Annotated in this window: 47 protein-coding genes (2 of these 47 running past the window's edge); 22 read left to right on the top strand and 25 right to left on the bottom strand. The window is 41.5% G+C overall.

All coding sequences use genetic code 11. The features are described 5' to 3' along the window. The 3 genes in view from BM161_RS01265 to BM161_RS01255 are tightly spaced (at most 46 nt apart) and all read left to right on the top strand, a layout consistent with a single transcriptional unit that may run on beyond the window. A protein-coding gene (locus BM161_RS01265; RefSeq protein WP_074929867.1) for a Y-family DNA polymerase crosses the window boundary here: on the top strand, positions 1–1,306 show its 3' portion. 83 nt of this gene lie to the left of the window's left edge; 1,306 of the gene's 1,389 nt are visible here — the last part of the coding sequence; the start codon falls outside the window, past its left edge; the stop codon is at positions 1,304–1,306. After that, positions 1,303–1,524, top strand: coding sequence for a hypothetical protein (locus tag BM161_RS01260; protein ID WP_074929866.1), 222 nt, complete (start codon positions 1,303–1,305; stop codon positions 1,522–1,524). The genes BM161_RS01265 and BM161_RS01260 overlap by 4 nt, the downstream gene beginning before the upstream one ends. Positions 1,525–1,570: 46 nt before the next feature. Continuing rightward, positions 1,571–2,476, top strand: coding sequence for a glycosyl hydrolase family 17 protein (locus tag BM161_RS01255; RefSeq protein ID WP_074929865.1), 906 nt, complete (start codon positions 1,571–1,573; stop codon positions 2,474–2,476). A gap of 43 nt (positions 2,477–2,519) precedes the next feature. Here the strand turns inward: BM161_RS01255 and BM161_RS01250 are convergent, their stop codons facing one another. Continuing rightward, positions 2,520–3,101: a TetR family transcriptional regulator gene (locus tag BM161_RS01250; protein WP_083425625.1), complete on the bottom strand. Its 582-nt coding sequence runs from the start codon at positions 3,099–3,101 to the stop codon at positions 2,520–2,522. Positions 3,102–3,185: 84 nt separating this feature from the next. Here BM161_RS01250 and BM161_RS01245 point away from each other — a divergent pair, with 84 nt between their 5' ends. From BM161_RS01245 to BM161_RS01230, 4 genes are read left to right on the top strand one after another with little or no spacing between them, the layout of a single operon-like run. Then, entirely contained in the window at positions 3,186–4,289 is a 1,104-nt protein-coding gene (locus tag BM161_RS01245; RefSeq protein WP_074929863.1) for an efflux RND transporter periplasmic adaptor subunit, read from the top strand. After that, entirely contained in the window at positions 4,286–7,474 is a 3,189-nt protein-coding gene (locus BM161_RS01240) for an efflux RND transporter permease subunit (RefSeq protein WP_074929862.1), read from the top strand. The genes BM161_RS01245 and BM161_RS01240 overlap by 4 nt, the downstream gene beginning before the upstream one ends. Beyond that, on the top strand, positions 7,471–8,601 hold the full coding sequence (locus BM161_RS01235) for a hypothetical protein (RefSeq protein WP_074929861.1): 1,131 nt from the start codon (positions 7,471–7,473) through the stop codon (positions 8,599–8,601). The genes BM161_RS01240 and BM161_RS01235 overlap by 4 nt, the downstream gene beginning before the upstream one ends. Positions 8,602–8,615: 14 nt before the next feature. After that, on the top strand, positions 8,616–10,037 hold the full coding sequence (locus tag BM161_RS01230; protein ID WP_074929860.1) for a TolC family protein: 1,422 nt from the start codon (positions 8,616–8,618) through the stop codon (positions 10,035–10,037). A 1-nt stretch (position 10,038) separates the two neighbouring features. Here BM161_RS01230 and BM161_RS01225 read toward each other — a convergent pair whose 3' ends face one another. After that, positions 10,039–13,260 carry a glycoside hydrolase family 2 TIM barrel-domain containing protein gene (locus tag BM161_RS01225; protein WP_083425623.1) on the bottom strand — a complete coding sequence of 1,074 codons (3,222 nt, stop codon included), beginning with the start codon at positions 13,258–13,260 and terminating at the stop codon, positions 10,039–10,041. Positions 13,261–13,472: 212 nt separating this feature from the next. Between BM161_RS01225 and iorA the strand changes: the two genes are divergently transcribed. From iorA to BM161_RS01205, 4 genes are all read left to right on the top strand, one after another. Continuing rightward, complete coding sequence (gene iorA / locus BM161_RS01220) at positions 13,473–15,389, top strand: indolepyruvate ferredoxin oxidoreductase subunit alpha (RefSeq protein WP_074929859.1); 1,917 nt, start codon at positions 13,473–13,475, stop codon at positions 15,387–15,389. Positions 15,390–15,497: 108 nt separating this feature from the next. Then, positions 15,498–16,058: an indolepyruvate oxidoreductase subunit beta gene (locus tag BM161_RS01215; RefSeq protein WP_074929858.1), complete on the top strand. Its 561-nt coding sequence runs from the start codon at positions 15,498–15,500 to the stop codon at positions 16,056–16,058. 78 nt (positions 16,059–16,136) lie between these two features. Then, positions 16,137–16,358, top strand: coding sequence for a hypothetical protein (locus BM161_RS01210; protein WP_074929857.1), 222 nt, complete (start codon positions 16,137–16,139; stop codon positions 16,356–16,358). A 167-nt stretch (positions 16,359–16,525) separates the two neighbouring features. Then, complete coding sequence (locus tag BM161_RS01205) at positions 16,526–17,767, top strand: phenylacetate--CoA ligase family protein (protein ID WP_074929856.1); 1,242 nt, start codon at positions 16,526–16,528, stop codon at positions 17,765–17,767. Between the two features lie 58 nt (positions 17,768–17,825). Here the strand turns inward: BM161_RS01205 and BM161_RS01200 are convergent, their stop codons facing one another. After that, on the bottom strand, positions 17,826–19,271 hold the full coding sequence (locus tag BM161_RS01200) for a GGDEF domain-containing protein (RefSeq protein WP_074929855.1): 1,446 nt from the start codon (positions 19,269–19,271) through the stop codon (positions 17,826–17,828). Positions 19,272–19,411: 140 nt separating this feature from the next. Here BM161_RS01200 and BM161_RS01195 point away from each other — a divergent pair, with 140 nt between their 5' ends. Beyond that, positions 19,412–20,170: a TatD family hydrolase gene (locus BM161_RS01195; RefSeq protein WP_074929854.1), complete on the top strand. Its 759-nt coding sequence runs from the start codon at positions 19,412–19,414 to the stop codon at positions 20,168–20,170. Here BM161_RS01195 and BM161_RS14310 read toward each other — a convergent pair. After that, complete coding sequence (locus BM161_RS14310; RefSeq protein ID WP_074930252.1) at positions 20,167–21,300, bottom strand: tocopherol cyclase family protein; 1,134 nt, start codon at positions 21,298–21,300, stop codon at positions 20,167–20,169. The genes BM161_RS01195 and BM161_RS14310 overlap by 4 nt on opposite strands. 57 nt (positions 21,301–21,357) lie before the next feature. Here BM161_RS14310 and BM161_RS01185 point away from each other — a divergent pair, with 57 nt between their 5' ends. Then, positions 21,358–22,470, top strand: a complete 1,113-nt coding sequence (locus BM161_RS01185; protein WP_083425622.1) for a biotin--[acetyl-CoA-carboxylase] ligase — start codon at positions 21,358–21,360, stop codon at positions 22,468–22,470. 2 nt (positions 22,471–22,472) lie between these two features. Here the strand turns inward: BM161_RS01185 and BM161_RS01180 are convergent, their stop codons facing one another. Then, positions 22,473–24,593: a glycoside hydrolase family 5 protein gene (locus BM161_RS01180; protein WP_074929852.1), complete on the bottom strand. Its 2,121-nt coding sequence runs from the start codon at positions 24,591–24,593 to the stop codon at positions 22,473–22,475. Positions 24,594–24,739: 146 nt separating this feature from the next. On the opposite strand from BM161_RS01180, the gene BM161_RS01175 reads away from it, so the two are divergent. Both BM161_RS01175 and BM161_RS01170 read left to right on the top strand, forming a co-directional pair. Then, positions 24,740–25,417, top strand: a complete 678-nt coding sequence (locus BM161_RS01175; protein ID WP_074929851.1) for a DUF3990 domain-containing protein — start codon at positions 24,740–24,742, stop codon at positions 25,415–25,417. After that, a complete protein-coding gene (locus BM161_RS01170) occupies positions 25,395–26,063 on the top strand; it encodes a helix-turn-helix domain-containing protein (protein ID WP_074929850.1) in 669 nt (222 codons plus the stop codon). Before BM161_RS01175 ends, BM161_RS01170 begins: the two co-directional genes overlap by 23 nt. 41 nt (positions 26,064–26,104) lie before the next feature. Here BM161_RS01170 and BM161_RS01165 read toward each other — a convergent pair whose 3' ends face one another. The 8 genes from BM161_RS01165 to BM161_RS01130 form a co-directional block, all read right to left on the bottom strand. Continuing rightward, entirely contained in the window at positions 26,105–28,237 is a 2,133-nt protein-coding gene (locus BM161_RS01165) for a glycoside hydrolase family 5 protein (RefSeq protein WP_074929849.1), read from the bottom strand. A gap of 118 nt (positions 28,238–28,355) precedes the next feature. Further along, complete coding sequence (locus BM161_RS01160) at positions 28,356–28,853, bottom strand: hypothetical protein (protein ID WP_074929848.1); 498 nt, start codon at positions 28,851–28,853, stop codon at positions 28,356–28,358. 289 nt (positions 28,854–29,142) lie between these two features. Next, on the bottom strand, positions 29,143–29,907 hold the full coding sequence (locus BM161_RS01155; RefSeq protein WP_074929847.1) for an energy-coupling factor ABC transporter ATP-binding protein: 765 nt from the start codon (positions 29,905–29,907) through the stop codon (positions 29,143–29,145). Next, positions 29,885–30,490 (bottom strand): biotin transporter BioY, encoded by a 606-nt coding sequence (locus BM161_RS01150; protein ID WP_074929846.1) that lies wholly within the window; start codon positions 30,488–30,490, stop codon positions 29,885–29,887. Before BM161_RS01150 ends, BM161_RS01155 begins: the two co-directional genes overlap by 23 nt. Positions 30,491–30,655: 165 nt before the next feature. Then, positions 30,656–31,582, bottom strand: coding sequence for an ABC transporter permease (locus tag BM161_RS01145; protein WP_218150235.1), 927 nt, complete (start codon positions 31,580–31,582; stop codon positions 30,656–30,658). A gap of 2 nt (positions 31,583–31,584) precedes the next feature. Then, entirely contained in the window at positions 31,585–32,733 is a 1,149-nt protein-coding gene (locus BM161_RS01140) for an ABC transporter permease (RefSeq protein ID WP_074929844.1), read from the bottom strand. After that, entirely contained in the window at positions 32,726–34,300 is a 1,575-nt protein-coding gene (locus BM161_RS01135; protein WP_074929843.1) for an ABC transporter ATP-binding protein, read from the bottom strand. Before BM161_RS01135 ends, BM161_RS01140 begins: the two co-directional genes overlap by 8 nt. A gap of 171 nt (positions 34,301–34,471) precedes the next feature. Then, a complete protein-coding gene (locus tag BM161_RS01130; protein ID WP_074929842.1) occupies positions 34,472–35,581 on the bottom strand; it encodes a BMP family lipoprotein in 1,110 nt (369 codons plus the stop codon). Between the two features lie 164 nt (positions 35,582–35,745). Here BM161_RS01130 and BM161_RS01125 point away from each other — a divergent pair, with 164 nt between their 5' ends. Further along, the gene (locus tag BM161_RS01125) at positions 35,746–36,285 is read left to right on the top strand and encodes a hypothetical protein (RefSeq protein WP_074929841.1); all 540 of its coding nucleotides are present in this window, start codon (positions 35,746–35,748) and stop codon (positions 36,283–36,285) included. On the opposite strand, the gene BM161_RS01120 is transcribed toward BM161_RS01125, so the two are convergent. The 4 genes from BM161_RS01120 to BM161_RS01105 all read right to left on the bottom strand — a co-directional run bounded on the left by BM161_RS01120 (position 36,263) and on the right by BM161_RS01105 (position 40,848). After that, on the bottom strand, positions 36,263–37,591 hold the full coding sequence (locus BM161_RS01120; protein WP_074929840.1) for an MATE family efflux transporter: 1,329 nt from the start codon (positions 37,589–37,591) through the stop codon (positions 36,263–36,265). The two genes, BM161_RS01125 and BM161_RS01120, sit on opposite strands and share 23 nt — an antisense overlap. 184 nt (positions 37,592–37,775) lie before the next feature. Further along, positions 37,776–39,017, bottom strand: a complete 1,242-nt coding sequence (gene lysA, locus BM161_RS01115; protein ID WP_074929839.1) for a diaminopimelate decarboxylase — start codon at positions 39,015–39,017, stop codon at positions 37,776–37,778. 105 nt (positions 39,018–39,122) lie between these two features. Continuing rightward, positions 39,123–40,103: a diaminopimelate dehydrogenase gene (locus BM161_RS01110; RefSeq protein ID WP_074929838.1), complete on the bottom strand. Its 981-nt coding sequence runs from the start codon at positions 40,101–40,103 to the stop codon at positions 39,123–39,125. A 58-nt stretch (positions 40,104–40,161) separates the two neighbouring features. Next, complete coding sequence (locus BM161_RS01105; RefSeq protein ID WP_074929837.1) at positions 40,162–40,848, bottom strand: TrmB family transcriptional regulator; 687 nt, start codon at positions 40,846–40,848, stop codon at positions 40,162–40,164. A 177-nt stretch (positions 40,849–41,025) separates the two neighbouring features. Between BM161_RS01105 and BM161_RS01100 the strand changes: the two genes are divergently transcribed. Together BM161_RS01100 and BM161_RS01095 are read left to right on the top strand one after the other, a co-directional pair. Further along, positions 41,026–42,879 carry an alpha-galactosidase gene (locus tag BM161_RS01100; protein WP_074929836.1) on the top strand — a complete coding sequence of 618 codons (1,854 nt, stop codon included), beginning with the start codon at positions 41,026–41,028 and terminating at the stop codon, positions 42,877–42,879. Positions 42,880–42,882: 3 nt separating this feature from the next. After that, entirely contained in the window at positions 42,883–43,335 is a 453-nt protein-coding gene (locus BM161_RS01095) for a hypothetical protein (RefSeq protein ID WP_074929835.1), read from the top strand. Here BM161_RS01095 and BM161_RS01090 read toward each other — a convergent pair. From BM161_RS01090 to BM161_RS01080, 3 genes are all read right to left on the bottom strand, one after another. Beyond that, positions 43,306–45,495, bottom strand: a complete 2,190-nt coding sequence (locus tag BM161_RS01090; RefSeq protein WP_074929834.1) for a TIGR03545 family protein — start codon at positions 45,493–45,495, stop codon at positions 43,306–43,308. The two genes, BM161_RS01095 and BM161_RS01090, sit on opposite strands and share 30 nt — an antisense overlap. Positions 45,496–45,507: 12 nt before the next feature. Next, positions 45,508–46,023 (bottom strand): TIGR03546 family protein, encoded by a 516-nt coding sequence (locus BM161_RS01085; RefSeq protein ID WP_074929833.1) that lies wholly within the window; start codon positions 46,021–46,023, stop codon positions 45,508–45,510. 79 nt (positions 46,024–46,102) lie between these two features. Next, the gene (locus BM161_RS01080; protein WP_074929832.1) at positions 46,103–47,041 is read right to left on the bottom strand and encodes a formylglycine-generating enzyme family protein; all 939 of its coding nucleotides are present in this window, start codon (positions 47,039–47,041) and stop codon (positions 46,103–46,105) included. A 173-nt stretch (positions 47,042–47,214) separates the two neighbouring features. Between BM161_RS01080 and BM161_RS01075 the strand changes: the two genes are divergently transcribed. Together BM161_RS01075 and BM161_RS01070 are read left to right on the top strand one after the other, a co-directional pair. Next, the gene (locus BM161_RS01075) at positions 47,215–47,844 is read left to right on the top strand and encodes a flavin reductase (protein ID WP_074929831.1); all 630 of its coding nucleotides are present in this window, start codon (positions 47,215–47,217) and stop codon (positions 47,842–47,844) included. A gap of 134 nt (positions 47,845–47,978) precedes the next feature. Next, complete coding sequence (locus tag BM161_RS01070; RefSeq protein WP_074929830.1) at positions 47,979–49,991, top strand: right-handed parallel beta-helix repeat-containing protein; 2,013 nt, start codon at positions 47,979–47,981, stop codon at positions 49,989–49,991. 71 nt (positions 49,992–50,062) lie between these two features. Here BM161_RS01070 and BM161_RS01065 read toward each other — a convergent pair whose 3' ends face one another. After that, a complete protein-coding gene (locus tag BM161_RS01065) occupies positions 50,063–50,836 on the bottom strand; it encodes an SDR family oxidoreductase (protein WP_074929829.1) in 774 nt (257 codons plus the stop codon). A gap of 107 nt (positions 50,837–50,943) precedes the next feature. Further along, positions 50,944–51,717 (bottom strand): TrmH family RNA methyltransferase, encoded by a 774-nt coding sequence (locus BM161_RS01060; RefSeq protein WP_074929828.1) that lies wholly within the window; start codon positions 51,715–51,717, stop codon positions 50,944–50,946. A gap of 94 nt (positions 51,718–51,811) precedes the next feature. Here BM161_RS01060 and BM161_RS01055 point away from each other — a divergent pair, with 94 nt between their 5' ends. Then, positions 51,812–52,777: a DUF4097 family beta strand repeat-containing protein gene (locus tag BM161_RS01055; protein WP_074929827.1), complete on the top strand. Its 966-nt coding sequence runs from the start codon at positions 51,812–51,814 to the stop codon at positions 52,775–52,777. A gap of 78 nt (positions 52,778–52,855) precedes the next feature. Here BM161_RS01055 and BM161_RS01050 read toward each other — a convergent pair whose 3' ends face one another. The 3 genes from BM161_RS01050 to BM161_RS01040 all read right to left on the bottom strand — a co-directional run bounded on the left by BM161_RS01050 (position 52,856) and on the right by BM161_RS01040 (position 56,449). Continuing rightward, on the bottom strand, positions 52,856–53,713 hold the full coding sequence (locus BM161_RS01050; protein WP_074929826.1) for a hypothetical protein: 858 nt from the start codon (positions 53,711–53,713) through the stop codon (positions 52,856–52,858). 554 nt (positions 53,714–54,267) lie between these two features. Then, the gene (locus BM161_RS01045) at positions 54,268–55,764 is read right to left on the bottom strand and encodes an L-fucose/L-arabinose isomerase family protein (protein WP_218150234.1); all 1,497 of its coding nucleotides are present in this window, start codon (positions 55,762–55,764) and stop codon (positions 54,268–54,270) included. Positions 55,765–55,795: 31 nt separating this feature from the next. Next, the gene (locus tag BM161_RS01040; protein WP_074929825.1) at positions 55,796–56,449 is read right to left on the bottom strand and encodes a DUF4867 family protein; all 654 of its coding nucleotides are present in this window, start codon (positions 56,447–56,449) and stop codon (positions 55,796–55,798) included. Between the two features lie 255 nt (positions 56,450–56,704). Here BM161_RS01040 and BM161_RS01035 point away from each other — a divergent pair, with 255 nt between their 5' ends. Beyond that, positions 56,705–57,671 carry the 5' portion of an endo-1,4-beta-xylanase gene (locus tag BM161_RS01035; protein WP_074929824.1) on the top strand. It continues 194 nt past the right edge of the window, so 967 of the gene's 1,161 nt are visible here — the first part of the coding sequence; the start codon lies at positions 56,705–56,707; its stop codon lies beyond the right edge, outside the window.

Below are 57,671 nucleotides of genomic sequence, written 5' to 3'. Positions count from 1 at the left end.
CACCACAAAGCTCGTTGTTGCAGACAAAAGCCGCACAAGTAAAACTATCTGCCTCGCAGTAACTCCAGCCCTCAAAGCTTACGGGCTCAGCGGCCGCTCCCGCCTTTTCGAAGTAGAAGCAAAGGCCCGCGAAATCAAAAGGCAGACCGGCAAAGACCTGGACTACATTGTTGCCGTTCCCCGCATGGCGCTTTACATTCAGTATTCCACACGTATCTACAATGTTTACCTACGCTATTTTGCCCCGGAAGATATTCACGTTTATTCAATAGATGAAGTTTTTATCGATGCCACCAGTTATCTTTCTTTTTATAAGATGAACGCCCACGACCTTGCCGTAAAAGTAATTCGTGATGTTCTAAAAGAAACAGGAATCACAGCAACCGCTGGTATCGCGCCGAATCTTTTTCTTTGCAAGGCCGCCATGGATATTGTGGCAAAGCATATTCCCGCAGATGAAGATGGAGTTCGTATTGCAGAGCTTGATGTTGCAGAATATCGCCGCCAGCTGTGGAGCCATCAGCCATTAACAGATTTCTGGCGTGTGGGTAAAGCAACCGCCCGCCGGCTCAACAAATACTTTATCCGTACAATGGGTGACATAGCCCGCACCTCCCTCGAAAACCCCGAGCTTCTTTACAAAGAGTTTGGAATTGATGCCGAGATTCTCATAGACCACGCCTGGGGCATTGAACCCGTTGGCATGAAAGACATCAAAAACTACAAGTCAGAAGCAAAAAGCCTTGGAAGTGGTCAGGTGCTTCACGAGCCGTACACTTATGAAAAAGCAAAAATCATAGTGCGCGAAATGGCAGAACTTCTTGCGCTGGATCTTTTTAAGAAAAATCTTGTTACAGATTCTATCACGCTGCATATTGGTTATGATATAAAAAGCCTTTATGTTCCGGGCTTTGACGGCGAAGTTGTGCGCGACTATTACGGCCGTGAAATGCCAAAACCCGCCCATGGAAGTTTTAGCTTTGGCTCAGAAACCAATTCCTCAAAACTCATTGTAGACGGTTTTATTTCGATTTTTGAGAAGGTTGCAAACCCAGCCTGGCTTTACCGCAGAGTCAACATAACCGCTAACAATACAAAGCCCGCAAGCGAACGCCAGCCAGGACTTTTTGATGAAGTTGATGCAAAAGAAGGCGGAATGAATCAGCAGAAGGAAGACAACCTGCAAAAAGCCCGCCTTGAGATAATCAGGAAGTTTGGCAAGAACGCAATTCTCAAAGGAACAAACCTTGAAGAAGGCGCCACAACCCGCGACCGCAACGCCCAGATAGGAGGTCACAAAGCATGACAGAACGCAACTATGATGACATCCTGAATTACAACTGGAATCACGACTCCCTGCAAAACCGCATGCCGCTTTCTCAGCGCGCAAAAATCTTTTTGCCGTTTGCCGCCCTCACCGGTTTTGATGAAGCCCTGGAAAAAACACTGCAGACAGAAATTGCAGAAATCACCGGAGAAAACCAGGCCGGCCAACCCCAGACAATCCAAGACCCAGACCTATAACAAAATATTTTTTTAATTCATACTGATTTATGGTACACTTACAACTATGTTCGAATATGGAAAAGCTATTTGTTATTCTGGTTACAGAAGAAATCAGTCGCCTGTAAATTGCACTTACCCTACTTATGAGCAGGTTGTAGAAGATTTACAGATTCTTGTTGATTTGGGATTCAAGTATATCCGCATGTATGATCCTGTGGAGTACGCACGAACCACTTGTCAGGTTATCCGCGATAAGGGTTTTGATTTAAAGCTGATGCTGGGCCCTGGCATTCAGTCAGAAGTAAATAACCCGGGCTGTCCGTGGCTCAAGACAAATTATTCTGATGCAGAACTTGCCGAACGCGCAAAGTGGAACGACACAAGAATTGAAGACCTCATCAAAATTGCAAATGAATTTGATGATATTATCAATGCAGTTTCAATCGGAAACGAAAACACACCAAGCTGGGGTGCAAACAACGTTCCGGTAGAACGCCTTATATCTTTTGCAGACCGTCTTAAGGCAAACTGTAAGCAGCCGGTAACCTTCAACGAAGGTGCCTTTGAATGGCCGGTCCTCACAGAGCTTGCAAAACATCTGGATATTATCTGTGTGCATTCTTACCCGCTCTGGTATGGAAACACAGTTGAAGAAGCTCTGGATATAAACAAAGAATGGTACAAAAAAATCAAAGAGATTTATCCTGATAAGCCGGTTATTTTCTCTGAGATTGGATGGGCTACAGATGCAGTTGATTTTTCACAGATGAAGGAAGGTCAGCCAAATGAAGAAAATCAGAAAAAGTATTACAAGGATTTCTGGGCCTGGGCCGACAGTGAAAAAATCATTTCTTACATGTTCGAAGCCTTTGACGAACCATGGAAAGGCGGCGACAACCCACGAGAGGCCGAAAAACACTGGGGCATCTTTGACGTAGACAGAAAACCAAAACTGGTAGACCTTAAATAAACAAAACCCTGCGTACTCATTCACACGCAGGGTTCTTTTTTGCCTAAAAACCTTTAGAAACCGCTTCATCCATCACAGATTTGAGTGTGGCAGTGAAGAAGGTCTGAAAATACTGCTTAAAGATTTCTTTATCCATTTCGCCGGTATGTTTTATGTACCAGATAATCTGGCCGCTTAAAAGCTGAGTGTAGCTGAAACCAATGTAGGTCTTAAAATCTTCTGAAAACTTTACGTTGTTTTGTTTTGCAAAATATTCAATAGTGGCACGAATATAATCAAAAATATCTTTTTCAAAAATTGTTTTCAGTTGAGTTTCGCCCAAAGACTCGTAGGCGCACTGGCACAACGGAATATTCTGATCAATATAATCAAGAACAAATTCCATTATCTGCGGAACAGTTGCATTTGCCTGATGGAATGAATCGGCAACCTTTTGAACTTCCTGCGAATAAGCAAAATACAGCAGATCATAGTTGCTTTCAAAATGATAATAAAAAGTATTACGGTTAATATTGCAGGCAGTCACAATATCCTGAACAGTAATTTTTGAGAACGGGCGATCCTTAATTAATTCCTTAAGGGCATTTGCCATCATGATTTTGGTTTCTGAAGTATTCTCACTCATATAACTAAATATTATTAGACATTCAGCAAAATTTGTCTATTGTCGTTACAACTAAATTTTATTAAATTCCACAATATGTTTAGTATGTCTAACAAAATATTTCACAATAGCAAACTCTTACGTTACGCAATTTTTGCCACAGTTGCGGTTATTTTCGTTTTATTAACTATTTTAGTAACCCGCAAAAAGCCTGTTGCAGAAAAAGAAGATTCTCTGCCTGCCGTTATTCTTGAAAAACCGCAGAACGGCACGCTTGTAGAGTCGGTTACTATTTCCGGCTACGTAGAAGCAAATGCAATGATTCCCGTTGTTCCTTTTGTTTCCGGAACAATTACAGAATACCCTGCCCGCGCCGGAGATTTTGTAGAAAAAGATACCCTTCTTGCAAAGATTGATGACGCGCCTTTCCGTCAGCAGATGCTTCAGGCTCAGGCTGCTTATTTTGCCGCAAAAAGCACCTTTGACAGGCTGGAAAATCTTTATAAATCTGGAGCAACTACTCAGCAGAATTATGATTCGGCTAAGGCCCAGGCAGATGCTTCTAAAGCACAGTACGACCTTGCAAAGCTTCAGGTTGATTATACCGAAGTCCGCGCCCCTGTAGACGGCACTATCCTCATTGCAGACCAGGCCGTGGGTGGAATTGGAAACCAGAGTCAGCCAATTGCCGTTCTTGCAGATTTGTCTAATCAGGTTGTTCGCCTTAAGGTTCCGGAAAAATATTTTGATCTTTTTACTCTTGAACGCGAAAACCTTTCTGTAAAGGTTACCCGCCCTGCAGAAAAAGATATGTATGAAGATGCCGTAACTACAGCAACTATCGAAAATATTGCTCCTTACATTTCTCCTCAGAGCAAAAACTTTGTTGTAGTTTGTCATCTTGATGAGCCGGGAGACCGCTTCCGTCCTGGTATGTTTGTAAAAGTTCAGGTTGCCTATAAGACTTACGAAAATGTTCCTGTTATCAGCCTTAAGGCACGCAAAATGGACGGTTCTTTTTATGTTTATGATGAAGAAACTTCCACTGTAAAGTTTGTAGAAGGTCAGGACTTTCCTCTTGATGGCACTAACTTTATTGTTCCGGAAGAATACCGCAATTCTTATATTGTAATGGATGGCCAGAATTTCGTATTTGATGGTCAAAAGGTTCGTATTTTTGAAGATGCTTTGCGCGAGGCTAAAAAATGAAAGTTTCTGAATTTTCGGTAAAGCACCCTGTCATCATCACCATGCTCCTCATTGTGCTCATTGCATTCGGCTTTTTTTCGCTGAGTGGAATGCGCACAGAGTTCATGGAAGACATTTCCATGCCGCAGGCAATTGTATACACCGTATACCCTGGTGCCAGTGCCGAAGATGTTGAAAGCGATATCACAAAAGTTCTGGAAGATTCCTTTGTAACTCTTCCTCACTTTAAGGCAATCGACTCTACCTCTTCTAATTCCCTCAGCTGGATTTTGATTACTTATGCTGATGGCTACGATCCATACGATCAGCTCACCGAGCTCCGTAACCGCATTTCCGAACTTGTTGAAAAACTCCCGGACGGAATTTCCGGCGAGCCAAGAGCCCTGGTCGGTGGTATGTCCATGGTTCCAATCATCAGCTTTTCTGCAAGTTCCGGCCAGGACACTGCACGCCTTACCCAGTATCTTCAGGATGAACTCACCCCTCTTCTCACTCAGATTGACGGAGTATCTCAGGTTTCAATTGAAGGCGGAAAAGAGCTCGCTGTTAATATTAAACTCGACGTAGACTCCCTCACCTCAAAAGGAATTTCTGTTTCTACTGTATACCAGGTTTTGAATTACGGAAACGTAAACCTGCCGCTTGGTAACGCAAGCTACCAGGAACGCGCAATTCAAGTGCGCTACGCCGGTGGCTTTAATTCCCTCGAAGACATCAAAAATCTTCCTGTTGGAGTTGGCGACGGTTCTACAATTATCCGCCTTAGCGACGTTGCAGACGTTAGTCTTTCTTACCCGGAACAAAACGTTTCTGTTTCAGACGGCCGCGTTCCACTTACAATCGTTAACGTAACTAAGCGTCTGGACGGTGACACTACAACAATCATCAAAAAAGTTAAGAAAGCAATTGCCGAATGTGAGAAAAATACAAACGGTGCTGTTCAGTTCCACATCATCAGCGACGACAGCCGCCAGGTTAATGCCTCTCTTAAAGCCGTTATTCAGAGTGGTATTCTCGGCGTAATTTTTGCCGTTCTTGTAATTCTGCTTTTTATGGCAGACTGGCGTGCAACTCTTACAATCAGCCTTTCTATTCCGCTTTGTATTTTATTCAGTCTGATTGGCTTACGCATTCTGGACATCTCCCTTAACCTTATGACTCTTTCGGGTCTTGTAATTTCCCTTGGTATGGTTGTAGACGGCTCCACGGTTATGCTCGACCAGATTTACCGCTACTACAAGCGCCGCGACCAGGAAACCGGCGAAATGGAATATACAGTTACCCAGAGCATCTACAAGGGCTGGGACGAAGTTTCAGCTTCTATCCTCGCCAGTGCCGCAACTACAATTGTAGTATTCGTGCCAATTGCTATGCTTGGCGGACTCGTAGGAAGTGTTCTCCACGCAGTTGCCGTAACAATCATCCTTGCAATTTTCTCTTCTTTCCTTGTTGCCGTTGTAATTGTGCCTTATCTGCTCAAACTTTTCCTTTCAGAAAACGGCCCAAAGGTTCGCGGAAAGCCGCGCCGCTTCGATCAGTTAATGTCAAAAGTGGAAAGAGGCTACAGAAAGGTACTTGCGCTATCTTTAAAAAATCGCGGTTTTGTCGTGCTTGTAGCCTTGTTTTTGCTCGTTTTTTCGGGTTTTATAGCCCTCAGATTGGGAATTTCCTTCATTCCCTCAACAGACTCAGGCGATTTTTACATTTCTGTAGAATTCCCAATGGGAACCGAAAAAGAGCAGACTCACGAAAAAATGCAGGTTGCACAGGACCTTCTTTACCAGTATGTGCCTGAAATTGACAACGTTGTTATATACGAAGGCCAGGGCGACTCTTCAAACTTCTCTTCTGTTTCAACTCCGCACTACGCGTATACTCACGTTATCTTAGTTCCTGTTTCTGAACGTAAACGCGATGTACATGATATCATGTTGCAGATTCAGGAGATTTGGGCAGCAGTTCTTCCTGACTCTAAGGTCTCTGTTCAGAACGGTGGTTTTGATAAGCTCGTTGGTTATGTTTCTGATGGTGGTGGTTACGGAATCACTTTGATTTCCGAAGACATTAATACTCTCTATGAAACAGCAAGCAAAATCAAAGACTTCCTGGAAACTGACCCGGAAGTTGTAACTGCAAAGCTCGACACTGATTTTGATACAACCTCTATGATTATCGATATGAGCCAGGAATATCTGAGCTCTCTTGGAATCACAAGTTATGAAGCGGGAATCACTTCTGCAATTCTTTTCCAGGGTGTAGACTGCGGTCGCTTTAAAGAGCTTGAAAGTGGTCGCCGCTATGATATGAAGATTACTTCAAACATCACAGACAAAAATATTACTGCAGATGATATTTCAAACCTTCATATTGTAACTCAAAATGGTCAGGATGTTTCATTTGCAAACCTTTCTGATATTCGTGTTGAAAAATCTATTTCGCAGATTAACCATTCCAACCGTGCAAAGAAAATCACGGTTACTGCTTCTCTTGTTGGTGAAGATACCAGTGGAGTTTCGCAGCGCGTGAATCAGTTTATTGTAGAAAACCCACTGCCAAACGGAGTTCACTCTAAGGCCGGCGGTATTATGGCCCTCATTGGTGACATGATTACTCCTATGATTTCTGCACTTTTGATTGCGGTCTTCCTGGTTTACACCGTTATGGTTATTCAGTTTGAAAAGTTCCGTCAGCCGCTTTTGATTATGGTAACAATTCCGTTCTGTTTTATTGGAGTTGTCGGCGGACTTTTGATGTTCGGCTCAACCTTAAATCTTTTGTCACTGCTCGGTCTTATTTCTCTTGCCGGTGTGGTTGTTAATAACGGTATTATTCTTGTTGATTATATTAATCAGCTTCATGCTCAGCGCCGCATGGTTCTTGCCCGCACAAAGGGTACTCAGGACAAAGACGGCGAATGGCATATTGAACTTGATAAGGAAGCAGAAGATGAACTCTTAAAGACTTCTGTTCTTGATGGAGCTGCAAGCCGTATCAAACCAATCTTAATCACAACCCTTACTACCCTGCTTGGTGATATTCCAATGGCTGTTGCTAAGGGCGAAGGTTCGGAGCTTTATGCTTCAATGGGTCAGGCAATTGCGGGCGGACTTTTAACTTCCACCCTCATCACCCTGATTTTGATTCCAGTAATTTATTACATATCTGAAAAAAGGAGTTTCAAATGAAAAAGATTTCTTCTATTTTTATTCTTGCAATCAGTCTTATCTTCACAAGCTGCTACTCAGTTTTCAGCGGCGGAACCGGCGGATTAATTGTAGATGCCGAAAGTACATCTACTCCAAAACGTGGAATTGCAAACGTTGATATTTATGCCTACACAGATTCCGAAATAAGAGATTCTGATTACGGCTCATGGAGAGAAGGCACTGTTTTTTCTCCTTCAAATTCCTACTATGGTCACACTACCACAGATGCAGATGGAAGCTTTGTCATTTCAAATATTGTCTGGAAAGAAAATAAACCGGACTTCGGAAAAGATGCGGATTACACAACCATCTATCTTTTGTACTATCATGAAAATTATGGTCTGACAAAAGACGAAACTGTTATTACTTCTGACAGCACAAGTGATACTGTTTATGCAGAACTCACTTCTATCAGAAAAACAACTGCCCTCAATATCAGTATTTATGATGTTGCAACTTCCGGCTTAACTTCACACAACGTTCTGGTAAAGGTTTCTGTTCCTCAGAGCACAGACACTCTCACAGCTGATGCAAAAGTTTACGAGCAGACTATCAGCGGAAACGGAACAATCAACATCAGTTACCCTCGCTGGAAAAACGAAGCTGATAAGAAAAATGGAATTGAAATCAGCCCTCAGGTAAAAATCTCTTATTCTCAGAGTGCAGACCAGATAACCTGGAAAGCCTGTGCAAATGCAGATAACAACGCGCAGAATTATGCATTTATTGATAATCCTTCTATTAATAAGACTATCAGTAACTCGTCTTACAATATTTCGCTTTATGGAAAATCTACAAGAATCAGTTACCCTACTGTGAGCGGAACCTGCGGTTCAGCAGACGGTGCCGTTGTACGAATGCTCGCCAAAGATTCCAGCGGTAACTTCACAATTGATTGCGGTGAGACAACAACTTATGCACAGACAATTGGTACCAGCGGAACTCAGACTCACGGAAACTTCAGTAATCTTGGAAACGGATACTACTGGACAGATACAACCTACACAGAACGCTACTCAACTCAAGAAGTTCAGCTTTCTGGCAGCGGCTCTACAAAGAATCTGACTCTCCGAAGTGATGTTCCTTCATACACAGTAAGCTTCTAATTCAGGATGCACGAATGAAAGTAAAAAGAATTTTTTTTACATTTGTGATTTTCTCAATCTTTTGCCTGAACTTAAGTGCGCAGGAGACCTCAGAGGAACAGGAAGCTCCTGCCTACACTCTCGATGTTCTCCTAACACAAACAGAGCTGAATCATCCGGAGCTTCTTAAACTTCAGGAAGAATACCGCCGCAGCCTTCTGGACTTAAAGGATGCATGGTGGAGTCTTGGCCCTACTGTAGATCTTCAGGCAAGCGGCACTTATATGGTAAATCCTCCGGTTGGAGCAATGTACATAAATGTTGATGATATCATTAATTCTATTCACTGGAACGGAGTAAAGCCTTCTAACACAGGACAGCGAATTAAAGTTTTTGATGGTATGGAAAACACTCTGTACAATTTTGAACTCACAATGACTCAGCCAGTTTTCACCTGGGGAAAAATTACAAACGCAATTAAACTTTATAAACAGATTTCAGAAATCAAACAGACTCAGATTTCTCAGCAGACTGTTCAGCTGGAAACTGAATTAAAGACCCGCCTTTTAAGTCTTTATTATCTGAATAGAATTCTTGAAATTATTGATGAAGAGCAGGCTTATGCCGACCGTATGGTTGAAGTAAGCGAAAACGCAGAAAAAGTTGGAATGCTTCTTCATCAGGATGTTGTTGATGCAAAGATTCAGGCCAAGGAACTTGAAATTGCAAAACAGGATGTTCTTGAGCAGATGAATGATCAGCTGCTTGAACTGAGCCGTATCACAGGTATTCAAGCTTTAGAGCTTAAAGATATAAATTATGATTTTGTTCCAGAACTTGTTTCCTCCTTTGACAAGCTTATGGAGACAGATCCACAGGAGCTTGAAGCAGAAGTCCTTTCTGTAAATCAGTCTTCAATGAAAATGCTCACCCAGCTGGAAGATGTTAGCAAGACTGCTGAAAAGATTTCGAGAGGTTATGAAAACTGGAAACCAGATATTGCATTGCAAATGAGCAGTGGATATTCTGGTTCCCGTTTTCCTCTTTTTGAACCTAACTGGCGACGCAAGGATGATTACTCTGTAAATATCTCCATTGGTCTTAAAGCCACTGTCTGGGACGGCGGTAAAAAAGTTCGCGATGTTTCCAGAAAAGTAAGTGATAAAGAAACTGCAAAAATCAACAAGCTTGATGCAGGTTCAACTATCAGTAAAACTTTGAATACACAGTGGAATGCAGCTCAGGTTTGTAAACTTAAGATTGATTATCAGGAACTTAAGATTGAATCTGCTACTGCTAAGATTGCTCAAAAGCAGCAGATTTATGAATCCGGTTACGGTTCAGAAACAGATCTTCTTTCTGCAAAAATTGAACGCTGTAACGCTCAGATAGAAAAAGAACAGCAGGCATTAGCTCGCGCCGCTGCCTGCCTTACTATTGAATATCTTAGACAATAAATCACTGTTCAAATACTATATTCAGTCTGCCCTTTACCTCCGGCAGCTGAATACGGTATTTTTCAGCAAGTGCTGGTCCACATGAATTTGAACCAACTCCCGCCATTTTGTAATCCACACAGAAAACTGTATAACCACTTTCCTCAAGCTCAAAGTTATGACGCTTTGTCCAGAGTTCTTCTTCTGTATAATGAGAAGCATTAAAGCTGATATATTTTTGATTTTCTGTTTTGTAGTCTGTTCCTGAACAAATTAACGTTAGTTTGTTATTTGAAAGCTTTACATATCGGCAGCCGTAATGAGATGAGTTCTCCTGTGGGCGAATATATGGCTCATACATGTCGCTGACCTTTGCCTTAAACTTTCCAAGCCAGGTAGCCTGATGCTTATCGATATAACTTTCTGTAGGACCATAACCAAAGTATTCAACCTTGCTGAAAGACTTATCGAGGAAGAAGCGAAGACCAATACGTGGCAGCATAAAGATTCTGCGGGTTGCTGTAAAATCAAAACTTACTGAGAGTGCTCCGTTTTTATTAATTGTATAAGTTACAGTTCCATACAGGAAGGGCTGATGAATGCTCCACACAAAGCCCTGGTCTACAATAATACTTACAGATTTTTTATCTTCCGAAGCTTCAAGACGTGAACTGTAAACCTTTACTTCATAATCATGAAGATGTGCGCCAAACCATTCACCCTTAATCGGGTCATTGTCCAAAGGGGCACGCATAAAGTTAAAGGCGAGCGGTTTTTTGAGCAGCTCTCTTTTACCAACGAGAATTGAATCAATAACTCCGGTACGGCGGTTGAAGGAATAAGTTATATCTTTCTTTGTAACTGTGTAGCGAAGTCCGTTCTCGCTTGTGATATCATTACGCTTTTCTGCAGCTCTCACAAACTTAATAAGTTTTTCAATTTCTGCACGTGCATTTTCCTGAACCCCCTTTGCATCGCGTTTTCCTGGAAGGAACGGTTTTTGACCTGGGAGCTCTGGCATAAAGGAAGCCTCGCGAAGAATTTCTGCTTCGTTGTCTGCAGTTGGCTCGGCAGAAAGCTGCACCTGATCAAAACAAACCTCATAGCCTTTTTCACACCAAGGACGGTTCTGTTTTTCAGTAAAGATAAATCTGATATATGAATCTTTTCCTTCATATACTGGAAGGCCGGTCAGAGTAAGTTTTGCTTTTCCAAGTGCAAGCAATGAAGGCAGTTCAATTTTTTTTGATTTTACTACCTCGCCATTTATTGTAAGTTCGTAGCGGCAGTCTAAAACTGTTGAAGCATCTGTAAAAGCAAGAAGATTTGTAAATTCAAAAGTAGCGCTGTCTGGAGAAGCCTTCTTGCCGTTTGAAAGTTTTTGAACACGAACCGGGCGGTAAACCTGTTTTGCTTCAAGCAGTCCTGTGTGAGGACGACGATCCGGATAAACAAGTCCATCACAACAAAAGTTTCCATCGTTGTGTTTTTCGCCCCAATCTCCACCATAGCCGTACTTTACCTCGCCGTGGCGTGTCTTACCAAGAACTACACTGTGATCGCACCACTCCCATATAAAGCCGCCGCAGAAACGTTCCGAACTATGGAATACCTTGTGATAATCTTCAAGGTCTCCTGGACCGTTTCCCATTGCATGACAGTATTCGCAGAGAATAAAAGGACGCTTTTCGTTTTTATCTTCCGACATCTTTTTCCAGTCCTGAACACTTGGATACATTCTGGAAACGAGGTCGTAAATCTTATCGCTTGTGTCTCCCTGATTATGAACACTTTCATAATGAAGGAGACGTGTATCGTCGTAAGCCTTAATCCATTTAGCAGCTTCGGTAAAGTTGTTGCCATTTCCACTCTCATTACCCATAGACCAGATAACTACACTTGGACGATTGATGTCGCGAGTAACGCAGAGTTTTTCGCGGTCGAGAATGCCTTTGTAGAATAGCTTGTTGCTGGCAGCAAGCGCAATTCCTGAGTAGTCTGACCAGTCCCAGTGAGGAGTATTGTTTACAACAACACTTCCGTGCATTTCAAGGTCGGCCTCGCAGATAACGTAAAAGCCGTAGCGGTCGCAGAGCTTGTAGAACTCAGGTGAGTTTGGATAATGCGAAGTACGGATTGCGTTTATGTTATGCTGTTTCATCAGCTTAAGATCTTTTTCAATTTTAGCGATAGGAGAAACATAACCTGTATCCGGATAGCTATCGTGACGGTTTACTCCGCGGAACTTTATTGGCTGTCCGTTAATCTTAAGCACACCCTTTTCGCTTGTGATTTTTCTAAAGCCAACTTCTTCCCCAATCTGTTCAGAGTCTGTCTCAAGAAGAAGCTGGTAAAGTACAGGAGATTCTGCCGACCAGAGAGCAGGTTCGTTTACCGGAATCTCAAGTGCTTTTCCTTTCTTTGTTTCGCCTTCAAAAATCTTAGTACCATCTGGGGCAATCAAAGTTACTTTTGCATCTGTACCATAGGCTGTGAGTTCTAAAACTGCCGAACGATAGTTAGTTTTAAGATTTGTCTTAATACGATAATCTGTTATTCTCTTTTTAGGACGAGACAGAACATATACATCTCTGAAAATTCCTGAAAGGCGGATCTTATCCTGATCTTCAAGATATGTTCCAAAACACCATTTAAGAACGGCAACGGTAATAAGGTTCTCGCCTTCGGTCAAGAAGTCTGTAATATCAAACTCTGCTGTGTGGTGAGAAACTTCGGAGAATCCACAGAACTTACCATTTACATAAAGGTAAAGGCAGCTATCCACACCTTCAAAACACAAGATGCGCTGATTACTATCCGGTACATAATTGTAAGTACGGTAGTAAACTCCAACAGGATTTTCATCCGGAACAAACGGTGGATTATACGGAATCGGATAATCAAAGTTTGTGTACTGAGGTTTATCGTAACCGTGCAGCTGCCAGTTTGCAGGCACAGACATTTTCTTTTTGCTATTCAAAGCAGAATGGGCAATCTTTCCGTCAGCAAAATCATCCTCAAGATCAATTACACTGTCGTAGTAGCGGAAGCCCCACTTACCGTTCATAAGCTCAAAGCGGTTAGACTTTTCGCGACCGGCAAAAGGATTCTGTCCCTTCTCCTTTCCAAACGGAATAAAATAACAGTGACTATCCAGAGTATTTACATGAAATACATCCGGATTCTCATGATAAATCATAAAGCTCTTAGCCGAGCCCTTTTTTGCAATTTGATTGATATTCATAATTTCAGTATACACCTTTCACCGGTGGTTGAGTAGTCCGCGAAGTGTTATCATTGATAGAAACATGCCTACAATCGAAAATCCGTTAAAAAACGGGCTGCGACAGCGGGCCGTTTTAGGATTATCGAAAAAATGGCACAAGCGGCGAGACTAGCGAGCCGCAAGGTCTGTTATCATTGATAGAAACATAAAATTCCTTTATACTTTGACGTATGGCAAAACAAATGATCATGGGAAACCAGGCAATTGCGCTTGGTGCCCTTAAGGCTGGAGTAAATCTTGTTGCCGGATATCCTGGCACACCTTCCAGCGAAATTATTGAATTTATTTCCAAGTATAAGAGCAAAACCGGAACCTACGTTGAATGGTCAGTAAACGAAAAAGCTGCCGCAGAAGTTGCAGCCGGAGCAAGCTATGCAGGAAGCCGCACCCTCATCACTATGAAGCAGGTTGGTCTTAACGTTGCAAGTGACCCTGTTATGTGTTTGAGCTACGTTGGTGTAAAAGGCGGTATGGTAATTGTAAGTGCCGATGACCCGGGTCCAATTTCAAGCCAGACAGAGCAGGATACACGTAACTTTGCACAGTACTCAAAGCTTCCTTGTTTTGACCCTTCTACTCCTCTTGAAGCTTATGAAATGATTCAGGAAGCCTTTGAGCTTTCTGAAAAATATAATACTCCAGTTCTTCTGCGTCCAACCACCCGTGTTGATCACGCTTATGAAAGTATGGAGTTCCCGGAACTCGGCCCATGCCGCAAGCCAGGCGAGTTCGAAAAAGATTCAAAGCGCTGGGTAATTTTCCCTCGCGCCTCGTATCTCAATCACAAGCGAATTTTTGAGCGAAACGAAAAGACCTTACCGGCCGAGTTCTCAGAAAGCAAATGGAATACGGTGGTTGAGCCTGCGGTCCCTGAGCCTGGTCGAAGGGTCGAAACCACCGCAGCACACGGCCTTGCCTTCGCTGCAGGCGGAATCTCTTACTGCTACCTCATGGAAGCACTTTCCATTCTAGGCATTAAAGATATTCCTGTTTTGAAGATTGGAACCCCATATCCATTCCCAAAACCTTTAGCAGAAGAATTCCTCAAGTCTCACGAGAAAATCGTTGTTTTTGAAGAATTAGACCCTGTTATTGAAGAAAATTTGATAAAAATCGCCGGATACGCGCGAGTAAATTGCCAAATTCGCGGAAAACTTGACGGTACAGTTCCAGAAGCCGGAGAACTCAGCGTGGAGATAATTTCAGAAATCATTAAGAATCTATTAAACGATAAAGGTAACGCAGTTTCACGCAGTGAAACTGCAGGCACAGGTGCGACAAATTCATCGCAAACAGAAAATTCAACACCTGTGCCACTCCCCGTTCGCCCACCAGTTCTCTGTGCAGGCTGTCCACACCGCGGTGCCTTCTATGCTGTAAAGCAGGCCATGAAAGGCAAGAAAACTGTTTACTGTGGAGACATCGGCTGTTACACACTTGGTAACGCTATGCCACTCGACATGACAGACACTTGTCTTTGTATGGGCGCCGACATCACTATGGCACAGGGCTTTTACCACAACGAGCCGGACCGCTACTGCTTCAGCTTCATTGGAGACTCAACCTTCTTTGCAAGCGGAATCACAGGCGTTGTAAATGCAGTTTATAATCAGAGTCACCAAACAATCTGTATTCTTGATAACTCAACTACAGCAATGACAGGCCATCAGCCACATCCTGGAACAGGTATGACAATGATGGGCGAGATTGTTGAAAAAATCAGCATTGAAAAGATTCTTGAAGGAATCGGAGTTTCCCCAATTATTCAGGTAAATCCGTTCGAGCAGAAGGCAGCGGTTGAAGCTGTTCAGAAAGCAAGCGAGGCTCCTGGAGTCAGCGCAATTATCTTTAAAGCACCATGTATCGCGATTGCACAGAAGGTTGGCTGGGAAAAACCTCACGCACAGACCGTAGACTCAACAAAATGTATCGGCTGCCGCAAGTGTATAAATGAACTGGGTTGCCCGGCACTAAGCGTAAGTACAAAAACTAACGCAAAGGGCAAGCAGTTAGTTGAAATAGACAAGAGCCTATGTACAGGATGTAGTTTATGTTCACAGGTTTGTCCTGTAAAAGCAATTGAATAGATACCTGGTTCAAAATCTACGTCATTGCGAGGAGTGAAACGACGAAGCAATCCAAATTAATAGATTGCTTCGCTACGCTCGCAATGACGATGTTTTAGGAGAATTATTATGTCAAAGAATATAATTATTTGCGGTGTAGGAGGACAGGGAACTGTTCTGGCCGCTAAGGTACTTTCTCAGGCTGCGATCTCGAACGGCGAACGCGTGCTTTCTGCTGAGACAATTGGTATGGCACAGCGCGGTGGTTCGGTTGTGAGTCATGTGCGTATTGGTGAGGATGTTTATTCTCCTCTGGTACCCCAAGGCCAGGCCAACGTTCTGATTGCATTTGAAGCTGCTGAGGCCGTTCGTAACATTGCTTTCCTTAAGAAGGGCGGCTCGGTTATTGTAAACAAAAAGGTTGTGCAGCCGGTTACTGCCAGTCTGAGCGGTAAGACATTCGACGAAAATGAAATGATTTCATATCTTGAAAAAGTTGCCGGTAATGTTATTGCTGTAGACACTGACCAGGCATGCAAAGACCTCGGAAGCAGTAAGGTTGTGAATATGGTTCTTCTGGGTGCTGCAAGTAAGTCTGGTCTTATTTCAAAGGAAGAACTTAAAGATGCGTTGAAACTTCTTGTAAAACCAGAATTCTACGAACTGAATGTAAGGGCTATTGACTATTGATTAAAAAGTATATTTGCTTTACTGTTTATTTAACATAACAAATTATTAAAAAATAACCACAAACAGGAGAGATTTCGGATGGTAACGAAGAAAGAAAAACTTGTTGTAGACAGTGTAGATAAAGCAATTAAATCTTATATGGACGATAACTGCTCGCCAGAAGATTATTCAAAGCTGGTTACAAAGATCGAGGGCAACCTTGAAAAAGCAGTTCGTAGAAAGAAACTTACTGAAGAAGAATTCGAAAATACAAATAATATCCTGAATGAGTTCGAAAACAGAAAGAACAATTCAGACTAATTTCAAAAGGTTGTCCATTTGGGCAACCTTTTATTTTTAACCCACTAAGATAATTCATTAATCTTTTCATGTTTCTATTGACAGATACATAACGATGTGTTATTATGTTACTATCGATAGTATCAATGGTGGTTTCGACAGGCTCAACCACCGGACAGGAGATTTATATGAAACTTACAGAAACACAACTTGAACAGATCCGCGCTCAGATTCGCCGCGTTAAGGCTTGCGGAAATCCTTTTTATACTGAGCGTTTTAAAAATGTAAATCCGGAAGATATTAAAACTCAGGAAGATTTTGAAAACCTCGTACCATTCTGCTCTAAGCAGGATCTTCGCGATGCATACCCACTCGGACTCGCATCTGTTCCAGAAGAGGAAATCGTACGTATTCACTCTTCAAGTGGAACAACAGGATCTCCTGTAATCATTCCTTATACAAAGAAAGACGTTGAAGACTGGGCTATTATGTTTGCCCGCTGTTACGAAATGGCAGGCATCACAAAGAAAGATCGTCTCCATATTACTCCTGGTTATGGTCTCTGGACTGCAGGTATCGGCTTCCAGGCTGGCTGTGAAAGACTTGGCGCTATGGCAATTCCTATGGGCCCTGGTAATACAGAAAAGCAGCTTCAGATGATGCAGGATCTTAAATCTACAGTAATCTGTGCAACTTCCTCTTATGCACTCCTCCTTGCAGAGCAGGTTGAAGCACGCGGCCTTAAAGATAAAATCCACCTTACAAAAGGAATTATCGGTTCTGAACGCTGGGGTGAAAAAATGCGCAACCGTATTAAGGATATTCTTGGCATTGAGCTTTTTGATATCTACGGTCTTACTGAATGTTACGGACCTGGTATCGGTATCAACTGTCCAGGCGAAGAAGGAATCCATGTATTTGATGATTATGTTTACGTTGAGATTCTCGATCCTATTACTGGTAAGCCTGTTCCTGAGGGAGAACTCGGAGAAATCACTCTTACAACTTTTGTAAAAGAAGGCGCTCCACTGTTCCGCTTCCGCACACACGACCTTGCAGCCTTTATCCCAGGTGAATGTAAGTGTGGCAGCAAGTACCCAAGAATCACACCAATCATGGGACGCAGCGACGACATGGTAAAAGTTAAGGGAAACATCATTTTCCCAAGTACAATCGAAGATGTAATCCGCAGTGTTCCTGGAACTTCAAGCGAATACCGCGCAGTTATCGAACATGTTGATGGAAAAGATAAGATGACAATCTTTGTTGAAGTTGAAGGTGGTACAGACCGCACAGAAGCAGCTCTCACAATGACTTACAACTTCAAGCAGAAGTACAACATGACTCCAGAAGTTAAGATTGTAGGAATCGGCGAATTACCAAGAAGTGAAAAGAAAACTAAACGTATTGAAGATAAACGCTTTGAGTAGATCCTGAAACAAGTTCAGGATGACAAAGTTCCGTCATTCTGAACTTGTTTAGAAAGAACTATCTCACCTCTTCCCCCATCTTCGCTTTCATTTCTTTTTTATCTTCATACATCTTCTGGTCAGCCCGTTTGAAAACATCTGTAACAGATGCATCTTTTATGCTTTCATACTCAGCATAACCAATTGCGGCAGAAACTTTTTCCCACTGCTTAAGATTTTCGTTTTTCTCAAGCATAAACAATTCATGCTTAAAATTGGCAATCAGAGAATAAACAATTGCATAATCTGAACCTTTGAGAATTACAACAAATTCATCACCGCCAATTCTGAATACCGGGGAATGCACAAAGGTATTACAAACAATTTCACAAAGCTTTTTAATTGCGTAATTTCCTTCTTCATGACCAAAATTATCATTAATCTTTTTAAGATTGTTTAAGTCAATCATTGCAATTCCAAAATGGATAAGATGTCCCATTTCAAGCTCGTACTGCATTTTGCGCACAGTTCTGTCGTAAGCATTTTTATTTCTGATTCCAGTAAGAGAGTCCTGATTAGCAAGCTCAGACATCTCAGTTGCGTGCTGTTTCATCATTTCAGCATTGCGCTCCGCAAGAATTATACCTTCTACGTAGTCACGCATATCAATAGTCATCTGATTTACAGCATCTGCCAGTCTTGAAACTTCGTTATTGGTATTCATTGTAGGAGGCTCAAACTGAAGCTCCTGAATATTTCGTTTTCCATGACTCTTAGCGGCAAACTTTGTAACGCACTCTTCCAAACGACTTATAGGCTTTGTTACTGAACGATGCATCCATAAAAGGAACAGGAAAGTAAAAATCAATCCAAGTGAAACAATCAGACCGAATAATTCAAAAGTTCGTTTGCGAATAAGATGTACAATCTGTGTAATATCAACATCAACACAAAGCAAGGCATACGGATTATCTTTTGAATCGAAAAGTGTAAGTGAACCGGTATAATCTCTTCCCCAGTCTGTAGACTCTTCATAGAAGACAATATCTTTTTTGTACATGTAAGTAAAAAGTTTATCTACAGTAGCTTCATCATATTCATCTTCACTAATCCAGCCCAGATAAAGATTACCCTCTGTATCGATATAACGGTCATAATAACTTTCTGCAGAAATGATGCTCATAATTCGGCTGGCACCATTTTTATGAACCGGAGTCAATATATACAAATAGTGAATATCAAAATCCTCTTTAATTCCATCCATAAACTTTTCGAGTTCATCAAATTTTTCAGAACGCTCAAGAGTTTTTACACACTCAGCCAGATCATCATCATCAATATGGCGGTCTACATATTTCAAAATATCTGTGATATATGCTTCGTATCTCTGATAAAGTGATTGTCTATAATTAAGCCAGCTTGTTACCCCCATGCAAATACAAAGCAGAAAAATAAAAAAAACACAACCAATGGTAATGCTTCTCCACATTGGTTTTGTAACTGATTTCTTTTCTTTCTTAGCCATCAATAAACTCCATACGTAACAAAGTGTTATAATTATACCATAGATAATTAACAAGATAAAAGATTTTTATAATTGTAAGAAAATTATTAGGATTGAAAGGATATCCAAAAAAACACATAATATTTCAAAAAGGTTTTGATATGCTGATTGATTTTCACACACATTTAGATCTCTACAAAGACGATGAGTTACAAAGCCAACTTGCCGAATTCTCCGGAACTATAGTCGCTGCATCGATAGATGAAAAAAGCTTTTTGAAAAATTGTGAGATTGAAGAATATGCACGTGAAAACACCGGTTCCCGCATAATTCCAACTTTTGGAATTCACCCAAATGCCGCTGACGAAAACGCACCGCTTCTTGATGCCCCTGCCGTTGCTAGCCGCTTTACTGAATACCTTGAGCGCTCCCCGTTGATTGGAGAGATTGGCATGGATTTTTGCTGGTCGAAATGTTCTGCTGAAAATCAGGAAAAAGTTTTCAGATGGATTTTGGAATATTGTGATAAAACCGGAAAGGTGTGCGTAATTCATACAAAAGATGCTGAACAGAAGGTGTGTGATATTCTTAAAGATTACCCTAATGCACGGCCAATAATTCACTGGTACGATGGACCGGAAAATATTTACCGCGAGTTTATAAACCGAGGATATATGCAGACTTTTGGTGTAGAAACAATAAGGTCTGAACATTTACTAAAACTTTTGAAAATGACACCACCCGAATTCCTGCTTGTCGAAACTGACAACCCTGACTCTGAACCATGGCTTGGTGGAACAAGAAATGATGTTGGACTGATTGAGCGGGTTTATAATGAAATTGCCGGGATACTCGGAATGAGCCGCCCGGCAATTGAAAAATTAATCGAAGATAATTTTAATCGTATTCTTTTGAATTAACAGTACTCGCCCCATTCGCAGCCGATATGGCCGGCTTCGATTTCATCGAGAAGTTCTGGCTTATGGAAGCAGTGTTTTTTCCAGAGCTTTACTGTACCTGAGCCGGTTCCACCGTTCCAGAGTCTGTTGTGACGTTTCACTCCGTCTGGAGACTCATAATTTACAAGAAGCATTTTTGATTTGTCGCATTCCACCTGAGTTTCCATAATTGCCTTTGTTGTTTCCTGACGAACGTACCAGATGATTTTGTCTTCAGTTTCTTTGCAGTCAAACTTGGTACGGCAAAGAGTCCAGAATTTTGAAAAGTTGAATTCGTAAGATTTTCCTTCGTACCAGAAGTCGCTTAAGAGTTTGCGGTTGAGGGCTATACCGAAGGCCTTTGGGCGACCTCCACCGATATCGAAAACAGAATCTTCAAGGCGTTTGCCTATCTTCTTACTTACGAGGTCGCACGAAGAAAGCCATACCCATGGAGATGTAAAATCTGCACCCCAGTTTTTGTCTGCATAACCGAACGAACGTTCGTTAGTAACAATATACTTCTCGCCATTTGCAGTGATTGTTCCAGAATACAGAGACTTCATTCCTTCTGCATGCCAGTACATTTCAAAGGCTTTTAATTTTCGGAAGAGGGAACCCGCACCGTAACCTACATTAAAGGCAACCTTTTTATCTACAGCAATATCCCAGCTCATTGAGCCGGAATTACACATCCATTCAGGATGAGCAGCTGCGTCCTCAGGAGATACTTCCACATTTCCAGTAAGGCGTTTCTCACATGCAGAACAGTCTTCGGCTTTTACAAAATAACCGTTTGCATCATGACCAATGCTTACATTTCTAAGTGCGATAAATCTGTGAAGCTGTGTTGCTTCTTCACCCCACCAGCCACACTTTACCATAAGGTAACTTGGACGACGGCCCGCTTCTTGGTTTGCAGTAAGCTGACCACATACCGGCTCTGCCTCACCCAATGCCGGGTTACAGGTAAAGTATTCAATAAAAAACGCACGCTCTTCGCCGGTCTTCTCATTAACAGCAGTAAAATTGTGCCACCACCAGTCGTAGCCTTTGCGGGCAAAACGACCATCTAACATCCAGTAATTTCTCTTCAAATCCGATTTGTTCATATTTTTAAAGATAATATCAAATTGAAGAAAAAGCAATTTTGTAGTATCAATATAAACATGACTACGAAGGAAAAAGTTTTGAAAATGCTCGTGGAGGCCCAGGGCCAGGCGGTGTCTGGTGAGGTACTTGCGGCGGAGTGTGGTGTGAGCCGGGCCGCTGTGTGGAAAGCTGTAAAGGCTTTACGCGAAACTGGCAGCACAATTGAAGGCACAACAAATGGCGGTTATGTTCTGGCCGACAATGATATTTTTACCCCGGAACTTTTTTCTGAAACTTTTTCTTCCCGTTTTCCAGATTTTCCTGATTGTCATATAGAATGCTTTAAAGAAATTGATTCTACAAATACATACGCAAAGCGACTTCTTGCCGAATGTGGAAACCTTCGCGACGCTTCCGGTCAGCTAACTAAAGCCGGTAAAAAATACCACAAGGCTGTAATTGTTGCAGAAAAACAAACCGCCGGCCGTGGCCGTCTTGGCCGCACTTTTGTTTCCCCGGAAAAGACCGGCATTTACATTTCTGTGATTTACGCTCCTAAGGGTGGAATTACAAATCCCGCAAGACTCACTGCAAGCGCAGCAGTTGCAATCTGCAGAGCTATTAAGAATGTTCTGGGCCAGTTTCCCGAGGCCTGCAACATAGAGCCTCAAATCAAATGGATTAATGACATTTTTGTCGGCAGAAAAAAAGTCTGTGGTGTGCTTGCAGAGGGTGTCGCAAATTTTGAAAGCGGCATGATTGAAACCGCTGTTGTTGGAATGGGAATAAATATTAAAAAGAATAAGACTGCTTTTGAGGGTGAACTTGCTGATGTTGTGGGAACTCTTGAGGATGCACTTCCTCAGACTTCTCCAGATGTTCCGGTTCCCTCAATTTCGCGAGTCCAGCTTGCCGCAGAAATCGCCGGCCAGGTTCTCAATATTTTCGAAGAAGATTCCTCAAGCCCGGCCGCCCACAAAGCAATCATAAAAGAATACAAAGAAGCTTCCTTCCTGCTTGGCCAGGAGCTCACAGTCTACCCCCTCATCGGCGACCAGAAATCAAGTTACAAAGCCACCGCCACCGACATCGACGAGAACGCCGGCCTTATTGTCACTCTGAAAGATGGAAGCAAAAAAACGCTGAGTTCCGGCGAAGTTACACTGAAATCAAGCTCCCTTGCAAAATAAGGCTACTCCACAACCTTCACAGATTTTATGATGATATTTTCACCATTCAAGAAAATACCTTGAGAGACTTCCAGTTTTACGGCGAGTTCTTCATCAATGCTGATGGTAAAAACTTCGTTTGTTACTTTAATGCACGAGCCATCCTGGATGGTAGATCCCTTCACAACGACATTTTTTTCTTTTACAAGGTCATGCCAGTTTCCATTATTGTCGCTAAAGCCAACCTGAAGAATTGCATTTGAACCTGTTGATTCGACCGTAAATTCAAACTTATACTTTGGAGGAACTGAGCGAACTAAAAGCTCCGGATCGATGCGACATGACGCATCCCAATTTTTTATTTCGACAGACTCGGGCAAAATGTTCTTTCCGACGATACTTGGAACAATTACCGTATTCTTTTTTAAGAACTCTTCGCTGAGAGGATATTCTTTTCCTTGAGCCTGGTAAATATAGGTGTTTATAAATTCTTCATCTACCCAGTTATGATTAATTATATCATAATAAACCATATCCTTTTCTTCGGCCCCCTGGCCTAGTCCAGGATCAAGAAAGAAGGATGTAGTACAGGCACGACCTTTTTTATTACAAAGAGCAAGAAAATCTTTTATAAAGTTTATTCTCTCCAATATTGGAGTAGCACGCTGTCCTCCCGTTTCTGAAACATAAACCGGAATGTGCTTTGAAAAATAATATTTATCAAGCAAGGCAAAATCATCTTCCAGATTCTTTTTAATTCCATTCGAATATAATTTTGCTGCGTTTGCATCATTTACACCAATTGGATATGTATGATAGGTCGGAATAAGCTTATCTTTTGTTTTGTCTTTTGGAAGTTTAAAAAGTTTGTTACACATATTTGCAAGACCGTTGCCTATACCTCCAACCATTATAAATCGTTTTGCATTGTTTCCTCCGCTGGCTCTAATTGTGTCTACCATCAGCTGATTATATTCATTCATAATTGCAAAATCTTTTTTACAAACAGGACAGTCAAGTCTAGGTCTGTTATTATGTTCCGGATGAAGATCATCCCCCATTTCATTTGTAAGTTCAAATATTAAATGCTCATCATAGGAATTGTTAAAAGCTGCAGAAATTTGACTCCAGAAAGCTTTAAGTATTTTTTTTGCCGGTTCTTTATACTCTTCATTTACAAGAACTCCTTCGTATTTTACTATGTCTTGTCTCCATTTTGGATCTAATTGAAGAGGCCAGAAAAAGCCGTCGATAATAACATACATATCTCCTTCTATGGCAATATCAACAAGTTTTTTTAATTCAGTAATAAAACGGGGATCTATAGTATATTTATCATCACAAAAATTATTGCATGGATTTACTTGTATCCTCATAGTTTTAAAGCCTTTTTCTCTTAATGCCTGAATATCTTCTTTTCTTGTTCTTGTCCAACGACACAGGATAATATCTGCACCAAAATCCTTTCCTTCGGACCAAGCATTAAAAGGCCAGTAATTAATTCCGGCTCCCAGATTAAGCGTAAAATCCCAGGCAGATAATTTATCATTGAAACTTCCGGATGAAAGAGCATCAATTACAGGCGGAAGACCGTTCCCATGAATATCTGTAAGAACTGGATTATCAACTTTTTCAAGGGTGATCGACTCTATGATAAATCTTTCGCTTGGAGCATCCTGCATAGATTGAATATAAAAACCTCGAATTGCTTTTTGTTCTGTTCTGAAAGGAATTACCATTTCGGTAAGATAGGAAGGACAATAATATGTTTTTTCAATCCACCAGTCTAATTTATCATCATCATAATCAATTGTAAAATTAAAACCATATCCATCAAGAGGCTTATATTTTATTCGTACAATGTTATAGCCACTAATATTTTTATTATCATTTTTGAGATAAAAACCTCTCTCTCCGTTGTTCGGCAAATTATAATTTACCTTATTCGTGAACATTCCTGTTGTTTTATCGTAGCTTGCCGTTTTATCGTTATTTACGGAAGGAAGACTGTTCAAATCAACCTTATAGGGCTTTACATTCTGCGCAAAGGCTGAGCATGCCAGGCAGGTTAATGTCAGCAGGATAAAAAGTTTTCTTAAATGGTGAAAAGGTTTATATCCACACAATTGTCCAGTAGTTTTCATAGAACTCTCCAAAAGTTTTATAGATTGCCGGCTCACGCCCGACAATGACACTGTTTTATTATAGCATGGAATTTATAGACCAGATAGGAAAAATAAACCTTAGTGATTTCTTGACAAAAGTACTTCTATAGAAGTATATTCTAAATATGTCAAAGATAGTCTTATATCACGGATCAGACAAGATTCTCTCAAAGCCTCTTTATGGACATGGCAAAGTCTACAATGATTATGGGCAGGGCTTTTACTGTACTCAAAACAGTGAGCTCGCAAAGGAATGGGCTTGCCCAACTCTTGATGACGGTTTTTGTAATTCTTATGAACTTGAAACTAATGGGCTTAGGCTTCTGGATTTGCAGTCTGAAAAATTTTGTACGCTTCACTGGCTTGCGCTTCTTATTTGTAACCGACGATTTGATATGGACACACCCATTATGAGGCAAGGGGCTTTTTATCTTAAAACAAATTTTCTTCCTGATATTTCTGATTATGATTTAATTAAGGGCTATAGAGCTGACGATTCTTATTTTTCTTTTGCACAGGCTTTTCTTTCTAATCAGATTTCTTATTTGCAGCTTCAAAAAGCCATGAAGTTAGGAAAGCTTGGAGAACAGATTGTTTTAAAAAGTCAAAAAGCTTTTAATCAGCTTGAATTCAAAAACTACGAAATTGCCGAAGGAAAAAACTATTACAGCCTGCGCCTGGTCCGAATGGAAAAAGCAAAGGCAGAATATAAAAAAACGCTGGAAGATTCTGATATTTCGGGACTCTTTATTCGTGACCTGATTTTAGGAGACATAAAAAATGACGACCCGCGCTTACGATAAATTTTTCCTCTCCGGCATGATGAAGAATCTTGGTTTTGCAGTTGACTTTGCAGTTAATGGCTGCGGTCTCACCTGCGATTCCTTTTATGATTTTTTTATTGCCTCAAAGGTTGCAGGAGAAATTGAAAGAGGCTCTCCTGTTTTTGTATGCGGATGTTCCGGAACAGAGCTTGCCCTTTCTGTTTTTGATCGGGTTGGCTATGAAGTTGCAGGTTCAGCCGATAAAGTTTTTGAACGTTTTGACCGGACACCTGAATATTGGGCCGGCTGGATTCTTGCCTTCTATCAGTGGGAGACAAATCTTTCTTTTGCAAAAATCCGCGACTATGTTCACTTTTCGCAGATTGTAAATATGTATAACCCGCTTCACGAAGCCCCAAAAGAAAAGTTTCTTGATATTATGAATACAATAATTCTGGAAAAAAATTCAGAAAAAACCACCAACCTTCACAAGCTCAGAAAGGCCGCCGGCCTCACACAAAAGGAACTTTCCCGGCTGGCAGGTGTAAACCTTCGTACACTGCAGCAATATGAAATTGGCTCCAAGGACATAAACAAAGCCAGCGGCAGGGCAATTAATTCTTTAGCCCTGGCCCTGCATTGTAATTTTTATGATGTCATGGAGCTGAATTTACAGGAAGAATAACATATATCATTCCCGCGCTTGACACGGACAGCTTTCGTGGTTTATTCCAAAACCTTCACCGACTTTATGATGATGTTTTCACCATTCAAGAAAATGCCATTAGAGGCTTCCAGAGCTGCGGCAAGATTTTCGTCTATGCTAATAGTAAAGACTTCGTTTGTTACTTTGATGCACCAGCCATCCTGTATGGCAGCGCCCTTCACGGAAACATTCTTTTCTTTTACAAGGTCATGCCAGTTTCCATTATTGTCACCAAATCCAACTTGAAAAAGCGCATTTGAATCTTTAGTTTCAACTGTAAATTCAAGTTTATACTTTGGAGGAACCGAGCGGACTAAAAGCTCCGGATCGATGCGATATGACGCATCCCAATTTTTGATTTCGAAAGGCTCCATCAAAAGATTTTTTCCGACAATGCTTGGAACAATCACTTCATTCTTCTTTAAGAACTCTTCGCTGAGAGGATATTCTTTTCCCTGAGCTCCATAAATTATCGTATTTAGATATTCCGGCTGGGCATTCCACTTTAGATTCCATGGGTCAAAATCAGCTCGGTGATTTTTGTAATCTTCTCCCCAATAAACACATATAGCACATGAGCGCCCTTTTTTAGTTGACTCTGCCATCATATCTTTCATGCAGTTTATTCTTTCTAAGACCGGATTTGTTAAAGGACCGCCGTTTGTTTCTGTCAGAATCACCGGAATATGTTTCTTAAAAAACGCTTTGTCCAGAACAGCAAATATTTCTACAATAGATTTCCTGACACTGTCTTTATAAAGTTTAATTCCACCACCCTTTGCCGGATCATCCGTAAAGTGTAAAGGATAAATATGGAAGGTTGGAATTAATCTGTCTTTAACTTTATCTTTTGGCATCTTGAAAAGATTGCTAGTAATGTTTTTCCAGTCCTCACTTAGACCTCCAAGTATAATAAATCTTTTTGTATTATTGCCACCAGTTGAGCGGATTGCATCGACCATCAGCTGATTATACTCATTCATAAGCGCATAGTTTTTCTTACAAACTGCACAATTTGTTTTTTCCCCACCAAAATTATGCTCATGAAAACAATCCATCGGTTCATTAAGTAATTCAAACATCAAATGCTCGTCATAAGAATTATTGAAGGCCTGAGCATACTGTTTCCACATTGCAGTTAGAAATTTTTCTGACTTGTCTTTGTATTCTTCGCTAACATTGTATCCTGCATAATGTATATCGTTTTCATATTTCTTCTTGTATAATTCCTTGTTCATATCCTCATCATGAGGACCACAGATAATAACATACATATCTTCTTCAATAGCCCAGTCAACAAACTGCTTAAGTGCCTTTATAAATCGTGGATCGATTGTGTAGTTTTCATCGAGCATATGAACCTGCGGGGAGGTCTGGAGTCTAAGGGTTTTAAAGCCTGCATTCTTGAACAAAAGAACTGCATCTTTTGTTGGCCTTGAAAATCCCCAAGTATAAAATGCTTCCATTCCATAATCCGCTTCAGGAGACATGGCCATAAACGCATGATAATTATATCCGGCTCCAAGTTTCTGAACAAAATCCCAGGCGCTGATTTTTTCATCAAACTTTCCAGTTGAAGCAGTATCAATCACTGGAGGCTCATCGCTTGCATGAATATCTGTCCTTATTGGATTTGAAACCTTTTCGAAAGTTATTGATTCTACGATAAACTGTTCATAACCAATACTCCATGCATTGGCAAAAGTAATTTTTTTCACTTTTGTCTGGCCCGGAATAAGTGGAATTACCATTTCTGTAAGATACGACGGACAATAATTATCTTCATCTTGCCAGACTATTGCATCGTCTTCATAGTCTAGGGAAAACCTAAAACCGCAATCACCTAAAGTTCTGTATTTTATTCTTACAATATTATAGTCAGAAATATCTAATACACCATAAAGCCAGATTCCAATTCCATTCCAGTCTTTCGGATCTCCTTTGATGGTAAATGTCTTTGTGGCTTTATTATAGGTAACTGTTTTTTGATCATTCGAAGATGGAAACTGGTTCAAATCAACAGTGTAAGCTTTTACATTCTGAGCAAAGGCTGAGCATGCCAGGCAGGTTAATGTCAGCAGGATAAAAAGTTTTCTTAAATGGTGGAAAGACTTATACCCGCCCCTTTTCGTCGCTTGTGTAGTAGTTTTCATAATTCCCCCTGAGTGAATCCGTCTGCTGATATTTTTCTCTATTAGTTTAATTATAAACCCGAGTATAGAAAAAAATACAGAGTAAAACTCACAATTTCAGGATTTTGTGAAAACCAGATTAATTATGTTCAGGAATTATAGTTCGTACCGAAATCGCTCTGGCTGAATTATAAGCCTGTTTCATTCCTACTGAAAAGAAGACCGGAAGAAGAACTATAAACATTCGAAGTGACTTGCGGCCACCGCGGGCTTTCCAGGCGCGTTCTGCCTGCTGCCAGTTTTTTGAAACCTGTGGAATAAAGCAGATGAAAAGAGAAACTGCCTGGGCTACAGGAGCGTTAGGCCGGCCGTCAACAAGCGGCTTCAGATGTAAAGTCCTGCGCACAGCTAATTCCATAACTTCCAGCCCTTCGCGAATTTGAAGGGAAGTAGATGTTTTGAAAATTAAAGAAGCTGTCTGTATTACACAGAAGAGTTTAAGTAAAAGAAGCCAGGTTTCTTTTTCGGAAATTAAAAAAGCAAGAACAGTCTGTGGAAAAGATGCAAGTTCAAAGGCGGACAGGGTTCCATCAGAAATCGCAGCCGCCAGATTTCCGATTATTTTTACAAATATCAAAAATACTGCATAGTAAAAAACTGCCTTTAAATCTCTGGCCTGCTCTCGTACAGTAAAGTGCAAAAGAAAACTAACTAACGTTTGTAAGGCAATTAGGACCAGGGCAAAATATGGCGACAGATAAAAAATACTAAGACTGATAAGAGGAAGAATAAGTATCTTTACCCAGGCCGGACAGCGATGTAAGAAAGAGGATCCTTGTTTGTAGGAAAATGCTGTGTTTTGTGTCATAAATGTAATGTGGTTTCGATACGCCCTTCGGGCTACTCAACCACCGGTGTATTATCTTTTACTCCCAGATTAAATCTTCAACCTTACTATAAGAAACCAGCGGATTTCTTATATTCCAGGCCTCCAGGTTATGGCGCAGGCCTATTCCAGAAGTGCCATCAAAAACCTTTTTTCCCCGGAAGAGAACCACAAAGCGGTCTGCAAGGCCCAGGCATTTTTCAATTTCGTGGGTAAGTATTATTACGGTTTTACCTTCTGCCTTGAGCTGGCGGATAAGTTTATTCATCTGCTTTACGCCGCCAAAATCAAGGTTCGCATAAGGTTCATCAAGAATGATTGTCGGAAGCTTCATGGCAAGCATACAGGCAACAGCCAGGCGGCGCTTTTCTCCGCCTGACAAAAAGCGGGCTGGAAAATCAGCCTTGTCTGTGAGTCCTGTCTGCTCCAGTGCCTCGCGCACTGCTTCCTGAACTTCTTCTTTTTTCCAGCCTAAGTTCTTTGGACCAAAGGCGATGTCTTCTGCCGGGGTTTCGCCGAGGATTTGAGTTTCGGCTTCCTGGAAGACAAGTCCGACACGGCCATCAACAAATACTGAAGAAAATTTCATGGTGGTTTCGACAGGCTCAACCACCGTGTGATTATCACCATCCATCAAGCCCGCAATAATCTGCATAAGTACACTCTTGCCCGATCCGTTTTCACCGCCAATCACGACACACTCGCCTTCAGCAATTTCAAGGCTTACATCATCAAGGGCTTTTTTAGGCCCGGCAAGAGTATTAAAAGTTTTTGATAAATGATTAATCTTTATCTGTGTTTTCATATAAATACTGTGCAAGAATTGGACGCAGCTTGAGGGCTACAGGAATTGCTACCACAGTTTTCAAAAGGTCACCCGGAATGTAAGGAATTACACAGGCAGCCATTGTATAAGCAAAGGCAGTCTTATCTGCAGGAACCTTACCGGCAGCATTAGCCCAGAAAGAAAATCTGATTACGCCCGGAATGTACAATATCACCATACCGGCCAGAATTGCAAGACTCACGCGAAGGGCATTTTTCCAGGTGATTTTTTTCTGCTCAACAGAAGGCTTACCTGCAATAAAACCAGCCACAAGAGCACCAAGTAGATAGCCTGGCAAAAATCCGCCGGTTGGTCCCATCCATACTGCAAGGCCGCTAGTTCCGCCCGAATAAACCGGAAGACCAATCAAACCAGCCAGCAAAAACAAAGCAGTTGGAGCACCCGCAAGCAGGCCACCCAAAAGCACACCACACAAAATGCAGAGCACATTCTGCAAAACAATCGGAATAACCCCAAGAGGAATTCTGATAAAACAACCAACACAAATAATCGCTGCAAAAAGAGCGATGAAAGAGATTTTTAATACATTCTTATTTTTCATAGGAGAGACTATAACAAATAAAAAGGCTATTGTAAACCTGTAATTAAATATAGGTTTACAATAGCCTTTTTATACTTTCGTCATTGCGAGCGAAGCGAAGCAATCCATATTAATAGATTGCTTCGTCGCTTCGTTCCTCGCAATGACGAAGAAGTAAGAGAAGCCTTATCGTGTTCCCTTATCGTAAGGAATACCCTCGGCCTTTGGCGCGCGGGATTTCTTTGAAGTAAATGCAAGAACTACAAGGGAAATAATGTATGGCAGCATCTTGTAAACATCACCAGGTACAAGATGAATCAGTGCATCGAAAGCAGAATATGTATCTGCAACGGCACGGAAAGCACCGAACAGCAAAGCACTAGCAGCAATACGAAGCGGATTCCACTGACCGAAAATCATAACGGCAAGCGCAAGGAAGCCCGCACCGGCAACACCGTACATAAAGTCCCACTGTGAGTTAGCAGCAGAAATATAGATGATTCCACCAATTCCACCGCAGAAGCCTGAAATCAGAACACCTGCGTAGCGCATCTTGTAAACGTTAATACCAACACTGTCTGCAGCCTGAGGATGTTCACCACATGCCATCAGTCTTAAACCAAAACGGGTCTTTTTCAAAACCACATACGCTACAGCTACAAGAATCACTGTAAGAATCATGTAAATATTGAAATCGCCAAGCAGGAAAACCTTTCTGTTTTCAATATAGTCCAGAATTGCAGAAGGGTTTGTACCTCCCGATCTCGCATTATTAAACGACTTAACAATAACAATCGCAGCGGCTGTAGCAAGCATGTTCATAGCCGTTCCAACCAGAGTCTGGTCTGCCTTAAAATTAATTGCCGCAACTGCGAGGAACAAAGAATAAAGCATTCCGAAAATCACACTTGCAAGAATTGTCAGCAGAATAATTACAAAGCCCGGAGTTCCAACAGGAAGTGCGTAAAGCACGTAAGCACCACCAAGCGCACCCATTACCATAATTCCTTCAAGACCGAGGTTGATTACACCACTGCGTTCACTGAACATACCGCCGAACGCAACGAAAATCAAAACTGACGCATAAATTAAAGTATATTGAATCAATAACATAATTAACCTCTCTTAGCCTCGCCACCGGCAGCTTCAGACTTCACAGACTTCGTAGCCTTTTTCTTTCCTTCAATCAGCTTAGACAACTGAGTCTTAAACAGGAACATAAACGCACATGAATAAATGATAATAGAAGAAATCAAATCTGCAATCTGAGGGTTGAAATATTTTGTATCAATAAAACTTCCGCCCTGAGTGATATGCTGAATAAAGTAACCAGAGAAGATTACACCAATTGGATTCAGCTCACCAAGGAAGGCAACCGCAATTCCATTAAAGCCCATTGCAGGAACAGTTGAACTTGTCTTCCATGGCTGAATATCAGTCAGATAGAAAAGCGAAGCAGCAAGACCTGCAATAGCACCTGAAACTGCCATTGTCAGAATCAGATTTTTCTTGTCCTTCATACCGGCATACTTTGCAGCATGTTTGTTCAAACCAGTAGCACGAAGCTCGTAACCGAGTACAGTCTTTTTCAAAAGAATATTGATGAGAATTGCAACAAGAATTGTAAGAGGAACTGCAATAGAAACATATTCGTTATCATGGAAGAGTTTACCAAGACCAAGAGTTGGCAAAAGTGACTGAGGTGAAGTTGCAGTAATTGAGAAGGTCTCAGATTTACCAACGTTCATAACACGCTCGTTCTGCATCAAAACATTCACGAGATAAAGTGAAATCCAGTTGAGCATGATTCCCGCAATAACTTCGTTTACATTACAGAAGGCTTTTAAGAGGCCCGCAATACAAGCCCACAAAGCAGCACACACGACAGCGAAAATCACACAAAGAAACCAAGGCAAATGCCATGCAAGCGCACACCAGAGTGAAATACCAATGCCCACACAATACTGACCTGCAACACCAATGTTGAAAAGTCCAGATTTGTATGCAAACAAAACTGCAATTCCACAGAGAATAAGAGGCACTGCCTTTACTAGAGTCTGACCAAGGTAGTAAAGCTTTTTACCGTTATTTCTATAATACAGCCAGTTTTTCAAAATTACGCTGATAGCCTTTGGCGCATGTTCAGCATTGATAATCAAAAGGATGATAAAACCAATAAGAATACCAAGAAGCGCACAAATTACAGCAGAAAGAATTGATTTACAAGTATCAGAAGCAAGGGCTGTCTTAAATTTATTACTCATCTTTTGCCTCCCCACCGGCAGCACCCTGGCCGCCTACGTTGCGTTTAGCACCGGCCATGTAAAGACCGAGCTCTTCCGGTGTTGTCTGTTTTGGATCAAGCTCCCCGACAATCTCACCTTCATACATTACAAGGATTCTGTCGCTAAGATTCAAAACTTCTTCAAGTTCATAAGAAACAAGAAGAACAGCGGCGCCGGCATCTCGGTCTGCAATAATTGCCTTATGAAGATATTCAATGGCACCAACATCAAGACCACGGGTTGGCTGAACAGCAATCAAAAGGCTGTGCTCTTTATCGAGCTCGCGGCCAACAATTGCCTTCTGCTGATTTCCGCCGGACATTGCGCGGGCAATAGTTTTATTACCCTGTCCGCTACGAACATCATATTTATCAATAAGCTCCTGTGAATAAGCAGAAACTTCCTTTTTCTTTATAAACTGATTTTTCTGGAACTGTGGTTCCCAGTAACGCTGAAGCACCATGTTCTGTTCAAGAGTATAATCAAGAACAAGACCATGCTTGTGACGGTCTTCCGGAACGTGGCTCATACCAGCCTTACTTCTTTCGCGGATAGATTTCTTTGTGATATCAACTCCGCCAAGAAGGATTTTTGATTCAGAATGAGGAGCAAGGCGTTCAAGACCAGTGAGTCCCTGGATGAACTCAGACTGTCCATTTCCGTCGATACCGGCAATACAAACGATTTCGCCGGCACGAACCTGAAGGCTAACGTTATGAACGGCAAGCTTTTTATGAACGTGACTTTCAACACAAAGGTTCTGAACATCAAGAACAACGTCGCCAGGCTTAGCAGGCTCTTTGTCTACGGTGAACTTAACGTCACGTCCAACCATCATGCGGCTGAGCTCTTCCTTGCTTGTGTTTGCAATCTCAACAGTACCGATGTAACGTCCTTTACATAGAACAGAACAACGGTCTGAAACTTCCATAATTTCGTTGAGCTTGTGTGTAATAAATAGGATTGATTTTCCTTCTGCCGCAAGGTTCTTCATAATCTGCATAAGCTCTTTGATTTCCTGCGGAGTCAGAACAGCAGTTGGCTCATCAAAAATCAGAATCTCATTATCGCGGTAAAGCATTTTCAAAATCTCTACGCGCTGCTGCATACCAACTGTGATGTCTTCGATTTTTGCATCCGGGTCAACGGCAAGTCCGTACCTCTGACTCAGATTGATGATTTTTTCTCTGGCAGCCTTGCGATCTACAAAACCATGCTTTACTGTTTCGCTGCCTAAAATAATGTTATCAAGAACGGTAAAAACTTCTACGAGCTTAAAGTGCTGATGCACCATTCCAATTCCAAGAGCCGTAGCATCATTAGGATTTTTGATTTCTACCTTTTTTCCGTTCTTATGAATCTCACCTTCTTCCGGCTGATAAAGACCGAAAAGAACGCTCATAAGCGTAGACTTACCAGCTCCGTTCTCGCCCAAAAGCGCATGGATTTCGCCTTTTTTGAGCTGAAGGGTGATATTGTCATTCGCAATAATTCCGGGGAAACGCTTAGTGATATTAAGCATTTCAATGATGTATTCTTCACTCATAAGAGAGAATTATATACTAAATTCGCATGGGTTTAAACAAAAAAAGCGTGAACACCGGATTTGGAGTTCACGCTTTTATCAAGAACTATAATCGTCGTCATTGCGAGCACGAAGTGCGTGGCAATCCATTGTAGATTGCTTCGTCGCTATGCTCCTCGCAATGACGGTAAATTACTTAATATTCTGATAATAATTTACCTTTACAGTTGTAGCTGGAGCCTTGTCGATTGAGTTAGAAACTGTAACTTTCTTACCGAATACATCTTTTACGAGTTTCTTGTAATCATTTACAGAGAAGTTCTTCATAGCCCAAGTGTCTGTAGGAAGTCCAACGTAGTTTACAGAAAGATCTGATCCTGAAACGAGACCGAGGTTAGCAATCTTTCCAGAGTATTCGTCCCACTTTCCAGCCTGAACAGCAGAAAGAGCAGCGTTTACTGTTGCAGAAAGACCCTTCATAGCAGAAGTTACACACATACCGTCAGCATACTTGTTAATCTGTGCAGTCTGATCAACGTCTACACCAATTACCTTTCCACCAACTTTTGCAGCAGCTTCACAAGCAGAAGACCAGATAGCTCCACCACAAGCGAATACAACTTCTACACCACGGTTCTTGTACCAAGCGTCCATAGAAGCTGTGATTGTCTGGTCACCGTAGAACTGTCCACCGTATACATATTCGATTGTTACTTTGTCAGCAATCTTGAGTTCTTCAGCAGCCTTGTTAGCACCCTGAACGAATCCGTATCCGTAGCGAACTACAGCTGGAACAGCCATACCACCGAGGAATCCAAGGTGACGATATCCTTCTTTTACTGCAGCATAACCTGCGAAGAATCCAGGAATCTCTTCCTGATAAACTGCACAGAATACGTTAGCTGGAACAGCAATACCACCGAGGTCGCCTTCACCAATATCAAGTCCGATGAATTTTGCATCATCATAATCTTTAGCTACCTTTCCGATTGCTTCACCAAAAAGATAACCTGGGAGAACGATTACATTGTAACCATCCTGATAAGCAGCATCGATTGAAGCAACGCGGTCTGCGTTTGAATCTCCAGCTGGTTTGTAGTACTGAAACTCAAGTCCGTTAGCTTCTGCGTAATCTTTACAAGCCTGGTAAGTTGTCTGATTGAATGACTGGTCTGTAATATCTCCAGAGTCAGTTACCATAGCGATTTTGATAGAAGACTTTTTTGCCTTCTTTGCCTTAGCAGCAAAAGTAGATGAGCAAACAAGTGCCATCATCATTGCAATAGCAATAAGCTTTTTCATTTAGTATTTCCTCCAAATAAATGATAGTGCCACTATTATAAAACATTGCATTATAAGTATCTACTAAAAAATACTATTCCTCACGATGGTTGAGTAGCCCGAAGGGCGAATCGAAACCATAATTATAAATTTGACTTTTAATTAATTAGATATAAAATTTCCCTATGGCAGAAAAGAAATCTATTTTACAGACTCTCCAGGACTTTACACAGAAACTGGAAGAATTTTCACAGCACAACGGTGTCCGCATTCCACAGGAAGATTCAGAATCTCAAAAACTTACACGACTTCAGAATCACATTAATCAGCAGGAAGAAGAAAAGCGGTCTTTGCTTCGTACACAGTTTCAGGAATTCATTTTGCCAAAAACTCAGTATATAGAAAAAGATGAAGAAGATTTAATGAAGGCTTATGATTTGTTTTGTCAGATAAAAGATTTGAATGAAAAATCTGGTGATAGACAGACTCATCTGAAAAGCTTTGCTCTTACAAGTCCTCTGTGCCACAAATCAGAATACACCGCAGAAGGAAATCCCCGTTTTGCCCTTCTGCGTTTGTGGTTTCTTACAACTAAAAATGATGCTCAGTTTGTGCCAGAGATTACCGAAGACTCTAACGGCTCTGTTGCCCTTGAGTTTACAGACCTGGACCTCTGGCAGCCAACCTCGTTCGAAAAAGAAATTATGCAGGCTTTTTCTTTCTAAGCCAGAGAAATGCTCCAACGCAGATAAGTGCTGAGAGAAGACTTCCGAGTGGTGCGGCGCAGCCCATTGGGAAGAGGGTTTCCGGCCAGAGCTTTGAAGCGAGCCAGGCGCCTGGGATTCTTATGGCGATAATCGAAATTACGTTGTGAATGAACGAGATGATTGATTTTCCCATTGCACAGAAGTAGCCGCTGAAACAGAAGTGAATGGCTGCGAGTACACAGTCGGTTACGTAGGATTTAAGATACTGGGTGCCAAGGACTACGACAATTTCTTCGCGGGTGAAAAGTTTAATTACCGGGTACGAGATAAACTGGAAGGCAACGGCAAAAACCGCGCCGATTCCAACTGCGATGGCGGTGCCGGCGTAGAGGGTGTGGCGCGCGCGGTCGTGGTATCCTGCTCCGATATTCTGGGCCGCGATCGCGCTGATGCTTGAAAGCATGCTCGAAGGAATAAGGAACAGGAAGCAGATAATTTTTTCTACAATGCCGACTGCAGCCGCAACATCAACACCGCGACGGTTTGCAATTACGGTAATTACCATAAAAGAAATCTGAATAAAGCCGTCCTGGCAGGCAACCGGTACACCAATTTTTAAGATTGCACCGAGCGCTTCCTGCTGGAGCTTGAAATCTTCTTTTGTAAGACGCAGAGATTTTGAGCGGACAATCGCAATCAAACTGATGATGACGCTCACTGCCTGAGCAATTACTGTGGCAATTGCAGCACCTTCAGCCTTCATGCCAAGCACGCCCATAAAAATATAATCAAGAATAATATTGAGAGTACAGGCGATGATTACAAAAATCATCGGGCTTTTTGAGTCGCCCATGCCTCGGAAAATCGAAGCAATTACATTATAGGCAACAATAAATGGAATTCCGATAAAACAGATTCGAAGGTAAAGGATTGTCTGCTCAAGGCTTTCCGGTGGAGTCTGAATAAGATTTACGATTCCACGGCAAGCAAATAGAAGAATTACGGTAACGACAGCTGAAAAAATCAGGAAGAAAGTAACTGTATTACCAATGATTTTAGAAGTACGTTTTGAGTCTTTGGCACCAACTGCCTGTCCAATCAAAACTGTACCGCCCATCGCAAGTCCAACGATAATTACCGTGAACATGTGCATTACCTGACTTCCGATGGACACCGCAGAAATTACGTCAGCGCCATTAAACTGGCCGGCAAGAAAAAGGTCTGCCATGCCGTAAAGAGTCTGTAAAAAATATGAAAGAAGATATGGTAAAGAAAAAACGACGATGTTTTTGAGGATTGATCCCTCGGTTAGATTTTTTGTCATAAGGATTATTATAATGAAAAATTCACGTCATTGCGAGGAGCCCGACAGGGCGACGTGGCAATACGAATGGTCAAGGCACGCTTCGCTTAAAGCCTTGACTCATTCGTTTTGAGGCTTGAAATTGTATTATCAAGCCTCAATCTATGTAGCATGGATTGCTTCGCTTCGCTCGCAATGACGTAGTTTAGAACAAGCGCATTAAATCTTCAATGGTCTCGCGACGGCGGATAAGCTTTACGCTGCCATCTTTGCAGATGAGAACTTCTGCAGGACGTGGGCGGCTGTTGTAGGTTGAACACATGCTCCAACCATAAGCTCCAGTATCGAGAACACAGGCAAGGTCGCCACGCTGCATTTCAGGAAGCTGGCGGTCCTTAGCAAGAAGGTCACCACTTTCGCAGATATTTCCAGTTACTGTCTGTTCCATCAGATTGTCGCGTGCAACAACTTTTCCATCGCGGATAACTTCAATGTCGTGCCAGCTGTCGTACATACTTGGACGAACAAGCACGTTCATACCGATATCTGTTCCGGCAAAAGTTTTTCCGTTGTTGTGTTTTACTGCATGAACTCGGCCAAGAATTACGCTGCCTTCTGCAACACAGAAACGTCCTGGCTCAGACTTGAACAGAACAGGCTTTCCATATTTTGCAACAAAGTCATCGAGAATCGGTTCAAGACGCTTCTTAAAATCTTCCATTGGGAAAACAGCTTCGTCATCCAGCTTGTGATATGGAATACCATAACCACCGCCGAAATCAACAAATTCAAGATCCTTAAACTGAAGTGCAATGCGAAGCAGGTTTGTAACTGCATCGAGGTAAGGCTGAGGGTCCATAAAGAGTGAACCAATGTGCTGGTTGATTCCAGCAATAGTCAAATCATACTTCTTGGCAATTTCAAAAATCTGAGGAATGAACTCTTCAGAAATTCCAAACTTAGTTTTCTTACCGCCGGTAACAACCTTTTCATGATGACCAGCACCAACACCAGGATTGATGCGCACTGCAACCTTACCGCCCTTATTCAACGAGCCGTAAAGTTCGAGCTGAGCAAGTGAGTCACAGCTTGTCATAATTCCGTTATCAATTGCAAACTGCATTTCTTCTGCACTTACATTGTTTGGAACAAAGAAAATGCGGTCGGTTGGGAAGCCTGCCTTAAGCAGCATCTGGATTTCTCCAACACTCATAGCATCACAGTTGTTGCCTTCTTCAAGAGCAAGCTTAAGGATGTGAATGTTTGTATTTGCCTTTACAGAATAGTTTGCAGTGTACTTATACTTTGTAATTACCTTAGCTACAGCGTCCATACGGTTACGGAGAATGTTCTCGTTGTAAACGTATAATGGAGTACCAAACTCCTGAGCAAGCTTTTCCGGGTCATTGCCCTCGAAAAAGTTTGATTGTTCTATAAATGAATTCATAGTTCTTCCTTAATTAGCCGTCATTGCGAGCGTAGCGAAGCAATCCATGCTACATAGATTGCCACGTCGCCCTGGCGGGCTCCTCGCAATGACGATGATCTTTTACTACAACAGATGAGCTCTAATCTCTTCACCGCTCAGTGGGCTCAGGTAAGCTGGTGCAACATCAAATACTGTCTTACAGCCTGTCTGGCCTTCCTTGTTCATTCTGTAAACTGCGCGGGCGTAAGCAACGAGAACACTTGAAGTAAATGCAGGGTTTGAGTCGAGCTTGAGGCTGTACTCAATTACGTTGTTGAATTCGTTGTCCCAGCCAGTTTTTCCAGAACGGATTACAAAGCCACCGTGTGGAATACCAGAGTGGTTCTTCTTCAATTCTTCTTCGCTGATGAAGTGAACTGTTGTGTCGTAATCAGCAAAGTAGTTTGGCATCTCTTTGATTTCTTTTTCAATGCGAGCCTTATCAGCTCCTTCTTCTGCTACAACAAAACATTCACGAGTATGCTTCTGGCGAGTAGTCAAATCTGGATTGCTTCCAGAACGAACTGCATCCAAAGCAGCCTGTACTGGAATTGTGTACTGCTTGCCATCCTTTACACCTTCAATGCGGCGGATAGCATCTGAGTGTCCCTGTGAAACTCCCTTGCCCCAGAAAGTGTAATCCTTTCCGTTTGGAAGAATGCAGTTAGCATAAAGACGGTTCAAGCTGAAAAGTCCCGGGTCCCAACCACAGCTGATAAGTGCTGTATGCTTAAAGTCCTTTGCAACTTTGTCTACATTTGCAAAGTGTTCTGGGATTTTTGCGTGTGTATCAAAACTATCAATTACATTGAAATATTTAGCATATTCAGGAGTCTGTTTTGGAAGGTCTGTTGCAGAACCACCACAGATGATAAGAACATCAACTTCGTCCTTGTGTTTTTCAACATCAGAAACGTTATAAACAGGAACACCTTCAGTCAGGATTTTTACAGTTGAAGGATCACGACGTGTGAATACAGCAGTCAATTCACAATCTGGATTCTGCTTTACTGCAGCCTCAACACCTCTACCAAGGTTACCATAACCTAAAATACCGATTTTCATAAATACCTCACTTGGTGGTTCCGACCCCTTCGACAGGCTCAGGGACCACAACCACCGATTACGCTAAAAGCGTTATTTTATCTTTTAATGCCTCTTTCATTACTTCGACCAGATTTTTCTGACCTGAGTAAAGACATGTATTATGCTCATCATCTGTAAGTTCGCCGGTAAGCACATAAGCTGAATCAGTTATAAAACGAATCTGACCTTCATCAACTTTTGTGTTGTAAACCTTTGCACCCTTAATCGAATAGTCCTGAGTAAGCAGAACAATTTTCTTTCCTTCTGAAACAAGACGTTTAAGGTCCTCTTCAAAATCTTTAACAATCTGAGCAGGTGCCATCAGATAAAGACGAAGTTCAGTTTTGGAAAGCATCTCACGCATTTTATTGCGGATATTTTTTGCACCAACAATTGTGATATAGCCTTCTGACTCAATAACCTTCTGAGGTCCATGCTTTTCCAGATACTCAGCAGATTTTTTGAGTTCTGCAATTTTGTTTGATGTAAAGTTTTTGATTTCAACAGGGCGGTACTTTGTAGATTCACCCTGAACAAGATATGCTGCCCCCTTTTCAACAAGAGCATTTAGTGCAGCATAAACATTTGAGCGGGAAAAACCGGTATCCTTAGCAACCTCGTAACCGGTCATATCACCATGATTTAAAAGTGCAGCATAAATTGAGGCTTCCTGTCTTGTAAGAGAGAACTCTGTAAGAATGTCGATAATCTTTGTTTCAGCCATATCAAAACCTCGAATCAGTTATCCCGCATCGTTGCGTCATTAGTAGTATTATTTAGAACTACTTACGACAATATACAAAGAATTTCTGATAATGTCAAATTTATAATTGATTAACCGGTGAAAAGATGTATGATTAAGTAAATCGATTAACTATTTTTTTGTAAAAACGAGGAAAAAATGACACCAACCGAACCTGCGAAAATTACAGATAAAAAATATCGCTTTGACAATTTTGATGATGGCCAGGTGCTCCCTGGAAACGTAAAGAACCGCCTTCCCGCAATGGGCTGGAACAGCTGGAATGCTTTCGGAAGCGGCAACACAGAAGCACTCACAAAAATCATGGCCGACAAAATCATTGAACTTGGTCTCGATAAACTTGGATATAAATATCTTGTTCTTGATGATGGCTGCTATAAATCTGAGCGCGAGGACGGCAAGCTTGCAAATGAACCTGTAAAATTTCCAAACGGCTTCCGCGCTCTTTCTGACTATGTTCACGCTCGCGGACTTAAGTTTGGAATGTACAATGATATTGGAACAAACCTCTGTGCCGGAGCTGCAGTAGGAACCTGCGGTTTTGAAAAGACAGATGCTAAATCTTACATTGACTGGGGAGTAGATTTCCTCAAAATTGATAACTGTTATTACCTTTGGGATAATGCAACTTTTTCAAATCCTGAGAACGCAAAGTACGTTTTTGCCCCAAATTTGAAAGAAATTCAGTTAAAAAAAGGCGAATTTTCGATTTTACTCAGCGCTGATAAGGGAATTTTGACAGGTCGTGGTGCTTCCATAAAAGATGGCTATGCCACAGGAATCGGAACTTTTGACGGTACAAATACCGGAACAACTCCTGTTGGAGCAATGAGCAGCGAGCTTGTTTTTGAGATTGAAGTACCTGAGGCCGGCGAGTACGAGTTGACAGTAAACTACGCAACTTCCCGCCAAAACGGATGCGGAGAATGGCTGCAAGTGGCAGCGGGGGTTGCTTCGGACGATAATGAGAACTCAACTATTTTCTTTGATAATCTCCTTCCGGCAACAGAAACTCCGGAAACTTTCATGGCTTCCGAACCAATCAAAATTACACTTCAGGCCGGCCGCAACAAAATCCGTCTTATGAACCATCGACGACAGGAGAATACACTCTGCTCATATGCAGCAATGCTCGAAGGACTCAACGAAGCAAAACCGGATCACGGCGTTCTTCTTTCCCTCTGCGAATGGGGAAAAACTCAGCCTCAGAACTGGGGCTATAAAGTTGGTAACTCATGGCGAATCTTAAATGACATTACCTTCCGCGTGGGCTCAGACGGTAACCCTGGCTTCGGCAACTGGACAGACCCCGGAACTCCAAGCGTAACTTCACAGTACAACAAAGCCGTTATAATGGACGAATTTTCCGGACTCAACAAAGGCTGGAACGACCCCGACATGATGATGGTGGGAATGAACGGAATGACCACTCAGATGAGCCAGACCCATTTTACAATGTGGTGTATGATGAACTCTCCTTTGATGCTCGGCCTCGATCTTCGTCGTGTTCAAAAAGGTGATGAACTTTACAATATAATTGCAAACCGCGACCTCATCGCTCTCAACCAGGATGCGCTTGGTATTCAGGCAAAACGTATTTTCACAACTGCTGCAATGCCTGAAACCCTCGACGTCGCAGACCGAACACCGGACCGCGCCTACATCACCGACTGCGATCGTGTAGACATTCTTGCAAAGCCACTTGCAGACGGCTCTCTCGCTCTCTCCTTCTTCAACCTGAGTCAGGAGAAAAAGTGTGGCGACTTTGCGGTTGATACTGCATTGATTAAAAAATACCTGGGTGACAAGTTGCCGGAAGGCTTCTACGGGGCAGACGGCACGGCAAACTCCGGTGCCGGACGCTACGCTTTCAAGAATCTCTGGACAGGCGAAACCGGTATTTTTGAAAACGGCCGCTTTGGTGTTTCAGAAATCGAAGGCTGTGGCAACATTACTTTGAAGATTTCCCCAGCCGCACCGGTAGAAGGCTAGTTTATGGAAGAAGAGGAGATCTCGGTTGGCGAGTTTGTGAGCCGGTTGTTTGAGTTGAGATTTCGCACTGCTGCGGTAAAACCCGCACAGTCCGCTACGGAAGATATTCTGCGCTACGGCCATTATCGCGGATGGCTGGAAGACCAGGACGAACGCTACCCCAATGCAACGCTCAACCGCCAGACAGCCGCCCGCATAATCCATCAGTTCCTTAAATTGGAATGCAACGTCCCAGATCTCGCTGACATCGCCCCAGCCCTCCGCCTCCGCGACCTGTACAACTGCCGCGCGTGTGCCGAACACATAGCCCAGGTCTATACACGCGGCATAATAAAAGAGGAGTCCGATTTCTCAGACTCCTCTAATAATCCTGTGTTATTGTTTAATCACCTGGCTCCAGTCACAAAAACCGAAGCTCAGAAAATCCTAGAACAACTTCTTAAGCTGATTGCCTAATTCCTTTTTAGCATCTTCCGTTGCTTTCTTGGTTGCTTCATCAGCCTTACCCTTCAACTGCTTCTCAGCTTCCGCACGTTTTTGAGTAAGCTGCTTTTCATAACCGTTTGCAGTATTTACAGAACCGGTAAGCTTATTCTTAATTTCATCCAAAGAACCAAACTGTCCAAGTGCTCCACCGCTTGCTTCGTTAATCTTCTTAGTAAGTTCAGCCTTAAGATTTTCTTTAATACCTGCAAGCTGAGCTTCCATTTCCTTCTTCAAAGAATTAAGAACCTGAACATCTGCATCAGAATCAAGAAGCATCTTAAGACCGCCAGACATTGTAAAGCCGCTTGTAATATTTGCGCGAACCGTATTAATACGGCCCATTACATTTGAATAAATCTTAGAAGCATACTCAGGTTCAAACGGAACAGTAGCAATCTTCAAATCTGTAAGAAGCCCCTTTCCTGTAAGCTCAAAGCCTTCATCATCAAAAATCTTAAGCACTGCATCAACGGCACACTTTGCATCGAACGAAGGAACTCCAGGATACTCACCAAACTTTTCTGCAGGAATAAGCAGAGGAATATTCTTGAGACCATAATCAGCGCGGATCAGCGGCTCTTTTGTATCTGTTCTAAAATCAACAACAAGCTTTGCAGTATGCTTTAAGCCCATAAGGTCCATATTAAAATCAATCTTTGCCGGCTTATTAATGATATCCTGATTACTTGAAATATCTGTTGCCTGAGCAAAGAAGTTTGGACCAGAGCCTGCCATCTTCTTAATCCACAAAGCCGGAACCTTATCCTGACGGTAGAAAATATCACGGCCAGGTGCACGTTTAACTGTATACTTTTCCTTCTTCTCTTTCTGAGCTTTTTCTTCCTTAGGCTTTCCACCCTGCTTTGCTTTCAAATCAAGAAGATAGTTCACACCCTTAGTAGCATAAGGATAATATTTTCCAAGCACATCGCAGGCTACATTTTCAAACATTCCGCTTATGAGTTTTGTTCCATCAGAAATATTAAGCGATTTAATTTTGTTGATTTCTGAGTTCGCAAAATTCATATCGTGAGTTACGGCATTCTGAACTGTCTTTCTAAGTCCATCAGCTTCTGCTATATCTGCATTAAAGCTCTTGAGAACTCCGTTGGCATCGTTCTTTACCTTATCAATATTTTTATAAGTAGAATCCAGATTTTCAATGAACTCTTTTATCTTAAGAGGATTATTCTGAACTGAATTAAAGTCAAAGTTTACAATATCGTTTACAGATTTCTGAAGATCATCAACAGTCTTCTGGACTTCTGCCGGTTTTGCCTGCCACTTTGCAACAATCTGTGGAACCTGTTCCTGCACCTGTTTTGAAACTGCCGGTGTCTGAAGCTGAGCCGCAAAGTTCTGCATCAAAGTTTCAGGATTAAGCTGATTAAAAAGTCCGGTTATATTGCTTTCCAGAGAAGATGCTGCCGTTGCTTTTTTCTCTGCAATCAGTTTTCCAAGGCCTGATTCTGAAGCTTTCTTTTCTGCCTTAGCCTTGCCTTTCTGAATATTCTTTACCTTCTTAGGTGGAAGCTCTCCCGAGGTCTTTCTTTCTGTTCCGCTGTTTACATCGAGCACAGAAAGTTCATCTGCAACAAAGCGTTTTCTCAAAAGCTGATTCAAATCAAAATCAATTGTGATTGAGCCAATATCTACAAGATTTTTCATATAATCATTTTTATTGGCAATCTCAATTTTGCGAACCTTGAGTGAAGAATCCAGCAACTTAAAATCAACCTTTTCAATATCACATTTTGCTTCAAAAATATTTTCACAGACTACGGTAATAGCCTTTTTGATAATCACATTTTTGAAGGTAATAAAGCAGACTGGAATAGCAGCAATGAACGCAATGGTAACTAAAAGAGGAACCCAGTTTACGCGCCCCTTCTGGCTTTTAATCTGCTTTGCAAGAGCCTTAAGTCTCTTCATATCCTTTTTTGCAAGCTGCTCTGCCTTTTCCGGCGGAATTGCAAAAATTGGAGTCTGCTTTGAGCCTTTTTTCTCAACTTCTGTAAAAAGTCCTTTTACGTATTTTTTATCTTCTGGAACATAAAGCTTTTTATAAATCTTTTTCTCAAGCTTTTTTGCTGTATATTTCTTTCTGAAAAGTGATGGTATTTTTTTCATGATATTGCCCCCTTAGTCCTTCTTAGCAGCAAGTGCCGCAATCTTTTTAATAAGAGGAACCTTCGAAATTGCAACAATAAACTTTGTTTTTCGAAGAACCGGAACAATCTTATTTCTGATAAGCCATACCAGAAGTCTGGCAATTACATAAAGTGGAATATAAAGCGCAAGGCCACACAAAAGTGAACCTGAAGCAATTGTATTATTGAACTTTGTGAAGCCTACAAACGGAATGTCTAAAAGCCATGCAAAGGTTGATTCAAGGGCCGGTAAGGTAAGGAACCAGTAGCCCACCTGATCAAACAGCGGGTCAAACAAGGGTGCCAGTAAAGAAAAGCCCAGTGTACTGAGCACTAAAGCACCTTTGTTTATTCTCATAAAAAGAACAAAAACAGTTATGATATACCAGAAAATGTTGTTTTTTGGTAAGAATCCAAGCAGCATTCCCAGACAAACGGCATGAGCAATTTCGCCAGGATGTGAATTGCTGTTCAATGCCTTTAACAGTTTAACAATGAACTTAAGCATAAAAAACTCCGACTTTCAAATGTTAATTACATTTTAACAGAAAGGTCGGAGTTTGCAAGAATAAAAACTTTATATTCCGTTACTTAGCGTCTCTCTGAGAGAGTGCAAATTTAACTACACGGAAACCAACATCATCATAAACTCTGGTTACAGGAGCAACATCTTTAGAAACTACAGTAACACCTTCTGCTGCTTTTCTGTAGCTTCCGCCGCGGATAATACGACGCTGAATACTGCTTGACCATGCTGTATAACACCATTCCCAGGCATTACCATTCATGTCATACATTCCAAAGCCGTTTGCTTCTTTTGTCATAACATCCTGCATTTTTCCATCTGAGTTTCCTGAATACCATGCAACTGCATCTGGTGAATCTGCAGAAACGTTATAAAGATTTGCCCATGCTGCTGATGAAGGATCTCCACCGCGTGCAGCAAATTCCCATTCAGCTTCTGTAGGAAGTCTGTAGCCGTCTGCATTTGGATCGATAATTGCATTTTCTGCTTTACCTTCACCATCTTTTGCAGTATCAGCTTCTTTCAAAACTGCACCGTTGTACTTGTAAACAGGAGTAAGTCCGTCTTTTTCACTGGCTGCATTACACCATACAATTGCATCACGCCAGCTAATCATTGTTACTGGAAGATTTGAACCTGTTGGAGCAGCTCCATCTTTTCCTGTGTTTCCTTCGCGTCCAGGATTAGCGAATTTGTAACCATTGCCAGTTGCCCAACTATAAACTTCATACCAGCGGGCATAAGTTGTTTCTGTCTGAGCAATATAGAATGCCATCAAATCTACAGGTTCTTCTGCAGATGCCTTCGAAAATGCTGAATCTCTTTCAGCAGTTGGATCGACTACAACCTCAATAAGATTCTTTGAGAAGCCGTCCCTTGATACATAAATTACACGTTTTTTAGATTCTGTTGAGGCAGTTGCCTTTGGCTTAGATGCGCATCCAGTAACCATTAATGCTGCAAGTAAAGCCGAAATTGAAAGAATTGCTAATTTCTTCATTTTGATAACTCCTTGGTTTAGAACCTATAATAATTTTACCACGGATTTTAACACCCTGCCATTTAAAAAGTGTTACCTCAAATTTGTTACAAATAATAATTTTTTTATTTGCCTGATAAACAAAGCCCTTCTATAATTTATATAAATTACAGAGTAAATTTCAGGAGTTTCCTATGGATCCAAAAGCACTTTTTTCTCTTTCTTACGGCGTTTTTATTCTCGGCTCGCATGACAATACAAAAATTAATGCCTGTGTAACAAATACCTGTATGCAGGTGGCAGCTAATCCTACCCGCATTGCAATCACTGTAATCAATCAGAATTACACCTGTGGTCAAATTAAAGAGTGTGGCACCTTTGCACTTTCTGTACTCGATAAATCTGTTACCTTCCCAACTATCGAACATTTTGGCTTTCACAGTGGCCGCGATACAGATAAATTCGCCAGTTTCCCTTACTCTCTGGATGCAAACGGAAATCCTTATCTTAATGATCAGATTTGCGCTTTATTCACTTGCAAAGTTATAAGTTCAACTGACCTTGGAACTCACACTCTCTTTGTTGCAGAAATAGAAGATTCAAAAGTGATGAGCGACAAGGCACCACTTACTTATGCAGATTATCACAAAGATATAAAACCAAAGCCGGGGGCAGAAAAAATGGAAGATTCAGGAAAGAAGATTGTTGGCTGGAGATGTAAAATCTGTGGTTATGAATATGAAGGAGCTGAACTCCCTTCTGATTTTGAATGCCCGATTTGTGGCCATCCTGCAGAAGATTTTGAACCAATTTACGAGAGCTGATTTTCGTAAATTCGTATAAATATCCTCATATTAAAATATACAACTCTAATATATTTTTCTTATAGTAAATTCTCAAATCTCGTGTACACTTTTAGGTGAAAATCAGCCGTTTTGGCTCGTAATCAGGAGATTATATGATTTATTATGTTGATTGTAGCGCCGCTGCAGGCGGAGATGGTTCAGAAAACAAACCTTTTAATAAAATTCAGCAGGCAGCAGATATTGCTGTTGCAGGTGATGAAGTAATTGTTTCACCGGGTCTTTATCGTGAATATGTTGATCCTAAAAATGCAGGAGAAGAAGGTAAGCCTGTTGTTTACCGTTCGGCTAAGCCCCGCGGTGCACATATCACTGGAGCAGAAGAACTTAAGGGCTGGACAAAGGTAGAAGGAACTGTTTATACAGCCCGCGTTTCAAATAAGATTTTTGGTGACTATAATCCTTACACAACTCTTGTAAGCGGCGACTGGTTTATCGCTTATTTTATTGCTCATACCGGAGATGTTTATCTCAACGGAAAATCAATGTACGAAGTTCAGTCTCTTGATGAAGTAAAGAAAGCTGAACCAAGTGTTTCTGCATGGGACACAGAGTTTTCCCGCTATAAATGGTATGCCGAGCAGGATTCTTCTACAGACGAAACAGTTTTCTATGCAAACTTCTTAGGAAGAGACCCTTCAAAAGATAATATTGAAATCAGCGTTCGCAGAAACGGCTTCTATCCTTCTAAAGAAGGCGTAGGCTATATTACCCTCAGCGGCTTTGTTGTTTCTCAGGCTGCAACTCAGTGGGCTCCTCCAACTGCTTATCAGGAAGGTATGGTTGGTCCTCACTGGTCTAAAGGCTGGATTATTGAAGACTGCGAAATCTATGAATCAAAATGCTCTGGAATCTCTCTTGGAAAATATCTTCAGCCAGAAAACGACAACAAATGGCTCAAGACAAAATATAAGGACGGAACTCAGACTGAACGTGATTGTATCTGCCAGGCTCAGGTTGAAGGCTGGAACAAGGAGAACATTGGTTCCCACATTGTTCGTCATTGTGATATTCATGACTGTGGTCAAACCGGTATTGTAGGTCACCTTGGCGGAGTTTTCTCTCTGATTGAAGATAACCACATTCACCACATCAATAACAAGCAGAATCTTGCTGGTGCTGAAATTGGCGGAATCAAAATGCATGCTGCAATTGACTGTATTTACCGCCGTAACCATATTCATCACTGTACACGCGGTATCTGGCTGGACTGGCAGGCTCAGGGAACCCGCGTAACTCAGAACTTCTTCCATGATAATATTCCGCCACAGAAAGACGGACGTGAAATAAAGGCCGAAATTGCAGAAGATCTCTTTATTGAAGTTTCTCACGGACCAACTCTTGTAGACAACAACATCTTCCTTTCACCTCGTGCGCTTAAACTTGCTACTCAGGGTGTTGCTCTTGTTCACAATATTGTTGCCGGAAGCTTTACTGCAGTTGGACGCGGCTGTAACAATGGTGCACCAAATCGCCCTTCTCCACGCTATACTCCATATCACATGAAACACAGAACAGAAGTTGCCGGATTTATGACAATTCTTCATGGTGACTGTAAGTTCTACAACAATATCTTCATTCAAAAGCCAATTTGTGCTGAATTTGCTGCACGTATGCTTGCAAATGCACATAACGACTGGGATGATTCAAACTTTGTAGTTGGAACTGCTCCTTACAATAACTATCCTACTTTTGAAGAATGGAAGGCTGGTTTTGAAGGCTATTGCGGAATGGGTTCAGTAACTACAGATCGTTATTACAGTGAACTTCCTGTCTGGGCTGGCGGAAACCTTTATTTCAACGGTGCAAAGCCTATGTCTAAAGAAGCTGATGCTTGTGTTAATACTACAGACAAAGTTGAAATCAGTTATGAAGAAAAGAACGGAAAAATCTGGCTTAAGACAAATCTTTATGATTTTGTAAGCTCAAAATGTAAGCTTATGAAGACTGAAGATATTGCTCCAGCCTTTGAGCCGGAACAGAATTATGAAAATCCAGACGGAAGCCCTATCATTTTTGATACAGACTTCTTTGGAAAAAAACGCGGCGAAAAGCCTGTTGCAGGACCTTTCGCCGACGGAAGTGAAATTAAGGACAGCCTGTTTTAATATGGATTGCTTCGTCGCTGCGCTCCTCGCAATGACGTCATTGCGAGCGTAGCGAAGCAATCCATTGTTACCTACATAGCTGTATAACCGCCATCAACTGGCAAAATAACACCTGTAACATAGCTCGAAGCCGGGCTGGCAAGGAAGAGTGCTGCTGTATCAAGCTCACCTTCGTTGCCGTAACGGCTGAGAGGAATCATAGTCTGAGCATTCTGCTGGAAGAAATCTGAATCCAGAGTTTCTTTTGTAAGCGGGCTGTAGAAATAGCCCGGGCAGATTGCATTTACATTTACGTTGTACTTACCCCATTCAGCCGCAAGACCACGAGTCATGTTTACAACACCACCCTTAGCAGCATGGTAAGGTGAACATGGCGCAACCTTATTTCCAACAAGACCATACATAGAAGCAATGTTGATGATTCGACCATATTTTGCAGGAATCATTGCTTTTTTAGCAATAGCACGAGCCATGCGGAAAGAACCGAACATATCAATATTGATTTCATTGTAGAACTGATCATCTGTAATGTCCTCTGCAGGAGCAACAGCACCAGTTCCGGCATTGTTGATAAGAATGTCGATGCGGCCAAATTTTGCCATGATTTCATCAACAACAGCGTTTACGCGGTCTGTATCTGTAATATCACACTGAATACCAACAGCTTCAACCTTATATGTATCTGCAATTTCTTTAGCAACTGCATCAATCAACTCTTTACGGCGTGCAATAGCAACAATTTTTGCTCCCTGATTAGCAAGAGCCTTAGCCATCTGAACACCAAGACCTGTAGAACAACCGGTTACAACAGCAACCTGACCAGTTAAATCAAAATAATTTTTCATAAAAAAATACTCCTTTTATAATAGACGGTGGTTGAGCTTGTCGAAACCACATTTATAATATACTAAATTTATTTGAAATCGGGAAGTTAGTTTTCACTAACTAAGTATTATTTTGTCATTTCGTAGAAAATAATACTTGAAGCCTGTGCTACGTTCAGACTGTCTACAAGACTTTCGGCTGCACCGTCAGACATGCCGCCCCATGGAATAATAACCAGCTCGTCACAGTTTTTACGTACAGCATCACTAATTCCATGCTCTTCGTTTCCAAGAACTACGAGAATCGGCTTTTTGCGGGCTTCTGCAGTACTCAAATAGCTAACCTGCTTTTTTGCTCCCAAATCAGTTCCTACACGAAGCATCTTTCCCGAGAGGGCTTCCAACAACCTCACGCTCGACTGCACACTGTAAATATTTACGTATTCCATTCCACCTTCGGCCACGCGGTAACTACTAGTCGTAATCGAGCTCTGTGCCTCGTCCAAAGGAATCACAATGTTCTTAATACCAAAGAACGCCGCGCTCCTCACAATCGCACCGAAGTTGTTCGCGTTTCCGATTCGGTCCAGCAATACAGCACTTTCGCCGCGCTCACACCACCCATCCGTAATATCAGAATCCAGCGGCTCAATCTGAGGTGCCTCAATCATAGCGACAACCCCCTGATGATGCACCGTGCCACTCAATTTTTCGAGGTCTGCCGCCGGCTTCTGATTATATATACCATGTACCTTCGCAAGCTTTTTGCACAACCCGCCGAATTTAGGAGCAACCTCTTCTGTAAAATAAAGGCGGGTAATCTTCTCCGGATGATTTTTCTCAAGCTTTTTAACAGTCGCAAAACCGCAGACTGCAAGCTCATTATTTTTCTTGTTCTTCATAAGACTAATATACACAAATAAAACTAAAATTGATATATTAAAAATAGTATCACTTTCTATCTATACAGGTGTTATATTTATAAGAGGTATGATAATGAAAAAACTAATTACAACATTCTTCCTTACATTATTTGCTGCCAGTGTGTTTGCTTTACCAAATCTTCTTTCAAAGGAACAGTATGGCGCAGATGCAATAGACAATCTTACTGTAAAACTTTCTTATGAAGAGCTCCAGATTAAAGAAACTCTGGACTCAACCAGTATAGATGTTGAAATCTACTGTAATTATAAAAAATATGCGCCAGAGGTAAGTGTTACTGGTTCTACCCTTTATATTGAGGGTCCAAATAACTCCTTTAACTTTTTCTCAAAACCAACAGGACTTTCGTGCACAGTAATTGTTTACGTTCCTCCAAAAAAAGACTTTGATGAAATTGTGCTGGATGTATCAAGCGGTGAAATTCAAATCACACGCACACTTTCTGCAAAATCAGAAATTAAAATCCGTTCAATAAGTGGAGACATTATTTCTCAACAGGGCCTTTTTGCAGACAGTGTTTCACTCAGTTGTACAAGTGGAGAAATAGACGCATATAATATTGATGCAGATGATTTGACAGCTCGCTCAACAAGCGGAGACATTACAATCAAAAAATTTACCGGCGAAAAGGGTATCATTGAATCAACCAGTGGTGAAATCAAGGTTGATGATTTTGCCTGTGAATATGCAGATTTTGGCTCAACAAGTGGCGAAATCAGCGTAAAGAAATTAGACTGCGATTATTTTGATGCCGAAAACACAAGCGGCGGAATCTCTCTCGAACTTATCAACGCCCCAATCGCTTCTTCTTCAGTAAAATGCTCAAGCGGCGACATTGAACTCTACGTTCCAATGCGCGCAAAGTTCACCGTAGAAGCTTCATGCTCTTCCGGCACCTTCCGCGACAAGTTCAACAACAACCGCATGAACCCCCGCGACAACTACCGCATGGACTACAACGGCGGCGGTGCAACCATCAAACTCCGCACCTCTTCCGGCGACATCACACTTGATTACTAATTTATAACTGATAAAAAAAAAGACTGCCGAGAAATCGACAGTCTTTTTCTTATAACTCTAATTTAATATTTTCAAGATTTATTTCTTCACACTGATATTAAACGTAATAGTTTGATCTTTTTTATTATCTGGTTTCTGATATGTATAAGTTACTGTTTTTCGGTCACATGCTTTTACTGTAAAAATGTATTTTGAATTATTCTTATAATCAGAATTAAGGAATTCGTCCTTATCTGTCATATCGGTTACACAAAGATAAACTGTTCCGCTTGTCATGGTAAAGTCTGTTACGAAGGTTCGCATACCTTTTTCTGTTGTTCCGCTTTTTTTATCTGTAAGCTCAAACTTCAAACCTGGATATGTTATAAGAATATAATCATCATTTTCCTGTATAACTGTCTGGCCTACATCATCCATTGTAGGATTAAGAACGGCCCCAATAAAAGCAGACATAACAGATTCTGTTTTTCCAGCAAGTGCAGCACGATCAAGAAGCGCAGATTCTTTTGTTGCAGAGTTCACACAAGTGTATTTAATTGAATTCCCATTTGTTTCATAATCAATTCTGTACTGATTTCCTTCTTCGAAATTTGCAATTAAAGTATTAGAAACCATAGCATACTGGCTTCCACTATTAAAAATTACATTTACAGTATGAACACCAGGTTTAAGACGGAAAATCTGTTCCTGTTTTGGTGAAAATTTTGCCTTAAATCCTTTAACTGGAGCTGGATACATATTAAGCGAATAATCAGCGCCTTTATCAATTCCAGTAATAATTAAGTTAGGTCCAACAGTAATTTCAACTGATGTTTCAGATTCTTCTCCAATTGGATAAAATCCCTGATCCAAAAGGCCTGTACCTCCTCCTATAGACGCACAAGATACAAACAAAAATGGCAGAGCAATTACCATTGCCAAAACTTTTTTTTTCATTTTTAAGATTTCTCCTTTTTGTTATTATTTTCTGTCACGAATATAACATATAAAAATAAATAAAAAAAGACTACCTTTCTTGACAGTTTTTTGGTTAATTCAAAGGTATTTCAGCCTACTAATTTTGAAAAAATGATAATTTAGTAGGCTGGAAGTTCATATGTACATGGAGTTTTATCTCGTTTCGGCCTACAGAAATTGGGAAATTACGTTTTTAGTAGGCTCAAATTGATGATTTTTATTCTATTGTGATGAAACAATTGTCTATTTTTCTTCATTTCAGCCTACTAAAATTGCAAAAAGCTATATTTAGTGGGCTGAATCAGGAAATATATTTTGAATTCCTATATTTTCAAGCCTACTATTTTTATTAAATTTCAATTTTAGTAGGCTGTATTTACATTTTTCCATAAAAAAAGACTGCCGATTGCTCGACAGTCGTTATATAAAATCCGTAGGTCGGCAAGCACAGCTTGCCTCTGAGCCGTTCTTTCGATAATCCTAAACTGGCCCGCTGTCGCAGCCCAGTTTTTAACGGATTTTCGATTTTAGGCTTATCCCCATGGATTTTCAGTAGGGTATCTAACTCCCTTAGGCTGGTTGTAGCCAATCTCTTCTACTGGTACACCAATGTACTTGAATACTTCGAAGAGTTCCTTGCCAAAGTGGCCGAATGCAACGGCACCGTGGTGTGGGAAGTTCTTTTCGATGAGTACGTGGCGGTAGAAGCGGCCCATTTCTGGGATTGCGAAAATACCGATACCACCGAATGAGCGTGTAGCAACTGGGAGAACTTCACCCTGTGCAATGTATGCGCGGAGAATGTTGTCTGCAGTTGACTGCAAGCGGTAGAATGTGATAGGACCAGGAACGATATCTCCTTCCAGAGTTCCGTTTGTTACTTCGATTGGAAGAGCGCGTGCCATAATCAGCTGGTACTTCATTTCGCAGAATGAAAGCTTTGTAGAAGCTGTGTTTCCGCAGTGGAAGCCCATGAATGTATCTTTGATTGTGTAAGTTCCGTGCTTACCCTTGATGTCTTCATCATAGATATCCTGTGGAACAGTGTTGTTGATGTCGAGGAGAGTAACTGTATCGTTAGAAACAACAGTACCGATGAACTCAGAGAGACATCCGTAGATATCTACTTCACAAGATACAGGAATACCCATCTTTGTAAGGCGGCTATTTACATAGCAAGGAACGAATCCGAACTGTGTCTGGAATGCAGGCCAGCATTTACCAGCAATTGCAACGAACTCACGGTATCCGCGGTGAGCTTCAACCCAGTCGAGCAATGTGATTTCATACTGAGCAAGCTTCTCGAGAACTTCAGGCTTCTTGTTACCAGCGCCGAGTTCCTTAGCCATATCAGCAGCAACTTCCTTAATACGAGCGTCGCCAGCGTGCTTGTTGAATGATTCGAACAAGTCAAGCTCAGAGTTCTCTTCAATTTCAACACCAATGTTGTAAAGCTGTTTAATAGGTGCGTTACAAGCAAGGAAGTTGAGTGGACGTGGTCCGAAAGAAATAATCTTGAGGTGATTCAAAGCATAAACTGCCTTTGCAACTGGTGCAAATTCGTGAATCATATCTGCACACTGTTCAGCAGTTCCTACTGGATATTCAGGAATATAAGCCTTGATATTGCGGAGCTTGAGGTTGTAAGAAGCGTTGAGCATACCACAGTAAGCATCTCCACGACCCTGGATAAGTCCGCCGTCCTTAGAAGTCTCTTCTGCAGCAGCACAGAACATCTTTGGACCTTCAAAGTGCTTAGCAAGCAAAGTCTCAGAAATCTCTGGACCAAAGTTACCAAGGTAAACACAAAGAGCGTTACAACCGTTCTTCTTGATGTCTTCCAAAGCCTGGCACATGTGGATTTCTGATTCTACGATACAAATTGGACATTCGTAGATTTCATCTGCACCATACTTTTTTGTATATGCAGCAACAAGAGCCTTTCTGCGGTTTACAGCGAGAGACTCTGGGAAACAGTCGCGGCTAACAGCCACAATACCGATCTTAATTTTTGGTTTGTTGTTAATCATTTTATTATACTCCTATAAAATTATTACTATTTTATTTTGCCTTTGCGATGTCGATATTAATTCCCGACAATCCTACAAAAGCGCCCTGCTTTGCTTCACTTGAATCCGGATGAGCAATGAGCCACTTGTTGCGTGCCCAAAGCAATTTATCTTCGAAATCAATTTCTTTAATAGCAGGTTTTTCTGTATTTGTATCTTTTGGAAGAACAATAATTACGCGGAAACCTTCCTTAGAAACTTCGCCATTCTTTACAGCAGTACATGGTGCATAGTGAAGAGTTGTTTCATAAACCTGAACAACAGTTCCCTTTGGAACGTAGAAAGCTTCAACAGCAGAAGTGTTGAGTTTTCCATTTTTTACAGACTGAAGAGGTGCGAGAAGAAGAACAATGTCATTAGAAGGAATGTTGAGTTCTGAACCACGGTGCCATTCAAGACAATTGAGCTTTGTGTTGTTACCGTTGCAGTAACCAATCTGAATTGGCATTCCACCGTAAGCATTGTCACTGAACTCTTTTGCAATTGGAAGACTTTCCAATCCTGCATCACCCGGCTCATAAATTACAGCATTGTCAGGCTTTTTAGTTGTGTCGTCCAGTTTTTTGAGAAGGTCTGTTACATCATAACCTGTAAGAACCTTTCCATACTTTTCAAAACTGTGACTGAAAACAGATTTGATTCGCATTTTTTATACTCCTATAAAAACGTTTAACCAGATAATTCGCACCTATCTCTCACGCACAAAAAATCCGAAGAAACGCTCATGATATTGTATCACGAGTGTATAAATATTTCATCATTTAAAGTAGTAAAATTTTGTTAATTATAGCAAATTTCGGCAACCGGTTGCCTTACGAAAACGTTGTATTTAGAGATTCCTACAATTTCTAAGAATATTCCCCGCTATTATATTTTTCTGATTCAAACCATAATATTAAGCATGAAAAGATTATTCGAAAGCTACAAAGATTATTTTAGAGTTGGTGCTGCAATCAGCGGAATCATTTTGATGAGTGATGAGGAGAAGGCTGCGCATTTTGAGCAGATGAAGGCTCGTTATGAAGAGTTCAAAAAGAACTTTAAGCCTACTCCAGAGTTTCCGGAGTTCAAGTTTCCTGAGCCAAAACCTTTCCCTGCTGGACGCATGCCGGACTATGAGCTTGCAGCCAGTCAGTTTAATCTCGTAGTTGCTGAAAACGAATGTAAGATGGGCTCAATTTACCATATGGGTCCGGACGGTAAACCGGTTTTTGATTTTGCAGCTGCAGACCGCCTCCGTGATTTTGCTAAGAAAAACGGACAGGATATGCGCTGGCACACCCTCGTATGGCACAACCAGTCGCCTCAGTGGATTTTTAAGGATGAAAAAGGCGAAAAGGTAAGTAAAGAGGTTCTCGAAGAACGCCTTAAGAATTACATTTTCACCGTTGGTGAACGCTACCGCGACGACATCTGCTCGGTAGACGTTGTAAACGAATGTATTTCCGACAAGAACTTTATCCTCCGCGACGGTGCAGACCGTTCTCAGTGGTTCGACATTCTTGGTCCTGAATATGTTGATAAGGCCTTTTTCTGGGCAAAGGAAGCTTTCCCTAAATCAAGCCTTGTAATCAACGACTATAATCTTGAGATTGTTCCAGGCAAGCGCCAGGGTATGTATGACCTCGTAAAGGGCATGAAAGAACGCGGAGTTCCTGTAGATACTGTTGGTCTTCAGATGCACATCAACATTGAATATCCACCGGTAAGCGAAATTGAAAAAACAATCGAGCTATACGGCAGCCTTGGTCTTAATGTAATCGTAACAGAAATGGAAATTTCTATGTACGCAGACAAAGAGCAGAACGAAGGAAAGTTTGAACCTCGCAAGGAATACACCCCAGAGCTCCTGGCAAAACAGGCAGAAC

Origin of the sequence: Treponema bryantii, assembly GCF_900113965.1 — a bacterium.
In the GTDB taxonomy this organism is placed as follows: Bacteria; Spirochaetota; Spirochaetia; order Treponematales; family Treponemataceae; genus Treponema_D; species Treponema_D bryantii_A.
The sequence above is the reverse complement of the archived record's forward strand: the minus strand, read 5'-3'. Positions and strand labels throughout refer to the sequence as shown.

Bases quoted from the DNA above. Each gene is read 5' to 3' on its own strand.
- BM161_RS01120 (WP_074929840.1), bottom strand. From the start codon at position 37,591: ATGACAAAAAATCTAACCGAGGGATCAATCCTCAAAAACATCGTCGTT.
- BM161_RS01150 (WP_074929846.1), bottom strand. From the start codon at position 30,490: ATGAAAAATAAGAATGTATTAAAAATCTCTTTCATCGCTCTTTTTGCA.
- BM161_RS01165 (WP_074929849.1), bottom strand. From the start codon at position 28,237: ATGAAAACTACTACACAAGCGACGAAAAGGGGCGGGTATAAGTCTTTC.
- BM161_RS01255 (WP_074929865.1), top strand. From the start codon at position 1,571: ATGTTCGAATATGGAAAAGCTATTTGTTATTCTGGTTACAGAAGAAAT.
- BM161_RS01130 (WP_074929842.1), bottom strand. From the start codon at position 35,581: ATGAAAAAGCTTATTGCTATTGCAATGATGATGGCACTTGTTTGCTCA.
- BM161_RS01070 (WP_074929830.1), top strand. From the start codon at position 47,979: ATGATTTATTATGTTGATTGTAGCGCCGCTGCAGGCGGAGATGGTTCA.
- BM161_RS01155 (WP_074929847.1), bottom strand. From the start codon at position 29,907: ATGAAAACACAGATAAAGATTAATCATTTATCAAAAACTTTTAATACT.
- BM161_RS01105 (WP_074929837.1), bottom strand. From the start codon at position 40,848: ATGGCTGAAACAAAGATTATCGACATTCTTACAGAGTTCTCTCTTACA.
- BM161_RS01085 (WP_074929833.1), bottom strand. From the start codon at position 46,023: ATGCTTAAGTTCATTGTTAAACTGTTAAAGGCATTGAACAGCAATTCA.
- BM161_RS01235 (WP_074929861.1), top strand. From the start codon at position 7,471: ATGAAAAAGATTTCTTCTATTTTTATTCTTGCAATCAGTCTTATCTTC.
- BM161_RS01175 (WP_074929851.1), top strand. From the start codon at position 24,740: ATGTCAAAGATAGTCTTATATCACGGATCAGACAAGATTCTCTCAAAG.
- BM161_RS01095 (WP_074929835.1), top strand. From the start codon at position 42,883: ATGGAAGAAGAGGAGATCTCGGTTGGCGAGTTTGTGAGCCGGTTGTTT.
- BM161_RS01230 (WP_074929860.1), top strand. From the start codon at position 8,616: ATGAAAGTAAAAAGAATTTTTTTTACATTTGTGATTTTCTCAATCTTT.
- BM161_RS01225 (WP_083425623.1), bottom strand. From the start codon at position 13,260: ATGAATATCAATCAAATTGCAAAAAAGGGCTCGGCTAAGAGCTTTATG.
- BM161_RS01245 (WP_074929863.1), top strand. From the start codon at position 3,186: ATGTCTAACAAAATATTTCACAATAGCAAACTCTTACGTTACGCAATT.
- BM161_RS01065 (WP_074929829.1), bottom strand. From the start codon at position 50,836: ATGAAAAATTATTTTGATTTAACTGGTCAGGTTGCTGTTGTAACCGGT.
- BM161_RS01055 (WP_074929827.1), top strand. From the start codon at position 51,812: ATGAAAAAACTAATTACAACATTCTTCCTTACATTATTTGCTGCCAGT.
- BM161_RS01125 (WP_074929841.1), top strand. From the start codon at position 35,746: ATGGCAGAAAAGAAATCTATTTTACAGACTCTCCAGGACTTTACACAG.
- BM161_RS01205 (WP_074929856.1), top strand. From the start codon at position 16,526: ATGAAACTTACAGAAACACAACTTGAACAGATCCGCGCTCAGATTCGC.
- BM161_RS01045 (WP_218150234.1), bottom strand. From the start codon at position 55,764: ATGATTAACAACAAACCAAAAATTAAGATCGGTATTGTGGCTGTTAGC.
- lysA (WP_074929839.1), bottom strand. From the start codon at position 39,017: ATGAATTCATTTATAGAACAATCAAACTTTTTCGAGGGCAATGACCCG.
- iorA (WP_074929859.1), top strand. From the start codon at position 13,473: ATGGCAAAACAAATGATCATGGGAAACCAGGCAATTGCGCTTGGTGCC.
- BM161_RS01100 (WP_074929836.1), top strand. From the start codon at position 41,026: ATGACACCAACCGAACCTGCGAAAATTACAGATAAAAAATATCGCTTT.
- BM161_RS01195 (WP_074929854.1), top strand. From the start codon at position 19,412: ATGCTGATTGATTTTCACACACATTTAGATCTCTACAAAGACGATGAG.
- BM161_RS01090 (WP_074929834.1), bottom strand. From the start codon at position 45,495: ATGAAAAAAATACCATCACTTTTCAGAAAGAAATATACAGCAAAAAAG.
- BM161_RS01140 (WP_074929844.1), bottom strand. From the start codon at position 32,733: ATGAGTAATAAATTTAAGACAGCCCTTGCTTCTGATACTTGTAAATCA.
- BM161_RS01260 (WP_074929866.1), top strand. From the start codon at position 1,303: ATGACAGAACGCAACTATGATGACATCCTGAATTACAACTGGAATCAC.
- BM161_RS01040 (WP_074929825.1), bottom strand. From the start codon at position 56,449: ATGCGAATCAAATCTGTTTTCAGTCACAGTTTTGAAAAGTATGGAAAG.
- BM161_RS01170 (WP_074929850.1), top strand. From the start codon at position 25,395: ATGACGACCCGCGCTTACGATAAATTTTTCCTCTCCGGCATGATGAAG.
- BM161_RS01210 (WP_074929857.1), top strand. From the start codon at position 16,137: ATGGTAACGAAGAAAGAAAAACTTGTTGTAGACAGTGTAGATAAAGCA.
- BM161_RS01135 (WP_074929843.1), bottom strand. From the start codon at position 34,300: ATGAGTGAAGAATACATCATTGAAATGCTTAATATCACTAAGCGTTTC.
- BM161_RS01240 (WP_074929862.1), top strand. From the start codon at position 4,286: ATGAAAGTTTCTGAATTTTCGGTAAAGCACCCTGTCATCATCACCATG.
- BM161_RS01110 (WP_074929838.1), bottom strand. From the start codon at position 40,103: ATGAAAATCGGTATTTTAGGTTATGGTAACCTTGGTAGAGGTGTTGAG.
- BM161_RS14310 (WP_074930252.1), bottom strand. From the start codon at position 21,300: ATGAACAAATCGGATTTGAAGAGAAATTACTGGATGTTAGATGGTCGT.
- BM161_RS01075 (WP_074929831.1), top strand. From the start codon at position 47,215: ATGGATCCAAAAGCACTTTTTTCTCTTTCTTACGGCGTTTTTATTCTC.
- BM161_RS01180 (WP_074929852.1), bottom strand. From the start codon at position 24,593: ATGAAAACTACTGGACAATTGTGTGGATATAAACCTTTTCACCATTTA.
- BM161_RS01250 (WP_083425625.1), bottom strand. From the start codon at position 3,101: ATGAGTGAGAATACTTCAGAAACCAAAATCATGATGGCAAATGCCCTT.
- BM161_RS01080 (WP_074929832.1), bottom strand. From the start codon at position 47,041: ATGAAGAAATTAGCAATTCTTTCAATTTCGGCTTTACTTGCAGCATTA.
- BM161_RS01215 (WP_074929858.1), top strand. From the start codon at position 15,498: ATGTCAAAGAATATAATTATTTGCGGTGTAGGAGGACAGGGAACTGTT.
- BM161_RS01145 (WP_218150235.1), bottom strand. From the start codon at position 31,582: ATGTTATTGATTCAATATACTTTAATTTATGCGTCAGTTTTGATTTTC.
- BM161_RS01200 (WP_074929855.1), bottom strand. From the start codon at position 19,271: ATGGCTAAGAAAGAAAAGAAATCAGTTACAAAACCAATGTGGAGAAGC.
- BM161_RS01185 (WP_083425622.1), top strand. From the start codon at position 21,358: ATGACTACGAAGGAAAAAGTTTTGAAAATGCTCGTGGAGGCCCAGGGC.
- BM161_RS01050 (WP_074929826.1), bottom strand. From the start codon at position 53,713: ATGAAAAAAAAAGTTTTGGCAATGGTAATTGCTCTGCCATTTTTGTTT.
- BM161_RS01060 (WP_074929828.1), bottom strand. From the start codon at position 51,717: ATGAAGAACAAGAAAAATAATGAGCTTGCAGTCTGCGGTTTTGCGACT.